The 43,675-nt window shown below is 72.1% G+C and carries 58 protein-coding genes; 57 read left to right on the top strand and 1 reads right to left on the bottom strand.

Annotated features, from left to right (window positions below):
- The first annotated feature begins 1,323 nt into the window (after window positions 1–1,323).
- The 7 genes from AC0B61_RS34845 (at window position 1,324) to AC0B61_RS34815 (ending at window position 4,920) form a co-directional block, all read left to right on the top strand.
- Window positions 1,324–1,605: a hypothetical protein gene (locus AC0B61_RS34845; RefSeq protein ID WP_471746181.1), complete on the top strand. Its 282-nt coding sequence runs from the start codon at window positions 1,324–1,326 to the stop codon at window positions 1,603–1,605.
- A 76-nt stretch (window positions 1,606–1,681) separates the two neighbouring features.
- Window positions 1,682–2,038: a hypothetical protein gene (locus AC0B61_RS34840; RefSeq protein WP_471746179.1), complete on the top strand. Its 357-nt coding sequence runs from the start codon at window positions 1,682–1,684 to the stop codon at window positions 2,036–2,038.
- A gap of 212 nt (window positions 2,039–2,250) precedes the next feature.
- Window positions 2,251–2,640, top strand: coding sequence for a hypothetical protein (locus AC0B61_RS34835; RefSeq protein WP_471746178.1), 390 nt, complete (start codon window positions 2,251–2,253; stop codon window positions 2,638–2,640).
- 233 nt (window positions 2,641–2,873) lie between these two features.
- Complete coding sequence (locus AC0B61_RS34830) at window positions 2,874–3,245, top strand: hypothetical protein (RefSeq protein ID WP_471746176.1); 372 nt, start codon at window positions 2,874–2,876, stop codon at window positions 3,243–3,245.
- Window positions 3,246–3,365: 120 nt separating this feature from the next.
- Entirely contained in the window at window positions 3,366–3,848 is a 483-nt protein-coding gene (locus AC0B61_RS34825; RefSeq protein WP_471746174.1) for a hypothetical protein, read from the top strand.
- A gap of 84 nt (window positions 3,849–3,932) precedes the next feature.
- The gene (locus tag AC0B61_RS34820) at window positions 3,933–4,562 is read left to right on the top strand and encodes a hypothetical protein (RefSeq protein WP_471746172.1); all 630 of its coding nucleotides are present in this window, start codon (window positions 3,933–3,935) and stop codon (window positions 4,560–4,562) included.
- A 151-nt stretch (window positions 4,563–4,713) separates the two neighbouring features.
- The gene (locus tag AC0B61_RS34815; protein WP_471746170.1) at window positions 4,714–4,920 is read left to right on the top strand and encodes a hypothetical protein; all 207 of its coding nucleotides are present in this window, start codon (window positions 4,714–4,716) and stop codon (window positions 4,918–4,920) included.
- A 260-nt stretch (window positions 4,921–5,180) separates the two neighbouring features.
- Here the strand turns inward: AC0B61_RS34815 and AC0B61_RS34810 are convergent, their stop codons facing one another.
- Complete coding sequence (locus tag AC0B61_RS34810) at window positions 5,181–5,375, bottom strand: hypothetical protein (protein ID WP_471746168.1); 195 nt, start codon at window positions 5,373–5,375, stop codon at window positions 5,181–5,183.
- 380 nt (window positions 5,376–5,755) lie between these two features.
- Between AC0B61_RS34810 and AC0B61_RS34805 the strand changes: the two genes are divergently transcribed.
- From AC0B61_RS34805 to AC0B61_RS34560, 50 genes are all read left to right on the top strand, one after another.
- Window positions 5,756–6,250 carry a hypothetical protein gene (locus AC0B61_RS34805; RefSeq protein WP_471746166.1) on the top strand — a complete coding sequence of 165 codons (495 nt, stop codon included), beginning with the start codon at window positions 5,756–5,758 and terminating at the stop codon, window positions 6,248–6,250.
- Between the two features lie 73 nt (window positions 6,251–6,323).
- Window positions 6,324–6,638, top strand: coding sequence for a hypothetical protein (locus AC0B61_RS34800; RefSeq protein ID WP_471746164.1), 315 nt, complete (start codon window positions 6,324–6,326; stop codon window positions 6,636–6,638).
- Between the two features lie 343 nt (window positions 6,639–6,981).
- Window positions 6,982–7,233: a hypothetical protein gene (locus AC0B61_RS34795; protein WP_363577462.1), complete on the top strand. Its 252-nt coding sequence runs from the start codon at window positions 6,982–6,984 to the stop codon at window positions 7,231–7,233.
- A gap of 101 nt (window positions 7,234–7,334) precedes the next feature.
- Window positions 7,335–7,955, top strand: coding sequence for a hypothetical protein (locus tag AC0B61_RS34790; RefSeq protein ID WP_471746162.1), 621 nt, complete (start codon window positions 7,335–7,337; stop codon window positions 7,953–7,955).
- Window positions 7,956–8,065: 110 nt separating this feature from the next.
- Window positions 8,066–8,662 carry a hypothetical protein gene (locus AC0B61_RS34785; protein WP_471746160.1) on the top strand — a complete coding sequence of 199 codons (597 nt, stop codon included), beginning with the start codon at window positions 8,066–8,068 and terminating at the stop codon, window positions 8,660–8,662.
- 148 nt (window positions 8,663–8,810) lie between these two features.
- Window positions 8,811–9,131, top strand: a complete 321-nt coding sequence (locus AC0B61_RS34780) for a hypothetical protein (protein WP_471746158.1) — start codon at window positions 8,811–8,813, stop codon at window positions 9,129–9,131.
- A 153-nt stretch (window positions 9,132–9,284) separates the two neighbouring features.
- The gene (locus AC0B61_RS34775) at window positions 9,285–9,869 is read left to right on the top strand and encodes a hypothetical protein (protein ID WP_471746157.1); all 585 of its coding nucleotides are present in this window, start codon (window positions 9,285–9,287) and stop codon (window positions 9,867–9,869) included.
- A gap of 66 nt (window positions 9,870–9,935) precedes the next feature.
- Window positions 9,936–10,532 (top strand): hypothetical protein, encoded by a 597-nt coding sequence (locus AC0B61_RS34770; protein WP_471746155.1) that lies wholly within the window; start codon window positions 9,936–9,938, stop codon window positions 10,530–10,532.
- 32 nt (window positions 10,533–10,564) lie between these two features.
- A complete protein-coding gene (locus AC0B61_RS34765; RefSeq protein ID WP_471746153.1) occupies window positions 10,565–10,765 on the top strand; it encodes a hypothetical protein in 201 nt (66 codons plus the stop codon).
- A gap of 197 nt (window positions 10,766–10,962) precedes the next feature.
- Window positions 10,963–11,346, top strand: a complete 384-nt coding sequence (locus AC0B61_RS34760) for a hypothetical protein (RefSeq protein ID WP_471746151.1) — start codon at window positions 10,963–10,965, stop codon at window positions 11,344–11,346.
- Window positions 11,347–11,454: 108 nt separating this feature from the next.
- Window positions 11,455–12,255 carry a GP88 family protein gene (locus AC0B61_RS34755; RefSeq protein WP_471746149.1) on the top strand — a complete coding sequence of 267 codons (801 nt, stop codon included), beginning with the start codon at window positions 11,455–11,457 and terminating at the stop codon, window positions 12,253–12,255.
- A 117-nt stretch (window positions 12,256–12,372) separates the two neighbouring features.
- Window positions 12,373–12,636 (top strand): hypothetical protein, encoded by a 264-nt coding sequence (locus tag AC0B61_RS34750; RefSeq protein WP_471746147.1) that lies wholly within the window; start codon window positions 12,373–12,375, stop codon window positions 12,634–12,636.
- Between the two features lie 105 nt (window positions 12,637–12,741).
- A complete protein-coding gene (locus AC0B61_RS34745; protein ID WP_471746145.1) occupies window positions 12,742–13,455 on the top strand; it encodes a hypothetical protein in 714 nt (237 codons plus the stop codon).
- Between the two features lie 148 nt (window positions 13,456–13,603).
- The gene (locus AC0B61_RS34740; RefSeq protein WP_471746143.1) at window positions 13,604–14,122 is read left to right on the top strand and encodes a hypothetical protein; all 519 of its coding nucleotides are present in this window, start codon (window positions 13,604–13,606) and stop codon (window positions 14,120–14,122) included.
- 176 nt (window positions 14,123–14,298) lie between these two features.
- A complete protein-coding gene (locus tag AC0B61_RS34735) occupies window positions 14,299–14,625 on the top strand; it encodes a hypothetical protein (protein WP_471746141.1) in 327 nt (108 codons plus the stop codon).
- Between the two features lie 51 nt (window positions 14,626–14,676).
- Window positions 14,677–15,207 carry a T-complex 10 C-terminal domain-containing protein gene (locus AC0B61_RS34730; protein ID WP_471746139.1) on the top strand — a complete coding sequence of 177 codons (531 nt, stop codon included), beginning with the start codon at window positions 14,677–14,679 and terminating at the stop codon, window positions 15,205–15,207.
- Between the two features lie 67 nt (window positions 15,208–15,274).
- Window positions 15,275–15,523, top strand: coding sequence for a hypothetical protein (locus AC0B61_RS34725; RefSeq protein ID WP_471746137.1), 249 nt, complete (start codon window positions 15,275–15,277; stop codon window positions 15,521–15,523).
- 169 nt (window positions 15,524–15,692) lie between these two features.
- Window positions 15,693–16,892, top strand: coding sequence for a hypothetical protein (locus tag AC0B61_RS34720; RefSeq protein ID WP_471746136.1), 1,200 nt, complete (start codon window positions 15,693–15,695; stop codon window positions 16,890–16,892).
- 130 nt (window positions 16,893–17,022) lie between these two features.
- Window positions 17,023–17,457: a hypothetical protein gene (locus AC0B61_RS34715; protein WP_471746134.1), complete on the top strand. Its 435-nt coding sequence runs from the start codon at window positions 17,023–17,025 to the stop codon at window positions 17,455–17,457.
- 73 nt (window positions 17,458–17,530) lie between these two features.
- Window positions 17,531–18,208: a hypothetical protein gene (locus tag AC0B61_RS34710; protein ID WP_471746133.1), complete on the top strand. Its 678-nt coding sequence runs from the start codon at window positions 17,531–17,533 to the stop codon at window positions 18,206–18,208.
- A gap of 84 nt (window positions 18,209–18,292) precedes the next feature.
- On the top strand, window positions 18,293–18,664 hold the full coding sequence (locus tag AC0B61_RS34705) for a hypothetical protein (RefSeq protein WP_471746132.1): 372 nt from the start codon (window positions 18,293–18,295) through the stop codon (window positions 18,662–18,664).
- 184 nt (window positions 18,665–18,848) lie between these two features.
- Window positions 18,849–19,799 (top strand): hypothetical protein, encoded by a 951-nt coding sequence (locus AC0B61_RS34700; protein ID WP_471746131.1) that lies wholly within the window; start codon window positions 18,849–18,851, stop codon window positions 19,797–19,799.
- Window positions 19,800–19,930: 131 nt separating this feature from the next.
- Window positions 19,931–20,521 carry a hypothetical protein gene (locus tag AC0B61_RS34695; protein WP_471746129.1) on the top strand — a complete coding sequence of 197 codons (591 nt, stop codon included), beginning with the start codon at window positions 19,931–19,933 and terminating at the stop codon, window positions 20,519–20,521.
- A 72-nt stretch (window positions 20,522–20,593) separates the two neighbouring features.
- Window positions 20,594–20,962: a hypothetical protein gene (locus AC0B61_RS34690; protein WP_363577500.1), complete on the top strand. Its 369-nt coding sequence runs from the start codon at window positions 20,594–20,596 to the stop codon at window positions 20,960–20,962.
- Between the two features lie 106 nt (window positions 20,963–21,068).
- Complete coding sequence (locus tag AC0B61_RS34685; protein WP_471746127.1) at window positions 21,069–21,701, top strand: hypothetical protein; 633 nt, start codon at window positions 21,069–21,071, stop codon at window positions 21,699–21,701.
- A gap of 134 nt (window positions 21,702–21,835) precedes the next feature.
- On the top strand, window positions 21,836–22,117 hold the full coding sequence (locus AC0B61_RS34680; protein ID WP_471746183.1) for an RNA 2'-phosphotransferase: 282 nt from the start codon (window positions 21,836–21,838) through the stop codon (window positions 22,115–22,117).
- 128 nt (window positions 22,118–22,245) lie between these two features.
- On the top strand, window positions 22,246–22,803 hold the full coding sequence (locus tag AC0B61_RS34675; protein ID WP_363577506.1) for a hypothetical protein: 558 nt from the start codon (window positions 22,246–22,248) through the stop codon (window positions 22,801–22,803).
- 187 nt (window positions 22,804–22,990) lie between these two features.
- Window positions 22,991–25,180: a hypothetical protein gene (locus AC0B61_RS34670; RefSeq protein ID WP_471746125.1), complete on the top strand. Its 2,190-nt coding sequence runs from the start codon at window positions 22,991–22,993 to the stop codon at window positions 25,178–25,180.
- Between the two features lie 252 nt (window positions 25,181–25,432).
- Window positions 25,433–25,948: a hypothetical protein gene (locus AC0B61_RS34665; protein ID WP_471746124.1), complete on the top strand. Its 516-nt coding sequence runs from the start codon at window positions 25,433–25,435 to the stop codon at window positions 25,946–25,948.
- A gap of 112 nt (window positions 25,949–26,060) precedes the next feature.
- The gene (locus AC0B61_RS34660; RefSeq protein WP_471746122.1) at window positions 26,061–26,483 is read left to right on the top strand and encodes a hypothetical protein; all 423 of its coding nucleotides are present in this window, start codon (window positions 26,061–26,063) and stop codon (window positions 26,481–26,483) included.
- A gap of 139 nt (window positions 26,484–26,622) precedes the next feature.
- Window positions 26,623–28,068: a DUF3560 domain-containing protein gene (locus tag AC0B61_RS34655; protein ID WP_471746120.1), complete on the top strand. Its 1,446-nt coding sequence runs from the start codon at window positions 26,623–26,625 to the stop codon at window positions 28,066–28,068.
- 853 nt (window positions 28,069–28,921) lie between these two features.
- A complete protein-coding gene (locus AC0B61_RS34650) occupies window positions 28,922–30,739 on the top strand; it encodes a ParB/RepB/Spo0J family partition protein (protein ID WP_471746119.1) in 1,818 nt (605 codons plus the stop codon).
- A 582-nt stretch (window positions 30,740–31,321) separates the two neighbouring features.
- Complete coding sequence (locus AC0B61_RS34645; RefSeq protein ID WP_471746117.1) at window positions 31,322–31,861, top strand: hypothetical protein; 540 nt, start codon at window positions 31,322–31,324, stop codon at window positions 31,859–31,861.
- Window positions 31,858–32,037 (top strand): hypothetical protein, encoded by a 180-nt coding sequence (locus AC0B61_RS34640; protein WP_363577518.1) that lies wholly within the window; start codon window positions 31,858–31,860, stop codon window positions 32,035–32,037. Before AC0B61_RS34645 ends, AC0B61_RS34640 begins: the two co-directional genes overlap by 4 nt.
- A 114-nt stretch (window positions 32,038–32,151) precedes the next feature.
- Window positions 32,152–32,952, top strand: coding sequence for a hypothetical protein (locus AC0B61_RS34635; protein WP_471746115.1), 801 nt, complete (start codon window positions 32,152–32,154; stop codon window positions 32,950–32,952).
- 187 nt (window positions 32,953–33,139) lie between these two features.
- On the top strand, window positions 33,140–34,729 hold the full coding sequence (locus AC0B61_RS34630; RefSeq protein ID WP_471746114.1) for a hypothetical protein: 1,590 nt from the start codon (window positions 33,140–33,142) through the stop codon (window positions 34,727–34,729).
- Between the two features lie 107 nt (window positions 34,730–34,836).
- Window positions 34,837–35,016, top strand: a complete 180-nt coding sequence (locus AC0B61_RS34625; RefSeq protein WP_471746113.1) for a hypothetical protein — start codon at window positions 34,837–34,839, stop codon at window positions 35,014–35,016.
- A 170-nt stretch (window positions 35,017–35,186) separates the two neighbouring features.
- Window positions 35,187–35,705, top strand: a complete 519-nt coding sequence (locus tag AC0B61_RS34620; protein ID WP_471746111.1) for a hypothetical protein — start codon at window positions 35,187–35,189, stop codon at window positions 35,703–35,705.
- 115 nt (window positions 35,706–35,820) lie between these two features.
- Window positions 35,821–36,279 (top strand): hypothetical protein, encoded by a 459-nt coding sequence (locus AC0B61_RS34615; RefSeq protein ID WP_471746109.1) that lies wholly within the window; start codon window positions 35,821–35,823, stop codon window positions 36,277–36,279.
- Window positions 36,280–36,353: 74 nt separating this feature from the next.
- Window positions 36,354–36,635 (top strand): hypothetical protein, encoded by a 282-nt coding sequence (locus AC0B61_RS34610; RefSeq protein ID WP_471746108.1) that lies wholly within the window; start codon window positions 36,354–36,356, stop codon window positions 36,633–36,635.
- 90 nt (window positions 36,636–36,725) lie between these two features.
- Window positions 36,726–37,073, top strand: coding sequence for a hypothetical protein (locus AC0B61_RS34605; RefSeq protein WP_471746106.1), 348 nt, complete (start codon window positions 36,726–36,728; stop codon window positions 37,071–37,073).
- Window positions 37,074–37,136: 63 nt separating this feature from the next.
- Window positions 37,137–37,748, top strand: a complete 612-nt coding sequence (locus AC0B61_RS34600) for a hypothetical protein (RefSeq protein WP_471746104.1) — start codon at window positions 37,137–37,139, stop codon at window positions 37,746–37,748.
- Between the two features lie 315 nt (window positions 37,749–38,063).
- Window positions 38,064–38,480, top strand: a complete 417-nt coding sequence (locus AC0B61_RS34595; RefSeq protein WP_471746103.1) for a hypothetical protein — start codon at window positions 38,064–38,066, stop codon at window positions 38,478–38,480.
- A 71-nt stretch (window positions 38,481–38,551) separates the two neighbouring features.
- On the top strand, window positions 38,552–38,734 hold the full coding sequence (locus AC0B61_RS34590) for a hypothetical protein (protein WP_471746101.1): 183 nt from the start codon (window positions 38,552–38,554) through the stop codon (window positions 38,732–38,734).
- Window positions 38,735–38,816: 82 nt separating this feature from the next.
- Window positions 38,817–39,494 (top strand): hypothetical protein, encoded by a 678-nt coding sequence (locus AC0B61_RS34585; RefSeq protein WP_471746100.1) that lies wholly within the window; start codon window positions 38,817–38,819, stop codon window positions 39,492–39,494.
- Between the two features lie 565 nt (window positions 39,495–40,059).
- A complete protein-coding gene (locus AC0B61_RS34580) occupies window positions 40,060–40,356 on the top strand; it encodes a hypothetical protein (RefSeq protein ID WP_471746098.1) in 297 nt (98 codons plus the stop codon).
- Between the two features lie 264 nt (window positions 40,357–40,620).
- Entirely contained in the window at window positions 40,621–41,529 is a 909-nt protein-coding gene (locus AC0B61_RS34575) for a hypothetical protein (protein ID WP_471746096.1), read from the top strand.
- 112 nt (window positions 41,530–41,641) lie between these two features.
- Window positions 41,642–42,352 carry a hypothetical protein gene (locus AC0B61_RS34570; RefSeq protein ID WP_471746094.1) on the top strand — a complete coding sequence of 237 codons (711 nt, stop codon included), beginning with the start codon at window positions 41,642–41,644 and terminating at the stop codon, window positions 42,350–42,352.
- A gap of 163 nt (window positions 42,353–42,515) precedes the next feature.
- Window positions 42,516–43,190 carry a hypothetical protein gene (locus AC0B61_RS34565; RefSeq protein WP_471746092.1) on the top strand — a complete coding sequence of 225 codons (675 nt, stop codon included), beginning with the start codon at window positions 42,516–42,518 and terminating at the stop codon, window positions 43,188–43,190.
- A gap of 222 nt (window positions 43,191–43,412) precedes the next feature.
- A complete protein-coding gene (locus tag AC0B61_RS34560; RefSeq protein ID WP_471746090.1) occupies window positions 43,413–43,634 on the top strand; it encodes a hypothetical protein in 222 nt (73 codons plus the stop codon).
- Window positions 43,635–43,675 lie beyond the last annotated feature (41 nt).

Here is a 43,675-nt window from a genome sequence, read left to right as displayed (position 1 = left end):
GCGCGCCGGTCTCCTCCGGAGCCGCGCCGCGCCGCCGCTACGCGGCGGTTCGTTGCTCCGCTGCTCCGCAGCGGAGCTGAGGAGCGCGGAGCACCCCTCCGGGGTGCGGGGTGTTGGAGTGGGTGTGTGGTGGGGTGCGGGTTGTGTTTGTGCTGGTCAGAGGCTTGTGGGGTGGGCGCTCCGCGCTGGGTTGTGTTCATGGGTTCAGTGTAGCGGGTGGCCGGACTCGGCGGGGGTGTGGCGCAAGACTGACTCAGCGTCAAGTAATACTGATGAGACGTCAGTTTTAAGTGGTATAGACCTCATGGGACTAGACCAGTGCAGGGAGCAAGTGGTCCAGACCGAGAGGACCAGACCAAACCCCGGGCCTCCGGCCCACCCCTCCCCCACCCACCGGCCCTCCGGGCCGAACAACACCGCCGACAACAACACCCCCAAACCCACCGTCAAAAACCCACCCCGCCAACCGGAAACACCCGCACAAACACACCCCAGGAATTCGGAACCACCCCCGGAAAAACACCCCGAACAACACCACCCGAAAACACCCCAGAAAAACCACCCCACACCCACCACCCACCACCCTCTGTCCGGACCAACCACCACCCCCAAGCCGGCCGACCCGTGGTCGGCCACCCACCCCCCGCCAGGACGACAACCTCCAGCCCCCGAACCCGGCCACCACCGACAACCACGACCAGGACCACCACGACAACCCCGACCAACAACCCAAGCCGAGACCCACCAACCACCACCGACCAAGCCACACCACCAGCACCGCGACCACCACCACCGCGCAGGACCAAGACGACGACCACCCACAGCAGCACCACAACCAGACCCACCACCACAACCACCCAGCACCACCCCACACACCCTCAGAACCCCACCCACAGCCCCACCAAGACCCACCCACGCCCCAACCCCCCCACCACACCCACGCGGCCGCCACCAGGCGGACGCAGAGAAAAAAGCACAGCGCAGCGACCGGCCACACACCAACCAACGCCCCCAACCCCACCCCCACCACACCAACCACCACCACAAGCAGCAGGGGGCACAGACAGGTAAGTCGGGGTGGTGAGAACGGCCCCGCACCCCTCCTGACCTTGGACTATCACCCGTTCTCAACCTTGGGGCCGGTTGCTGTATCGACCCACGAACCGAACCATGAACCGAAGCCCGAGCCGACCCGCGTGCCGAACCCCATACCGAACCCGAGGTGCCGGACAAGCGGCATCACGATGTGGTAGTGTTCTTTCTGTCGGAAGGGGTTGGCGCCCCACCCGGCCACTCGATCCATTCACTACCCGGAGGTGTCCCGTGGAGATCGCTCCCGAGCTTCTGATCGAGGCGTCCAACGCCGAGGCAGATTTCCAGTCCGCCCGCGCCGCGCTGGCCGACGCCCGCCGCAAGCGCGACCTCGTTCTGTACGCCATGTGGCGCGAGACCCACGACCCGCGCGGGATCGCATCCCTCCTCCCGATGTCGGTCCGCACCACCACCGTTACGGCGGCGGTCGCCAAGCTCGCCCCGCCCCAGGACTTCACCCAGCCGGAGCTGTTCGCCCTCCCGGCCACCCCCGCGCACGAGTTGGCCGCGTAGCACTACCAGGCCGGGCGGCGGTGGCCCGCCGCCCGGCTACTCGATCCCACCATTTCGAAATCCAGGAGAAGAGCAAATGACCGACGCCGCCGCCGAATTCCGATTCCTCTTTCCGGGCACCGCCCGTGCCGTTATCAAGGCCCTTGACACCGTGCAGCGCGGAGCGTCCGGACGGATTGGAATTCCTTTCGGCGAGGTGGTGTCCGAGCGCCCGGAGGATGTGCGGGCCGCCGTTGCCGAGTTCAACAGGGTTGCAGGTGATGTGCTCGGACGGGTGGCGACCGGGAGCTACGACGTCCGCAAGTTCCGGACGCGCGACGCGGTCAGGTGCCTCTCCAGCGCGATGGAGAGCGCAGCTATGGGGGACCTTGCCGAGGCCGTGAAGGCGACGCACAAGGCGTTCAACGCGGTCAGCGCGGCCCGCCGACGGTAGCCGCCATGGCGGGGGCGGTCAGTGCGCCCGCCCCCGCCACAGGGCCCCGGCAAAGGCCGGCCTGTCAGTCCGCGCGCATCGAAAGAGCCTCGATGTGACTCGCACCACACTCCACCGAGGGCATCGAGATGTGGTATAGTTCTTTTTGTCGGGAGGGGTTGGCGCCCCACCCGGCCACTCGATCCAGCAAGACCAACCGAGAGGAACCTCCCATGAAGGCCAGCGCCCGCACCGCCCGTCAGATCCTGCGCACCCGCTCGGCGGAGAGCCGCGCCACCGCCGCGAGCCGCCGACCGCTGGACGCGGCCAAGCTCGCCAAGTCCTGCCACCGCCGCGCCCGCTCGCTCAACACCCACGCCCTGGCCGCCGGGGTCGACCGGAAGACCGCCGAGAGCGTCACCGAGACCCTGCGCAAGATCGCCAAGCGGAAGAACATCAAGCACACCGAGAAGGGCCGCACCCGCCAGACCATGGGGGGCCGGGGCCGCGTGGTCAAGACCGTCCGCCGCTACTCCCGCGCCAAGGTCGTCGAGCTGCTGACCGCCTACAACCCGCGCAGCGAGAAGAACCGCGAGGCCCGCCGCCTGATGCTCGCCGCCTGACCGGCACCCGGGTGGGGCGGAGACGCCGCCCCACCCGGGCCCCACGGTCCAACCGTCCAGCCCATGAGAGGAACAGCAGTGTTCAGCGGGCCGCCCCCGGTGGCCGCGACTCAACCGCCGGGGGCGCACCGGGCGGCCCGTCAGGGCCGCCGCCCAGGCCGCAGGCCCCGCCCCCAGATCAAGAGCGCTGCGCCCCACGCGCAGCCCGCCCAGCAGCACAAGGAGAGGCATCCATGCCAGGAGAGCAGGTCGAGTTCTTCCCGGTGGTCGTGACCGTCCCGGAGCGCGGGCGGCCGGTGGGCGAACCGGCGGCGGTGCGGGTCGCGCGAGCGAGCGAGGTTGCGGCCGGTGACCTTGTGATCGGCTACGCCCCGGCGACCAGGACGGCCGTCAGCCGGCCTTTGTGGCGGATGGGCTATCAGCAGCCGTTCAGGGCCGTCCCGCGCCCGTACAAGCCCGGCTGCAGGTGCTGCGAGGGATACCCGACCCCGCACGGTCCCCTTGCCGTTGTACTCAGCGCGCCGGACGCGGAGGGGGTCGGCGACGAGTGCGAGTCGTACGCCGCAGCCGAGCCGGTGTTGATCATTCCGGGTGGCGGCCGGTAGGCAGCGCGACTTTGGGGTGTGACTCCAAGCGGCATCGTAACGTGGTATAGTTATTTCTGTCGGGAGGGGTTGGTGCCCCACCCGGCCACTCGATCCACCACCAGCCAGACGGAGAACCCGATGATCAAGAACATGAAGATCCGCTCCGCGTCCCGCGCCGCCGGCCGCAAGGCCCCCCGAGGCCTCCAGCGCCCGGCCGGAACCGAAACCCTGGTCACCCGATTCGACGGCGGGTGGGAGTCCTTCGACCGCACGCGGCACGGCCGGTCCACCAACGCGGAATGGGCCAAGGTGCCGAACCGGCGCGACGGCATCCGCCGGGCGCAGCACGCGGCGGGCGCGTTCGCGCCGGAGCGCGAGCTGGGCGACCTCTGGCCCACGGGATTCGTGGCCGAGGTCGAGGCCGGTCTCCGGTGGAGCCTGTACGCGGCCAGGAACGGCACCTACGAGGTGGTCGGGTCGGGGCGGTGCGGCTGGGACGGCATGTACTACCGACGGGCCGGTGTGCGCGGTCGGCGAGCGGCGGTGCGCTGCTTCCAGCACGTCATCAAGCGGGGGGAGACGGTGGGAGCATTCGCGACCAGCGAGGAGGAGAGCTACTGAGGTGCCGCCGGTCCGCGCGGGAGCCCCGCGCGGACCGGCCCGGCCGACGGACCCACATCCCAGAGCAACCGAGAGGTACCAGCAGTGAAGTCCAGCACCGTCACCATCCGGAACGTCTGTGCCAGCAAGCGGGACCGCGCGGGCAACCTGACGATCACGTCACGGGGCGATGTCACCGTGACGCTCGACCCGATGACCGAGGCCGAACTGACCGACTGGCAGTGGCTGACCGACACCCTTAGCACGGAGGGAGTCGACCAGGAGACGCACCGCCTTACCGTCCGCGGCTGGAAGGTCAGCCACTCCGCGGCCGGAACCATCGGCTTGCTGTTCCAGAGGCACGGCACGCGGGTCCACATCGAGTGGTACCACCCCCAGGCCGGCGACTTCATGGCCGGTGGACGGCAGGCCCGGCTGCGCCACGCCGTCGCGCAGGTCGTCAACGCGCGACAGGAGCACGGGTTCCCACTGCCGGTCGACCCCGCCCCGGCAGTGGTCGACCAGGCCCCGGAGCCGACGCGGCGGGGCCGGTGCGCGGACGGGACGCTCGTGCGCTACAACGGTTCGGTCGAGAGGCTCAGGGGCGGGGTGTTCCGCGCGGAGGAGTGCGGTTGCCTGGAGTTCTGCGGGGGCTACGAGCTGTACCCCGACTTCCCCAGTTTGGAGATGCTGCGCCACGTCCGCCATGAGTCCGTCATGCCGCTCGTCGACTGACCACGGCTGGGGCAGCTCCGGCGCCCCCAAGCCGGCCGGGATGCGGGGCGCAGCACGGGAGCATGCGGCATTGAAATGTGGTATGCTTCTTTTGTCGGGAGGGGTTGGCGCCCCTCCCGGCCACTCGATCCGAACACCAGGGAGCAGGGACATGAGCACGCAGCAGGTGACCGACACGGACCCCCTCGTTCGTCTTCTCGCCCGCGCCGCCGCAGGCGACCGGGCCGCGCAGAAGTCGTTCCTCGCGGCCCGGGAGTCGCGCCAGCGGATGAACGAGCGCCTTGACCTCCGGGCGCGGGCCGCCGCGTGGCGGATGCTCGACCGGACGCGTAAGGACGCCCCCGACCTGGTCGGCTGACCGCCCGCCAGCTGCGCCGCCCGCGCGGCGCAGCTGGCCACGGCCGGGCGTGGCCATCGGGCCCGGCCGCCGCCCCGAACCTCAGGCCGCAGCGCGGCCCGAGCGAGGAAGAGGTTCGTCATGGATGTCCGTTGCCGCCGTTGCTACATGCCCACCGGGGTGGGCGCGGATGGGGTCGCCGAGGCTCACGACTTCCCGTATGCCGTCGCGCACTACGGCCAGTGCCCCGGGAGTGGACTCCCTACCCTGCCCGGGGCCGGCTACCCGCCGCTGGTGTGGGGGGCGCAGGTGGGCCAGTCGTGGGCGGAGGTGGGGGCGCTGCCGTCGCCCATGCCGGAGGTGACGCGGGAGGGGTCGACGGTGACGCTTACGGGCGTTCGGTTCGCGCAGTCGGCTGACTGCGAGCGGTGCCGGTGCGTCGTGTACACCGTCCGGTCGGGCGGCTGGCTGCGCATCGGGTTCGACCGGCAGGGGGAGGTGTTCGAGCGGTCGCAGCCGGGGCCGCTGGCCGACTTCCGCGTGTTGTGCCCGGGTGGATGCGGGGGCGAGCTGTCGCGGTCGACGTGGGAGCGGTGTGCCCGGACGCCGGTTCCGGTCGTCGACGCCGAGTCGGTGAAGTGCCAGGAGTGGGAGCAGCTGCGGGCCCGGGCGTTCGGTCCGGGCGCAGCGCCGGCGCGGCGGGCACTGGCGGGTGCGGGGTAGCCGACTGCGGCCGCCGCCGAGGCAGAGGAGGGGAAACCAGACGCATTGCGGCACGGAAATGTGGTATACTTCTTTTGTCGGGAGGGGTTGGCGCCCCTCCCGGCCACTCGATCCGAACCGGAGGAACAAGCCAATGGACCACCTGATCATCCCGGTCGTCGGCAGCCGCCAGGACGGCGACGCCATCCACATCGACATGGCCGACGTGAGCGAGATCTGCTTCTGCAAGCTGCTCGACCCCGAGGACCGCCCGAGCACCCCGTGCCCCCTCGACGAGGCGCAGCGCACCGAGGCCCTGGTGCGGCTGGCGGCCGGGTTCCGCGCGCTCCAGGGCAAGCGGGCGGAGGAGCTGGAGGCCGAGCGCGAGACGCTGTGCGGGTGGGGCGCGGGTGACTACGTGTCGTGGGACGTGCCGCACGTCGGCGTGGCGACGGTGCGGATCAGCGGCACCGGGAGCCGCTACAACCCGGGACTTTCCTACGAGAGTTGGGACGGGGTGACGGAGTCGGTCGAGGGGTCCGTGTACATGCCGCTCGCGGACAAGGTCCGCCGCTGGCGGCGGGCGACCGCGCAGGAACGCGCCCGCTTCGACGCCCTCGCCACCCCCGCGCCCGCCAACTGGTTCTGACGCACCGCCCGGGCGGGGAGAACTCGCCCCGCCCGGGCCACCCCGACCGCGACCGCACGACAGGAGTCCGACCATGAGCCGCCGCCGCACTGCCAGGCCCGCCGCATCCGATTCGCCCGACGCGCTGTTCGCAATGGAGAACGCCCCTGGGCCCGCGGCGCACCGCGGGCAGGTGGGCCCCGCCGGGGCGCAGGCCGACGCCGAGCTGTCCATGATCCTGGAGACGTACCGGAGGCCGGCGCAGCACGCCGCCGCCAGCCGCCCGGACATCCCGGCGACGTGGGCACAGGCGCAGCCCCACCAGTTCGGGAGCGAGACCGCGACGCAGCCGGTGCTGTTCATCCCGGGCGGGCCAGCCGCCCTGTTCGACTCCCCCGAACTGTCCTGACCGCAGGTCGGATCCGCCGGTGTGACCGGACAGCACAGTTTGCGAGCCCGGCACCCGAAACCTGCACGTCACGGCGCTTCCGGACACAGCTGTTTACGAGCCGCCGGACACCGAATCCTGCGAGGCGGAGCTTCTGACGAACCCGGCCGGGACGCAAGGCCCCAGGTCGCACGCCCTGGCGCGCAGGATTCGGCGTCCATTCGCAAGGTTCGATGTCCAGTCACAGCCGGAAGACCCGGAGCACCACAATTCAGACATGAAATGTGGTATACTTCTTTCTGTCGGGAGGGGTTGGCGCCCCACCCGACCACTCGATGCAGCCATCGAACCCGAGGGATGAGTCATGACGACGGCCCACACCACCACCGACAGCTCGGCCATCTTCGAGCGGGCGCGGGCGCGGCACGCAGATGCGATCGCCGCGGGCAGCCTGTTCACCCTGCTCGCCACCTACACCGTCGACGGGTCGACCCAGGTCCGGGCGCGCAAGGTGCGGGTCGGCGCTGACTACTCGACGCCCGAGGACACCCCCCGGATGCTCGCGATCGTCCACGGAGTCGCGGTCGAGTCGATCGCGCTGCGCGCTCTCATCTGATAGCTCCGCCCTGGTCCCGGGGGCCCACCCCCGGGACCAGGGCGGCCGCACCGCCGGACGGGGGAAGGCCCCGCCCGGCCCCGATGCCGAGGAGACCCACCATGCAGCTGTCCGCACCGTCCGCCGCCGACCGCGCCGTCGCCGTCGAAGCCTTCCGGCCGTTCCCCGGGGCGCCCACGTGGGACGTGCGCGCCGTGGCCGGCGTCATGGCCAGGCTGTACCCGCCGCCGGCCCAGGAGGGCACCGACGGGTGGCGGGTGGCCCGCCACCGCGATGCCGTGGCGGTGGGACGGATCCTCCGGGGGCACGGCTCACGCCCCACCGAGCCGGGGCCGGACCAGCGGGAGTGGGACGCGTGGATCAGGACCGACCGCGAGCACCTCAGCGCGAGCGGCCTGGAGATCCTGCGCGCCGACGACGTCCGCACGGTCGTACGGGTGCCCCTCCCCGCGGAGCCACAGTGCACGGCGACCGTGCGCCGCATCGGTGCACCGTCAGCCCTAACGAGCCGCGTCGAGTTCCCGCAGTGGCCCGGGATCGGCGGAACCCTGCGCTATTTCCCGATTCCCGGCCGCCCGGAGCGCGGCCTGTTCGAGGTCACGAACCATCTCGGTGGCGTCTGCCCGCAGCGGGTGATCGGCGGAGGCCGAGCCGTCGCGCTGCTGGCCGACCAGTACGGCCTACCGCTCCCCCTCCAGGTCATCCCGCGGCCGGCCCGGTGACGACGGGACACCCAGCGCCAATGGCATCGACATGTGGTATCGTTCTTTTTGTCGGAAGGGGTTGGCGCCCCTACCGGCCACCCGATCCAGAGCACCGAAGGAGACAGACCGTGCACGACGTCACCAAGGTTGGCCAGCGCGCCGACATCCCGTTCCAGCCGGCCCCCGGGGCGCCCACGTGGGACGTGCGCGCCGTGATCGCCGTCATGGCCGAGCTCTCCCCGCCGCCCGCCCACGACATGGCTGAAGGCTGGCACGCCGCCCCGTGGGACCAAGGCGTAGCGGTCCAGCGCATCATGGCCGGCCACCACCTGCGCCCGAGCCGGGCGGGCCAGGCCCGGGACGCGTGGGACGCGCTGATCAGGGCCGACCGCGAGCACCTGCGTGCGCACGGCATGGAAATCATGAACCCCGGCACCTCCCAGACCTACGTGCGCGTTCCACTCCCGACCGAGCCTCAGACGCGGGCGTTCGTACGCCGAACCGGCCCGGTGGAGGACTTCCTTCGCGCGGTCAGCTTCGAGGGATGGGAAGGCATTGGCGGCTTGATGCGCCTGACGTCGACGCACGCCAGTGCGGCCTACCGGATCGCCGACCACGAGGGAACCGAGGTCTGGATGGGCGACAACTCCGCCCATCGGTGCATCGAGGCACTGGCGAACCACTACGGCCTCCCCATGCCCGTCGAGATCGTGGCGGACCGGTAGGGCCAGCCCCGCCCCGTCTGCCATCCGGTCGCCAGCACTGCCCGGAGGCTCCATGCGAACACGGATGGCGTTGAAATGTGGTATGCTTCTTTGTGTCGGGAGGGGTTGGCGCCCCTCCCGGCCACTCGACCAGACCCAAGGAGATGCCATGTCCGAGATCTACTCGCTCCACTGGATCGGCTGCCCGTGCGAAGCGTGCAAGCGCGGGGAATCCTGTCCGCTCGACCAGGCGGGCGACAGGGAATTCCTGCGGCTGATGACCGGCAAGCTCCAGGGCGGAACGCGCCAGCCCGTCCGGGTTCGGCTTGAGTTCGAGATCGGCCCGTACTCCAGGTCCCTGCGTGACAGCGCCCCCAGGAGCCTGACCGTCTGCGCGGTCGGGGAGGACTGGGAGGCGGTCGAACTGCCCTTCGGCAATCTCGACCCCGAGGACATCGCGCGGATCTTGGGACACCTTCCGCAGTCCTAACACTCCGCCGCCGTCGCGCCGGTGCCCTACCGCGCGCGACGGCGGCGCCAGCAGGAATCACACCCGGTGACGCTTTTCACCGGGAGGGGTTGGCGCCCCTCCCGGCCACTCGATCCCGCTCCCCACTGGGGAGCCCGGCCCCTGGAGGCTTTCATGACCCGCACCATCACCTGGCCGTCGCGTGAGCAGTGGCAGGCCGACGCCGGGCACGCCGAGCGGACCAGCTGCCACGCGTGGCAGCGCGTGTCCGGCGACCCGGCCGCCTGGATGAGCGCGGACGAGCTCGCCGAGGCCCGCGCGCTGGCCGCCAAGGTGGTCCGGGCGGGCCGCAAGGCCCTCAGTGACGCCGAGCGCGCCGACTACCGCCCCACGCTCAACGGCTACGGCCGCGAGGCCGCCGCTCCGGATGCCCAGGTGTCCGACCTCACGTGCGCGTGGACGTCGATCCTGCGCACCGTCGACGAGGCCGGGGTGAGCAGCCCGGACACCCAGCGCCTGGCCGTGTTGCGCGACCTCCTGACCCAGGCTCACCGTGCGGGGGCGGCGGCCGCCGAGGAGGCCGCCGTGGCCTACCGGGCGACCGATGAGGCGTGGGCGGAGGAGGTGCGCCGCCGGGCACGGGTGGAGCGCGGTCCGCAGCGCACCGTCATCACCGTCCACGAGGACGGGTCGACGACGTCCACCGGCCCTGAGCCGTACACCCCGCCCATGTCGCCGTTCGAGGCGCGCCGCGGCTGACCACCCAGGCCGGGAGGGCCCGCCGCCCTCCCGGCCCTACGAACCAATCCCCGGAAGGACTCCCCCATGCTGTCGTTCGACCAGGCCCGCACCATGGCGCGCGGCGCCGCGCCCGCCGGCTACCGCTTGCAGACCATCGCACCCATCCCCGGCGCCGGCCGGTACCGGACCCTGTACGTCGACGCCCGGTGGCGCAGTCGCCGCGGCGAGGTCGACGCCGGCGGGGCGAGCGTGCACCGCACCGTCTACGGCCCCAAGTTCCGGCGCAGCGACGGCGAGCGGCATTCGCAGGTGGCCGCCCGCATCCGGGCCGACTACAAGCAGGCCAAGGCCCGGGGGATCATCCCCGCCGCGCTTCGCATCTCGGTCCGGATCGAGCCGGGTTACGGGATCCTGGTGGACGTCTCCGGTCTGACCGACCGGTTCCTGTACGGCGAGCGCGCGGCCGGCGCGCCGTACGGCCGCGAGGCGATGGCGTTGCTCCAGGTCCTGGAGGAGATCCACGACGCGTACCAGCGGGACGGGTCGGACAGCTTCCAGGACTGCTACCAGGTGCGCTACTCGGGGCGGGTGAAGCTGCTCAGCGAGGCGCAGCAGGCCGAGGCCGAGGAGGCGCGCGCGGCGCGTCGGCGGACGGCCGCCCCGAACCCGGCCCGCCGGTAGGACACCCCCGATCCAAGAAGGAGGAACGGCACATGCCCGGTATGGATGGGTACCCGGTCGCGGACCAGGTCGAGCGGCCCGACATCGAGGTAGCGCTGGTGACGCTTGCCGAACTGTGGGACCGGCACGGGGCGCAGCGGCTGGACCCTGACGGCATCCTGTCCGAACGGCAGGAGGAGGCGGTTGAGTTCGTGGTAGCCGCGTGGCGGGAGACTGCGGAGTATCAGCCCTGACGCCCAGTTGAGGCGGCGGCCGGCCCGGGGCGGACCACCTCCGGGCGGCCGCCGGCCGGGCACCTGCCCGCCACGCCCGGAGCAGCGCCGGACCGGGCCGCCTCGCACGCCCAGACGGCCATGAAATGTGGTATGCTTCTTTCTGTCGGGAGGGGTTGGCGCCCCTCCCGGCCACTCGATCCCAAGACCCTCAGGACGTGACTCCCGTGATCATCCACATCATCGAAGCCGATGCCATGCGCACCGCCCCCTCCCTCCGGGGCGTGACGCTGCGGTCCGTGCTGACCCAGGCCTTCGCGTACGTGACCAGCCTGGCCAGCGACGCACCCGAGGGCGAAGAGGACCCGCTGGAGGGCGCGGACTTCAAGGCCGTGCGCCAGCAGCTGCGCGGGACCAGCCCCCTGGTACTGACGGACGAGCAGCTCAACATGGCCCGCGCGATCCTCGGGAGCGCGCGGGCCGCCATGTCGCCGCGCGAGGCGAAGAACGAGCGGTACGCCCTTGCGGCGCGCTACGGCGAGGAGTTGGCCGAACAGCTCGCGGACGAGAAGTCCCGCCACATCTGCCGCACCCGGGCCTGACCAGCCCCTCCGACGCCGTGCCCGTCTCCGCGCGGGCACGGCACGCACCTCGCTCGCCCCCGGGTCGCCCCGGGGGCCCCATCGACCGCCACGCCCAGGAGCCCCGCCATGCCCTCCCGCGCCTCCGACCCCGGACCCGGCCTGTTCGACGCACCCCCCACCAAGCTTCGCAAGAATCTACTGACCGACAACAACGGCGATCTCAACCGCGAGGGCCGGAAGACCTATCTCTGGACCACCCCGGCACTGGAGGCCACCCTTCCGAGCGGCCGAAAGGTCGTCACATGCCCGGAGGCCGGCGTGTGCGCGAGGCTCTGCTACGCCCGCGACCCGCAAAGCTCCTACCTCCGGTTCCCCGGGGTCAGCAGGGCCCACTTGCTCAACCTGCAGATGGTGGAGGAGACCCCGCGGGAGTGGGAACAGTGGATGATCGCTGAGCTCAGGAAGCCGAAGTTCGTCGGCGCGGTCGTGCGCATCCACGACGCCGGCGACTTCCACAGCGACGCCTACGCCGCCGCGTGGATGCGCATCTGCCGCTCCGCGCCGCGCACGACGTTCTACGCCTACACGAAGGCCGTAGACCGGATGCGGCGCATCGTGGACCCCGACAAGCCGGCCAACTTCGAGTACACGCCGAGCCTCGGCGGAAAGGAGGACCACCTGATTGACCTCGCGCGCCAGCGGCACGCCGACGTCTTTCCGACCACGGAGGCGCTGGAAGCCGCCGGGTACCGCGACCAGGCCGAGGATGACCGGCTGGCCGTCGATCCCGACACGGTCAGGGTCGGAATGGCCGCGAACCGGATTCCCAGGCTGCTCAAGCGCCAGGGCGACCGCTCGTTCGGTCAGCTCCAGCGCGACCGGATGGCCCGCCGGACCGCCCTCCGCACGGCGGACAACTCCGCATGAGACAGGGGGCGAATCCCGTCGAAAGTCGGCATCGCAATGTGGTAGACTTATTTCTGTCGGAAGGGGTTGGCGCCCCTCCGTCCACTCGATCCCACCACCCCAGAAGGCGAGCCGACGATGAACCCCACCGACGCGATCACCACCCCTCCGCACCTGACGCTCGGCGCCAACGACGCCGTGTGGCGCTGGCACATCGGACATCTCGCCGTCGACGTCCACACGCATTCGGGCGGCGTACTGGAGTGGACCGTCTGGATGGGTGACGGGGCCATCCACAGCGAGTTCGAGCACATCGAGCCCGGCATCGAGGCCGCGAAGGGCTGGACGCGCGCCTTCCACACCGAGAACCCGAACTGCAACTGCGCGGACTGTCAGCCGTAAGCCCGCATCATTCGCGGACCGCCGGGCGCCCGGCGGTCCGTACCGCACGCAGCCGGTCGGGGCGCACTCGCGCGCCGACCGATTCCACACACAGGAGGCACCACGATGAACCCGCAGCAGACCGCCCCCCAGCCCAACCACCCCCTCCCCGGTGCGCGCCTCACAGCCTTCGGGCCCATCGGATGGCAGAAGGGCACACCCATGCCGGAGACGCACCGCCTGCTGAGCGACCTGCCCATGGCCGCGAGGTACGCCGAGACGATCGCCACGGGCGACGGCGGATACAGCTCCCGGGGGCTCGGCTGGGGCGCAGCCGGCACCGGGGACGAGGTGCGCCGGTTTCTGGGCAGCTGCCTCACGCACCTGCCGTGCAGCGAGGCCAGCGTGCAGGAGGACGGCACGACCCACTACCGGCAGTCACGGCGCCATTCGGTGGTCACCTTCACGCCCGACACCGAGTCGGGGGTGATCATCACGGATCCGGCGAGCCAGGTGACCGCCGACGCCTACCGGGTCACCGGCCACGACCGGGCCCCACAGGTGTGGTCGGCCGCCGGGGTCCGCCGCGCGGTGGCCGATGCGACGCGCCCCGGCCCGATCGACTGGCCCGACGGCTGGGCCCTGCTGATGCCCGATGCCACCATCCGGTTCGCGCCGCGCGGCTTCCCGTGGTCCGCCGCCCCGGTCTACGTCGGCGAGCCGGTGCCCGCCCCCGAGACGTGGGGGCCGTCGTGCGCGCAGTGCGGGCGGTTCGAGTCCGAGCACGATCCGAAGCGCGCGTGGGCGGGGTGCTGGACCTTCCAGTCGCCCGCCGGCTGACCCGTCGGCCCGGCCGACGTCACAAAGCGTTGCCCCTTGGGGTGGCAATCCCACCCCAAGGGGGCATCTCAATGTGGTATGCTTCTTTCTGTCGGAAGGGGTTGGCGCCCACCCGCCCACTCGATCACCGAAAGCCCAGGAGGCCCCCGTGCCCACGACCACCTACACCGGCCCCACCGACCCGTACGGCAGCGCCACCAGCACCTTCCCCGGCCCCTATGTCCGCGCCGCCCGAATCCTCGCCGTCCGCACCGTCCAGGTCGGCCCGGCCGACGGCCCCCGGCGCAGTGCGACCCGGCTCGTACTCGCCAACAACAGCCAGCGCGGCCCCCACGTCGTCGAGGCCACCGTGGACACCCCGGCCCAGGACTGGGCCGCCGACGGCGCGGCGCAGCGGCAGGCCAACGGGGCCCGCGACGTCGTCGCCGCGCTGACCGCCGCCGGAATCCCGGCGCGGTTCGGCCGGTCCCGGCTCGGCGTGCCGGTCGCCGCCGTCCGCATTGCCACCCGAACGGGCACCAGGCTGCTGCGGATCGCCGCACCCGAGAGCCTCACCTGGCAGCTGGAGGGCGCGAGCGGTGGCCGCTGGCCGGGAACGCGGCCCGCCGACGCCCCCGCGTACGTGAGCCGGTGGCTGCGCGTCGCCAAGGCGACCCCGGTCGGCTGACATCCCCCCGGGGGGCGCACCGCACCCCCCGGCCTACGACGACACGTGAAGCAGCCGACCGCCCCCGTCTGCAGGCCCCGTAGCGGCCCGGGGCTGCGCCGTGCCGCCCGGTTTCACGCACCGGACTCAGCATCCGGACGCCGGACAGAAGTCCACCGACCAGTGAGGAGACTGAGATGAACACCGACCTTGGCCCACAGGCCCCGTCCACCCTCGGAATCGGAGACCGCTATCGCATCCGGCGGACGGACGGCCCCTGGCACGAGGTAACCGTGCGGAGCGTGGGCAACAACGTCGACGGGTCTTTCACCGTCTACCACCAGGGCGCCGACGACATCCGATGCGCGCGCTACACCTACGGCGCGGCCGCCGTCCGCGTCACGTACCGCGCTCCGCGCTGCCCGCACGCAATCGGCTGGGAGAACTGCTGGCGCTGCGCCGATGCCGAGTGGCCCGACGAGATCCTCACCGCGTGCTTCGGCCAGGCCCCCGCCGTCGCGTGACCGCCCTGTGCGGCGCCACGGGCGCCGCGCCCTAGTTTCTTGGGACAAGACATGAGCATCCTTCAGGCCGAGGCCGGCCTTTTCGCGTTCGCGCTCGACCAGGGCCACCAGGGAGTGACCCGCCGCTCAAGCGTCGAGGCCCGCGCGGGTCACCCGTCGAACACCGCCGAGCGGCACGCGGACGGGTCGGTCACCGTGACGTTCCCCAACGGCAGCCGAGAGCACTACAGCCCGATCGGCCGGACCCAGGCCCGGGAGATCATGGCCGCCAACGAAGCCCGCACGCGGGCCGCCGAGGAACTGGGCGCCGAACTGCGGGTGGCACTGAACAACGCCGGGCTGCCGTTGGCCCGACGGTGGAGCGCGCAGGGTTCCGGCGTGGACGTCCACGTCGGCGGTATCTTCGTCAGCCTGTCCTGGTGGCAGGCCACCGAAGCGCTGCGCGCCCAGGCCGAGCGCTCCGGAGTCCAGCCGTGGCACCACGTGCGCGACCAGGTCGCCCGCGCCGCTCACACCGTCGCCCGAAAGCGGGGACTAACCGTGCGTGGCGGGGGAACGTCGTTGACGATCACCCTGCCGTGACCCTTGATCACCGTGCCCGCCACCCGGTGGGCAACACCTCAGCCCTGACCGAGCACAGGAGCCTTCCGTGTCCCATCCCGCGTCGCGTGTCCGCAAGAACCTTCCCCAGGCCGATCCGGCGCCGGCCGGCCGCACCTCCCGGGTGCGGATCAACCTGCGCTCCGCCGCGCAGCCGGACGCCCCGGTGGCGATGCTCGCCACGGTCGGCGCCGAGCTTCGCCGCCTGGCCGACCGGGCGGCGGCCGGCGAACCGCCGAGCCCCGCCGTTCTGCGCGCTCTCGCCGCCGACATTGAGGAGGCCGGAAAGCGCGTCTGACCTGCCGTCGGACAACGCCGAACACCGATCCGGGAAGCCTTACGCCACCAATCGGCATCGCAATGTGGTATGCTTCTTTTGTCGGCAGGGGTTGGCGCCCCGCCCGACCACTTGATCCGAGCACACCGCGCAAGCCCTCAATAGGGCGCAGCGACAGAGGAGTTGACCCATGTCCGCTACGAGTTTCACCGCGACGGCGACCGCGGAGGCGACCGGGGAGGTTTTCACCACCACGGTTGATCTGGTCCCCGCCACGGCCGCCACGGTGACCGCTGCCCCGGCCCGCCCGGTGGGCCGGGAGGCGACCGGGCCGGCGCGCTGCGTGGCCGTCACGGTGGCGGGTCGCACGACCGAGTTTGTGAGCCTGGTGGGCGGGAAGGTGGCCCGCCTGTGCACGGTCTGCCGCAATGCGAGCGGGTTCCGTCCGGAGTTCGCGGGGGTCCTGGGCGGCCAGTGCTTCCCCTGCCGCGGGGCCGGTCGCACCGGTCGCGCGCTGGGCCTGGACGAGGCGGCGAAGAAGGTGCTCCAGGGCGAGAATGCGCGGCGCCGGGCAGGGGCGCGCGCCCTGGTGAAGCGCCAGGCCGCCCAAGCCCAGGCGGACGCGGTACGGGCCGGATGGCTGGCCGACCGGCCCGACCTCGCGTCGTGGCTGGAGGGTGGCGACGAGGGGACGCTGGCCGCCGAGTTCGCCGCCATCGTGTCTGTAGGCGGCGAGTTGACCACACGCCAGGAAGAGGAGGCACGGGCGGCGATGGCCGCCGACGCCGCCCGCGCGGCCAAGGCCGCGGCCTCCCGGCACCTGGGCGCCGAGGGGGCGAGCGCGCAGGTGACCGGGGTTGTCACCGTCGCCAAGCGGGTGGAGAGCGCGTGGGGGTCGACGCTGCTAGTGATCGTCGAAGGCGACGGGGCGGACAGCGGGGTGACGGTGAAGGCGCTCACCGCGGCGAAGTCGGCCAGGGAGCACGCGAAGCGGGGCGCCCGGGTGAGGATCGCCGGGACGGTGAAGCGCCACGGGGAGTACGAGGGTGCAGCCGAGACCGAGCTGACGCGGATCCAGGTCGAGCCCGCCGGTGATCCGGTCGAGCCCCGACCGCAGGCCTCCGCCGGCGCGCGCGGCGGGGGCCCCGACCCGGCTGCCGGAGTCCCGGCGGCGACCCGCAAGCGGAGCGCATCCCGTCGGCCCACCGCCGCACTGCGCCAGGCCGCCGAGGAAGGGGCGCGGATCGTGGAGTCGGTGACCGGGCACGCCGTGGCCTACCGGCCGCGGCACCCCACCGACGCGCGCCCGTGGGCATCGCTGATGCCCGACGGGGCCGTGTGGCTGCGCTACAGCGGCGGGGAGTGCCGCGCCGAGTCGGCGGCGGCGTAGCGCGGCCCTGCAGGTGGGGGCGAGCCACCATGCGAGCTCGAAATGTGGTATACTTCTATCTGTCGGGAGGGGTTGGCGCCCCGCCCGGCCACTCGATCCCGCCCCGTGACCAACCGCCCAGGAGGCTCCCGTGTCCATGTCCCTGTTCGCCCCGATCCCGCCCGCCGACGGATGGCTTCGCGAGGGTGCCCGCCGCGCCCTCACCGAGGCGGAGCGCGGATTCTGGACCGCCCTTGAGCGGGCCGCTATCGCCCGCGCCCAGTGGTCCACCGCCCGTACCGTCGCCGCGATGGACCGGCCCGCAGGCATGTCGTTCATCGACGTCGACCGGGACCTGTCCGACGCCGAGCGCCACCGCATCGACCTCCGGCTCAGCCGCTTCCGGCAGGCCCTGCGACTCGCCGCCGAAGCGTGGTTCGCCTTCTACACGGAGGCCTACCCCGAACTTCCGACCGCGTCGGTCGACCTGACCGACTATCACGACCGCCTGTTGATCGACCGTTCGACCGCGATCACGCAGGTCGTCACGGCCCGAATCTCCCGCAGTCGCCGCAGCGCCCGCTGACCCAGGCCAGCAAGCCATCGTGCGGCGCGGCACCCGCCGCGCCGCACCCCACCCGACAGGAGCACGAACCCTCATGAACCGTGCCGACCGTATCGGCGCCGCCCACCGGGGCGAACTCTCCAGCCGCCCCGCCCTCGCGTCCATCACCATCGGCTACCCCCTCACCGGGGAAGGCGCGACGCTGCGCCTGTTCACCGCCGGTGGCGCTGCCTGCTCCTCCTACGTCGCCCGCCTCACCGAGCGTGGCGCGGCCGGTCGACCGAACGACCCGGCCGGGATATTCCTCGGCGATCTCCCCGCCGGCGCGATGACCCCGGGCCTGCTGACCGCCGCCGGATGGCACCTCGACCGGTACGGCTTCGACTACGCCCCCGGCGCGCAGTGGACCGCGGCCGTCATGTCCGACGCCGAGAAGGCGACACGCGCCGAGTGGTCGACCCTCATGCGCACCCCCGCTCCGTACGTGTCCAAGGTGGCGATCGTCCCCACCCCGGCCTACCTCTCGTACGTCGATCGGATGTACGGGCCCGTTCCCGACCTGACCGGGCAGCTTCCCGACGGTGTGACCGCCGCCCCGACGTCCCGGGGATGGTGGGACGTCACCACCCCCGAAGGGTCCTACGTCCTCACGTGGTCGCCCGGGATGGGCGGCGACAAGTGGCGGATGTGGAAGGGAGCCCGCCGATCCGAGCTTGCCGCTACCGGCGACAGCCCCGCCGAGCTGTTCACCCGCTTGAACACCCCCCGGTAGCCCAGCCGTTGCGAGGGAGCAGCGGCACCGCTGATCCCCCGCCCCGCCGGACACCCAGCCCCGACCCGATCAGGAGAACCCGCCGTGATCAACGCCCAGGACACCGCCCGTCACCCCGCCGCCCATTCCGCCGCCCGCGCGTCCGCGTACGCCATGCAGGCGCACCGGGCCGCCGAGGAGGCACGTAACGCCTCTCGTGCCGCCCATCAGGCCGACCCGGACAGCGTGCACACCGAGATGTCCTCTGTTGCGGCCGACGCGGCCGGGCACGCTGCCGAACAGGCCCAGTCGTGCGCCGACCGGGCCAAGTCCGCCGCCGCCCACCGCGCCGCGCCGCCGCTCGTCCTCACCGCGTTCGTCATCGACTACGCCGCCGACGCCACCAAGTGGGCCGCGGAGGCCGAGCGGCACGCGCACACCGCGCACGTCCACGCCTTCGCCGCCGCCAGCACGTAGCAGCCCCGCCGGGGCGCGGAGCCGTGCCGTGCCCCGGCCGTCCGCGCTCCACACAGCACGCGAGAGGGTACGAAATGTGGTATATTTATTTCTGTCCGAGGGGTTGGCGCCCCTCCGGCCACTCGATCCCACCCATGCCCGCCCGGCACCAAACCGGGCGGGCTCCCTTCCCGAGGAGTCCCGCGTGCACACCGCGACCTGCAGCGCCAACGACAGCCTTCGCGAGTCCCTGATCGGGGCGCTCAACGCGCGGGGCATCGATCACGACACCGACGGGCACGGCGTGCTCGAGTGGGTGTACATCGACCTTCCCGACGGCAGCCAGATCTGGATTGCGGACGTGAACTCCGAGTTGGACGGGACGCTGGCCGAGTACTCGGGGCTCGCTGCGGTGCACCGCAGTGGCGAGGAGTGGCAGCGCAACATCACGGTGTACGAGTCCCCCTCGATCGGCGACGTCCGGGACATGGCCGCGTGGAACCGCGAGCTCGCCGAACTGCTGGCCGCCGTCGAGAGCAGCATCCGGACCGTCACCGAGGTCTGGCGGGCCGCCGACCGCGTGGCCGCCACCCTAGGCCCCGGCTGGCAGGTCGACCGCGAGCACAGCGCGAACCCGCCGGGCCGGATCATCCGGCACCCCGACGGGCGCGCACTGCGGGTCTTCCCCCACGAGCACCGGGGACGGCGGCGCATCTCGGCCGTCGGCCACTACCCGGCCACACGCCGCCCGAGGGGACCCCAGGACGATCCGATGGTCACCGTCGCGGCGTGCCGCACCGCGAGCACACTGTCGTGGGAGGTCAAGCGCAGCCTTCTGCCGCGCTACCACCGCGTCCTGGCCGCGATCACCACGTTCAACGCCCGGGACGAACGTGAGCAGGAGCAGCGGCGCCAGCTGGCTGAGCGGCTCAGTGTGCGCCTCCCCGGGGTGACAGCGACACCGGACCCGGCCCGGCCACTGGAGGCCGCGCGCCACCTGCACGGCGACGTGACGGGCGCCGGGGTGTGGTGCGAGGTCGCCATGGCCGACGACGCCAGCACCGTCAACGTCACGCTGCGGGACGTCCCGACGGAGTGGGCGGTCGGCTTGCTCTGCACGCTCGGCCACTTCCCCGCCGTGAGCGGCGTGCGCTGACCGACGCGGAAGCCCACCGGATCGAGCGCCCTGCACCAGAAGCCGTGGGTGCCCCGCTCCACCTGACGCGGCGGCGGCCGGGACACCCCCGGCCGCCGCCGGCCACCCGACCCTGATCCAAGGAGACCCCAATGACCCCGCTCGCCCGCCCGCGCACCCCTTGGCCGGTTGTAGCCCTGATCAACCACGCGAGGCGGTACGGCTGGCTCGGCGAAGTCGATTGGGAGCCCGCCGGCCTCACCAACCTGGGCCCCCAGTTCATCGTCGAGCTGACCGGCGAACCGGTACGCGGCTGCGGCCGACTGCGCCTGGTGTGGACGGACCGCGGGTGCGGCTACCGCTATCAGCCGTGGTTCGCCAGCGGTACCGTTCCCGGCGGCCGTGAGGTGTGCGCACCTCTGGAGCGGCGCGAGGCCGAAGCGGCCATCCGCAACAACCCCGTCCATCCGTGCGCAGCGGCAACGGTGGACGAGCCGCGCGACTGGCGCGCGGCCGACGTCGCGCCGCCGATGGTGGACGAGCTCACCGAAGCCATGCTGGCCCCGGTGCGCCGGGCCGCCGCGCTCTCCCGGATGCCCCAGACGGTCTGGGCGTCGCGCTTCGTCGGTCGGCACTTCGTGGGCACGGACTGCCTCCTCACGTCGGCGGCGCCGGGCCTGCAACGCCCCAGTGACGCGCACCCCGACGCCGAGCCGATGCTCACCGTGCTGCCGCCCTGCTGACCGCCGCTCCGGAGCGCACCACGCCCATGCGGCCCCGACCTACACCGGCCCAGCCCGAGACGAAGGACGACCATGACTCGTACCGCAGGAAACCACGACGCCCCGCAGCCCGACGCCCTGTTCGACATCGCCGCCCTTCCCCCGGCCGGTCCGATGGTCGCGGGATGCTGCTCGTGCGGCGCCGGCATCGAGCGCCCGCTGAACGGCCCGCGCCCTGCCTGCACCCACCCCGAACGAGTCGCCGCCGAACGCGCCGCCCGCGAGTTCGCCGGCCCCCGGCACACCGAGCGCATGGCGGCAAACTTCGCCCGGTGGTTCGTCGGCACCGGCCACAGGGAGGAGTCCGAGCACGAGGCGGCGTACGAGGAGTGGCGCAGCATCATGGGGTGGCGGATCGAGTTCTACGAGGCCCAGGACCACCAGGAGCCGCATGGCGGGTAGATCCACACTCACGGACGGCATCGACATGTGGTATGCTTCTTTATGTCGGAAGGGGTTGGCGCCCCTCCCGGCCACTCGATCCGACCATCCGCAAGAGGGGACTCCCATGCCCGCCACGAAGACCCGCCCGTCCAAGGCCGACTACCTCCAGGCCCTGATCGACCACCCCCGCACCTCCGCCGAGGAACGCGACGCGGCCGAGCGGGCGCTGGCCCGCGTCCGGGCAGCGCAGGAGGCGAAGGGCGGCGGGACCGACGAGAGGCAGGGCGGCGAGCGGTCCGGGTGGATCGGGATCCCGATCCACTACGGGGAGAAGTACAACAGCCGACTGAGCACGACCGAGATCGCGGCGCTGATCCGCAAAGACGTGAAGATGCAGCAGAAGCTGGCCGAGCGCAGCGCTGAGGACGCACCAGGCACCGTCAAGGTGCCCAACGCGATCGGCGACGCACCGGCGGGGGTGAAGTTCTCGATCCGCCGCGAGTACTTCTCCGGCGGAAGCGCGATCCGGATGACCATCAAGAACGCCTCCCCCGAGTGGGCTTGGACGACCGGGATTGCGCACGGCTTCGAGCGGCAGGTGCCGACGGAGCAGCTCAAGGCCTTGGCCGACGAGCTCAAGGCGCTCGGCAACGCCTACAACTTCGACGGCAGCGACATCACGACAGACTACTTCCACGTGAACTACTACCTCACGCTCGACATCGAGACGACGGACGGGCGGTGCCGTTCGCTCTAGCCCCCACGTCGGGCGGCAGCAAAGGAAACCCGCCGCACCCACCACGACCACGCCCGACCCGCGCGGCCGGGCTGCGCCCCTCGGCGCAGCCCGGCCGGCCCCGAAGGACCTGACCCACCCGCCGACATCACGGCCTGGCCGCCGCCGTTCCACCGGGCGTACTGTTCCACGGCACCGCCAAACACACCCTGCAGCCAATCCTGGCCGAGGGGCTACGCCCGATGGCACGCCAGGACGTGCACCATTCCACCGACATCGGCACGGCGGCCCGAGTCGGCTCGCGGCACGGCCGGCCCGTGGTTCTGCAGGTGGACGCGGCCGCCCCCTCCACCGCTGGGCACGAGTTCCGGGTGTCCGCCAACGGCACCTGGCTCAGCGGCCCGATCCCACCCCAACACCTGCACCGCATCCGCTGACGATCCGGCGGACTCACGGGCCCGCCCGCCTGCAGCATCTATATGTGGTATACTTGTTCTTGTCGGGAGGGGTTGGCGCCTCTCCCGACCGCTCGATCCAGCTTCCGCACCCACCAAGGGGACCCTTCGTGACCACGACCACGCGCGCCCTCACCTCCGAGATGGGCGAGCACTTGCTCGCCGCTCTCACCGCCCAGAACCACCGGGTCGACGGCCACGCCGCGACTGTGAACGGGATCGTCTCCCGCAAGCTCGCCGAGCCAGTCACCAAGCAGATGGCCGCCGGACCGGTGACCACCGTGCATCTGAACCCCGCTGGTCGGCGCGCGGCTGCCGAGATGGCCCGCGACCTTCCCGCCGAACAGCGCGAACCGCTATGGCAGGCGGCGCTGGGCGAGGCTCGCCGACTGCTGCGGCTCGGCGACGACGAGCGGGTGCAGTCCGCCCGCTGGGTGATCACCGTCCGCGGGGACAGCCAGGAGCCCGCCGTGTACGGCCCCTTCGGGATCAGCCGGAGCCTGCGGCGCGCCGCAGAGGCGATCCTGGCCGGTACCGCCTTCCGCCGCCTGGACGAGGAAGGGCTTCGGGTCGAGGCGACCCACCTGTCCGGCGTCATCGACGTGTTCGTCGTCATCGACGACGCGTCGGTCACGGCCGCGCAGCTCGCCGAGAACAGCGTCAGCTGACCGCCCGTCCGGCACCCTCCGCCCGCCCCCCGGGGTGGGCGCCGCTTCACCGTCCGGGCCGGTCGGCACCGGCCCGGGACGCCAAGGACAGAACCATGAACACTCCCAGCGCGGACACCTGCACCGCCCTTCCGTCCTCTTCGGCCACGCGTTGAGCGGGGCCGGCCCCGACGCCATGACACCCGCCATGTCCCGGTTCGCCGACCAGGCCCGACGCTCCGGCTGGCTGGTCAGCACCTGGTCCGGCCTCGGAAAGCACGGCCCGGTCGCGGCCGTGGTCCTGACCGGCCGTGTCGCGACCATCACCGGCTCGGAGCCCGCCGAGGTCCGGTGCGTCTGGGAGACCGACAACAAGGGCCGGATCCGCTGGCGCGGCGCGTGCATTCACCGCTCCGGAACCGAGGAGACACACCGCATCGGGTGGCGTCTACTCTCGTCTCACCTGCACGGCCTGACTGCGTCCCTGGTCGACCGGGCCTCGGAGGCGGCGGGGCGCACCTGCCACGGCAGCGATGCGCAGCACTGGGCGTTTCTGGCCCGGGGTCAGGCGCACCAGGCGCGCGTCGCCGCGGCGTCCGGCCGGCAGTCGGTGGCGCAGACCGCACCAGCGAGCGTGCTGGCGGGACCGCTGCGCGCGGCTGCGGAGCGGACGGTTCGCCGGTTGGAGCGGCGTGCCGCCGTGGTCGGTGTGCTCGCCGCGAGGGCCGAGCGCGAGGCCTACCGGGTGGGAGACGCCCGGCGGGTGTTCGAACTGTCAGGGCGGGCCCGGCTGCTCGCCGCCTCCTGTGTGGACGATGCCCAGGCCCTCGACCTGGGGGCGCTCGACCTCGAGGCCGAGGAGGTATGCACGCGCTACGTCGCCCGGGACGAGGCCGCGCTGGCGGCCGAAGAGGCGCAGTGGCGCCGGGCAAACCCCGACGGCACGCCGGCCGACTATGCCAAGGCGGTGCTTCACACCGTCGGCGGCGCCGAACGGGAGTTCGCCGCCTGGTGGGCGGACCACGGCCGGGAAGACGTGACGTTCCTCCAGGGTTGGGACCTCTGGCACGGCCGCGACGGGCACGCGACGGCGGCCGAGGTCAACGCCTCCCTGCGGCACGACCCCGAACAGGATCAGGCACTGTTCACGCTCGGAATCGCGGCCGCCGCCGTCCTCGCCCAGCAGGGTGACCAGGACCAGGTGCGGGAGTCCGTCCGGCTGGCCGAGGCCGCTGCCCAGGGTGCAGCACTGTTCGCGCCCGGCGCAGCACGAACCCACACCCGGGTGCAGCGACTGACGGCCGAGGTGTGGGCGCTGCTCGGCGGAAGCGCGTGGGGGCTGTCGCTGGACATGTCCAAGAACGTGCTGGCGGTGGAGGCGTGGCTGAACACGGCCGCAGGCCAGGAGGCTGCCGCTCTGCGGCACCTGATGCTGGTGCGCCACGGGCTCGACCTGCGAAACCGCGCCCACGACGCGGTGCGCGTGGCCACCCAGGCGGCCGAGCGGCAGCACGACCAGGCCGCCCGCGCGGTGTTCGAGGCCGCCCTGGACGCCGGGGAGTCATTCGAGTGTGCTCGGGAGGCCGGCGCCGACGCGCGCGCCCGCCTCGGTGCGGACGCCGAGGGAAGGCCCGACGACGGACGCGGTCGGCTGCTGCGTGGCATGCCGGTGTGGGTCGAGCCCGGCGACGCCGACCACGGGCCGCGCAGCGTCGCCCGCATCGCCTGCTACCGCGGGCACGGCACGTTCCGCGTCCGCCCCCTGGCCGGTGAGGGGTGGACCGAAGCCCCCGGGGACCGGCTCGCCCCCGCCACCGACGCGGAGACACAGGCCGACCGGGAACGGCAGCTCGCCGAGCACCGGGCGCAACAGGCCGAGGCGGACCGCGAGAAGGCGGCCGCGCAGGCACGTGCCGCGCAGCAGGCGGCCGCGCAGCGCGCCCAGGAACAGCGCCGCAGCGCCCGGGAGGAGGCGGTACGCCACTGGCCGGCGCCCGTCGCTGAGTCAGCGGTGTGGGAGCCGGCTTTCCCCGTCCCCGAGACGCTGGACACGCTGTGGCGGTGCGCAGCGCGCAACGGGTGGCTGATGACCCGCCGGACGCGCGGCAGCGGATTCGGTTCGTCGATCGCGGTGAACATCTCCGGGACGACGGATCAGGGCACGTGGGTGTTCGACCTGGTGTGGACGGTGGCCTACGGCCGATACCGGTTCGACCGGCAGGCATCCGCAGCCGAGTGGGCAGACCGCCGAACGGGACCACGCGGCGGGCAGGTGCGCCCGGGGGTGACGGCTGTTCTGGCCGTCATGGCCGTCGAGACGGCCGAGGGCGCCGCCGCGCCGCTCGGCTTCCTGGCCGGGGTCACGGCGGGCGACCGAGCCGGGCAGTCGGCGCCGTAGGCTGCCCTGCCGCGGCCGTAGGCCGTGACCGGCCCCGGGGGCCTCCCGGGGCCGGTCACGCTCGGTCTGGATCACGTCCGCGCGGACCAGGCGGCACACCCGGTCATGGTCGGCGCAAGGCCCGGTGCAGCGTGCGGGCGGAGCACAGCCCGCACGCCATTCGGCCTTGAAATGTGGTATCGTTCTTTCTGTCGGAAGGGGTTGGCGCCCCTCCCGGCCACTCGATCCCCTCACCCATCCAGGAGTACACCCGTGCCCACGAACGACTTTTTCGCCGCCGCCCGCTCCTTCGCGCTCAGCGGCCCGACCCGGAGCCCGGAGGACGTGACCGTATTCCAGTGCGAGCACGTCGCCGCACCCCCCAAGGGCGTGGCACCGGTCGCCTTCGGGTTCGTCTGCGAGCCGGGGTCCGACGACTGGCGCGAGACGATTCTGACCGCGAGCGACTGGGCGCGCGGCTGGGAGGACGTGACCCCCGACTCCCCCACGACGCCGGAGCGGCCTCACCGCCGCCCCCTTGGGGACGAGGAGGACGTCGCCATGCTGTGCGCCGACATGCTCGACGCGGCCGAACTCATCTGGCCCCAGACGTTGGTGATGTACCACGGCAACCTGCCCGACTACCGCGCCCTCTACTTCGCCGACGTTTGCGTGTGCCCGTCGTGCGCCAGCGAGAACCGGCAGGCGTACACGCTGCGCAGCCAGGACGGCATTCCGGTCCTCGACCACGTCGGCCGCGAGTCGATCACGCCCGCTCGCATTCTCTGAACACCGCCCGACCGCGCACACGGCGACGCCCCGGAAGCGCGCAGCGGTGAGCACCGCCCGGGGGCGCGCCCCCGACGCACCAAGCACCCACCACCCCCTTGAGGAGACAGCCATGCCCAAGACCATCGACCTGTATTTCGACCTCAGTTCGGTGCGGATCCACGCCGAGCACGCCGCCGCCGCCGACCGCCACGCGGTCTACGACGGCACGCCTCCCGTCCCCGCGCTGGCGTGGGGCAAGAGCGAGGGAACGTTCATCAAGTCCAACGGGCGCCCGTTCCCCGACCTGCCGGACGTCTTCGCCTACGGCTGGGGCCCCGAGCGTGACCGCCTGCTGTCGAAGACCCCCGTCGGCGGCGACGACTTCGTCCACATGATCCCTCTGCACGACACCTACCCGTTGTCGGACGGCAGTGCGCCGACCCTCCTGGAGTGGATCCGCCGCAGCGACAAGGACGGCGTGAACTGGTTCGTGCTGACCGTCGACGGCGGCGGGTTCAGCATCGCCATGGACAGCCGCACCCTCACGCCGTAGGCCAGGTGGGGCGGGGCGGGCCCGCCGCGGAGGCCAGCCCGCCCCAACTAGGCATTCAGATGTGGTATAGTTCTTTCTGTCGGAAGGGGTTGGCGCCCCTCCCGGCCACTCGATCCCAACCCCCTTGGAGGGCACACCCATGAACGCCGAGACCGCCAAGACCGAGCTGACCATCCGCCACACCTGGGACCAGGGAACCGTCCTGGAGGGCTCCAGCAAGGGAGACGGCGCGTACGAGATCGCCCGCAGGGCGGCGAACTTCCGGTGGATGCGCTCGGTCGGCATCATCGCCATCCAGCGCTCGCGCGACTCCCGGGCGAACACCTGGGCCATCAACAACGCCAAGCGAGCCCTGGAGGCCACCGGCCGGTTCACGGTCACCGTAGAGATCGACAACGCCCAGACGCGCAGCTTCGCCGCGGCCGAGCAGGAGCGCTACGACCGCGCCCAGGAACGTGCCGACCGGCACGAGGAGCTCGCCGACAACGCCGCGTCCCGCTCGGATGCCGCCTGGCGCGCCTCCCACGCGATCGCCGACGGCATCCCCGCCGGGCAGCCGGTCCTTCGCGGCCACCACAGCGAGAAGCGCCACCGCCGCGACATCGCGCGCATGGACGCCGGTATGCGGCGCAGCATCGACGAGCGGGGCAAGGCCGAACACCACGCCGACCAGGCCCGGGCCGCCGCCGCCTTCGAGGAGCACCGCAAGAACCCCGCCCGCACCCTGCGCCGGATCGAGCGCCTGGAGGCGGACCTGCGGGCCAACGAGCGCGACCTGCAGGGCAAGGGCAGCTCCGGCTGGGAGCCGGAGAAGTACCCGCACCACAGCGAGGAGCTGGAGGCCCGCCGGGCCGAGATCACCGAGCAGCTGGAGCACTGGCGCGGCGTGGTCAGGGACGCGGAGGCGGCCGGGTTCAAAGTCTGGGGGCCGCAGGACTTCGTCAAGGGCGACTTCCTGAAGTACCGGGGCGAGTGGTTCGAGGTGCTGCAGGTGAACCCGAAGTCCCTCACCGGCCCGCACATCCACAATGACGGCCCGGTCGTCACCAAGGACGGCGCCCGCCTCGACTGGACGTGGACGTTCCCCTACAACGAGATCTCCGGGCGCATGAGCGCCGAGGAGATGGCCGCCCGCCTGGTGAAGGAGCTGAGCAAGCACCTGGCCAAGACGGAGGAGGAGCTGGCCGCCGTCGATCCGCAGCGGCGGCCGCAGGAGCACGCGAAGCTGACGGCGCGCAAGGAGTCGGCCGCCGAGCGGCTGGCCTACTGGCGCGGCGCCCTGGACGAGGCCGAAGGCCTGCGCCGGAACTGGAGCAAGGACGACTTCACCAAGGGCGACTTCCTGCGGCGGCGGGGCCGCTGGTTCGAGGTGCTGCGAGTGAACGCGAAGTCCCTCACCGGCCCGCACGACGACAACGAAGGACCGGTGGTCACCAAGGACGGCGCCACGGCGGACAAGACGCGCGCCTACCCGTACGGCGAGATCTCCGGGCGCATGAGCGCCGAGGAGATGGCCGCCCACCTGGCCCAGCACACGGCGCCCGCCTCCGCCGAGGAGATGGCGGCCGACGCCAGCGCGGCGTAACCATCCACCACCCCGGGGCCCGGCCACCGCCGGGCCCCGGCACCGGCGAGCGGAGGCCGGACCATCGGCCCGTCCACGGGCGTCCTGCTGATGTACGGGTTCGGGCCGGGAGGCGAAAACGCGGCGGGTCACCGACCCGGACGAGGACGAAGCGCCGAGGGCCGCCTGGCCGGACCCGGACCGCCGGCCCGACGAGCCGTCCCGGGAATCCGCAGGGAACACGATCGCGGCGGGATTCGCCCCAGCGCAACCGCGGACAGCGGCGGCCGCCACGACCCTCCGCCATACGCTGGAGGCGCGCGGCGTGGAGATCGTCCCGCACGGGCCGGCCAGCGTGCCGCGCTATGTGCTGTCAGCCCAGACGATCACCGTCAACCACGGTGACAGTGCGCGAGTCGACTTCGCCGAGCCGAGGCCGGGCCACCACGGAGGACGGGGCCGGGTGGCTTGCGGGAGCGCTCGCCGACCCGTTCCGCTGACGTACTGTCCGGCCCGGGGTGGGCAAGCCGCCCGCTCCAGGTCGACGCCAGCGGTTCCGGGCGCTGGCCGGCTGCGAGGAGCCCCCTGCCAAGGCTCCACGGATGGTGCCCCGGCTCGGCAGCGGCATCGGCCCGCCGGATGGCCCGGCTGGCCAATGCTCAGAATGTCGGCCGGCCGCCGACGGGCTCCTTGCCCTCGCCGCTTACCCGCCGCCTGCTCACGCGCCACCGCTCCACGGAGATCCCAGTTCCACACGGTCCCGGATGCACAACACGCCCATGCGGCGCCGAAGTGTGGTATAGTTTTTTCTGTCGGAAGGGGTTGGCGCCCCTCCCGGCCACTCGATCCCATCTTCCGGAAGGACAGCACCACCATGACCGCGACCATGATCGAGGCCACTCCCGAGGCCCAGGAGACCACCACCCCGCAGGAGGCCGCCCACCCGGCCTTCGCCGAGCAGGAGGAGGGTCTGGTCCACGACGTCGGCGCGCTGGAGTACCACTTCCCCGAGGACCTGGTCCTGGACGAGTACAACCACCGTAAGAAGCACCACACCGAGCCGGACGCGAAGCTCAAGGCGTCCGTGCGGGCCGATGGCGTCCAGGAGCCGGTCGGCGCCCGGCCGCAGGAGGACGGAAAGCTCGGCATCTACAAGGGCCAGCGCCGCTGGAAGGCGCAGCTGATCGCGAACCGCGAGGCCGTCAAGCGGGGCCAGCCGCGCCGCAGGATCCCGGTCCTGGTGCGACGCGACCTGACCCGGGTGGACGACGACACGCTGGTCCTCAGCCTGATCGAGAACACCCACCGCGAGCAGTCGTCCAAGCGCGACGTGACCGACGCCCTCACCCAGCTCGCGCTGATGGACATGCCGGACGCCAAGCGCGCCAAGCAGGCTCGCCGGCTCGGCTACAAGCCCGCCGAGGTGGCCGCCGCCAACCGTGCCGCCCAGCTCTCCGACGAGGTTCTGGAGAAGCTGGGGACCGACGGGTGGGACATCCTGGAGCAGGCCGACTACGCCGAGGTCGAGAGCGCCAACGACGCGATGTGGGAACTCAACCGGGCGCGAAAGAACGACCTGCGCGAGGGCAACAAGAAGCGCGGCCATTGGGAGCAGGCGATGGCCAGGCTGCGCGCCCAGGTGGCCGAGGCTGCGAAGCGGGAGCAGGTCAAGGCCGAACTGGAGGCGGCGGGCGTCCCCCTGATCACTCCCCAGTGGCGCTGGGACGGGCCTACCCGTCCGCTGTCCCACCTGCTCAACGCGGTCGGCAAGAAGATGACCCCGAAGGCGCATGCCGAGATCTGCCCCGACCACGCCGCCTACATCGACCGCGACAAGCCCCGGGCGGTCTACGTGTGCCGGAACTGGTCCGGCAACGGCCACAGCCTCACCCCGGAAGAGTCCGCCCAGGCCACGACCGAGACGGCCGAGGACAAGGAGGCCGCCAAGGCCGAGCGCAAGCGGGTTATCCAGGGCAACAAGGACTGGCGGGCCGCCCGCGAGGTGCGAAACGCCTTCCTGGTCCGCCTGATCAACCCCGGCAAGGACGACTCCAAGGAGGTCTCCGACGCCGCGTGGCAGTGGATCATGAAGGCGACCATGGGGGAGACCTACTGGTTCCCGCGCTTCTTCCACAGCACGGGTCATCTGGAGTTGGTCGCCAAGCTGCTCAAGGTCGAGGTGCCCAAGGGGGGTTGGAGCCATCGGGACGAGGAGCCGTTCGCGAAGGTGATCGCCCGACGTGGGCGGCCCGGCCGGGCGTTCATTCTCCTGGCCAAGGTCGCCGCCGCGTTCGAGCGCGAGAACATGCACGACGGCGCGTGGCGCAACCCGAACCGGGAGGTAGCCGCTTGGCTGGAGTTCCTGGCCGGTGAGGGCTACACCCTGGCCGACTGCGAGCGGCAGCTGATCGACACGATCAAGGCCGCCGACGAGGCCCGGCAGGAGGCGGCCCGCAAGAGCGACGCGGAGGCCGAGGAGGAGCTGGCGCTGGCGCTGGCCGAGGCCGAGGTGGAGGCCGGGCACGCCCCGGCGAACACCGGGGGAGAGGCCAGCGAGCAGCAGGACGAGCAGACCGAGGCCGGGGCTGCTACCGAGGCGCCCGACGACCAGAGCGACGGCGAGGCCACGGACGCCAGCGAAGTGACGGCGGAGGCCGGGAAGGAGGGAGAGAAGGTCGCGCTCGCGGCCTGACCGTAGTCGGGCGCGGTCCGCTCACGCGGGCCGCGCCTGCGCGTTCAGCGGAGATTCAACGAGCGGAGGGCCGCCCGCCCTCCCGAAAGAGGGACGGTCCCCGAGGGGAGTCTGGACTAGGTGCACGGCCCACCGCTCGCACTCGATCCAAGACCTACCGGGAGAGTCCGCAACAGCGGTCCACCTTCGAGCTCCAGGATGCACCCCGGATTCTAGCGGGCCCACGGCCGCGGCCAAAACACAGCCCCGGCGGCCGGCCGCACTCCGGAGCGACGTGCGCCACGACGGGCCGCCGCACACCTCACGCGGCCAAGGCCGGCACCAGCAAGGCACGACCAGTCCTCGCTCTCCGCCGCGCCGCGTGCGGGCACGCCATCGGGGACGCCGACTCAGGCCGGCTGCGGGGATAGGCGGGCCTGTTACACGGGGTGACAGCCCGCTTCACAGCCAGCGGCTGACTGCCACACGAAGGGCGGAACACAACACCACGCGAGTTGGAAATGTGGTATGCTTCTTCTTGTCGGGATGGGTTGGCGCCCCTCCCGGCCACTCGATTCACGACCAGGCCCAGGAGAAACACCCATGGAGTTCCGTACCGCCATCCTCATCGAGGCGGCCGCCCTCGTCGACAAGATCGACCTGCCGGTCCACGAGCCGTTCGCCCTCACACCGCGCGCCGACGGGGTCGTCGTGCGCTACCGCGACAGCCTGACCCCGGAGCAGCGCGCCACCGCCAGCAGCGCCCTGACCGAGGCGTTCAAGGCGGCCGGGTGGGGCTACGGTCAGCGGCTCGCACGCGACAACAGGACCGTCGTGGCTACGCGGCTGACCCACCCGTCGCACCTGACCATGGACGGCACCAGGTGGCGGGCGCCGCTGGGGCTGGGGCTGGCCCTGCTCGACTTCGCGGAGCAGTTCAGCAGCCTCGATCTCGCCTACGAGGTCGCCGGGTCCATGCAGTGCAGCGAGCTTGCCGCCGTGGCCGATGTGCTGGGCGCCCTGGGTCTCAGTGGTTCGGCGGCCAACTGGCAGGAGGCGCACGAGAGTACCGAGGGCGAGCACACCAAGGCGTGCCGGGCCCGCCGCGTCGCGGCCGCGCAGTTCGCCGGGAGCGTGCGGTGAACCTCCTCGCGCTGCGCAGTCTCGTCGTCCAGAGCCTGGAGAAGCATGCGGCCCGTCCCGGCGGCGAGGTCACCGGCGTGGAGATGTCCAACCCGCTGGGTTCCCACGGCCCGTGGGCGCTGGTTGTCCGCACGGACGACGGCCGGGACTTCCGCCTGACCTTCACCGAGATCTAGTCGCCACCGCACCCGGCGGACTCCGGCGGCCCGGCACCAAAGCCGGGCCGCCACCCGCCCGCGCGTGCATACGGCGCCGACCCCTTCTCCAATCTCCCGAGAGAGACAACCGCTGTGAACACGAATCACCCTGCCGACCCGGCAGTACTGCATTGCCTGGCCCGCAGGGTCGCCACCCTTCTGGCCGAACGACACGGCCGGTGGCGCGTGCGCGGCGGCCCGCGCGACGAGAGCACCTCGATCGTCCTGCAGGACCGTCGCCGGAGCCTTCGGCTAACCGCAACCGCGGACGGGGTCGCGCTCCAGCGGCTCGCGGGCGCAGGCGAGCCCCTGGAGACCGTGGTGCCCCACCGGCATGCCGGCGCCCGCGCAGTCGCAGCCGCCATCGCGCGCAGCCACCTGCACCAGTCGTGCGAGCCGGGCGATCCGGGCGGGAGGACCGTCGCCGAACTGGCGACGGCGGCCGCTGTCGCCGAGGCCCTCGCCAAGCGCGTGGGCCAACGCGGCCAGGTGGCGGCATTCGTGCGGGACCGCTGGCACGTGGCGTCCTGGGAGCGAGGCCCCGTGCGGGGAGAGGTGCGGATCGACGGCCCCGGCCGAGTCCAGGTCGCGGCCGATGGAGTGCGCTTCCCGAAGCTGGTCCGGGCGTTCGAAGTCGCCCTCCCCCCGGCCGACGGCGAGCCGTCCGTGCTCGCGCGGCCGGATGCCGCCAGCACCCTGCTGAGGCGCTTCCCGGAGCTGCGCTACGATCCCCGCCCGGACGGCGACCTCCTGTTTCTCGGCCCCAGAACCGGGCCCGTAACGTGCTCGGTCCAGGTCCCCGACAGGGCCCGGCCCACGCGAGCGACCAGGGGCATGCTGACGGTGGAGTGCCCCGTCGATCTTGCTCTGATGATCCTCGAGGTCCTGACGTAGCCATTGTGGTCCGCGCTCCCCGGGGGTTGTCGGCTGGCGGCCGCCCCCCGGGAGGGCGCGTCCCGTGCGGAAGGAAGACGGGTGAGCATCAAGCCGTACTCAACATTGAAATGTGGTATACTTCTTTTAGTCGGCCGGGTTGGCGCCCAGTCGGCTCACTCGGTCCAGCCAACCCCGGAGTCCCACGATGTCCAGCGCTCTCAGTGTCCTGGTTCTGCCTACGACCCGCCTGCGCCCGGTGGCGCCCGACTGGCCGGCGCCGCCCACGCCGCAGGACCAGGTGCTGCTCAGCCTTGGCCTTGGGGCGGACTCCGCCTACGTTCTGTGGCGCCTGATCGCCGACCCCGTCCGCCACGGTCTGCGTCCGGACCTGTCCAACCTGACCGTCGTGACGGCGATGACGGGCGACGAATGGTCGGACACGATCGAGCTGGCGAACCGCTTCCTGCTGCCGCTGATGGCCGAGAACGGAGTGCGCTACGTCCAGCTGGCACGCGGCGGACGCCGGGACTCGGACGGGTACCTGGTGCTCTCCGACAGTCGGAACCCGCAGCGCGTCGAGCCGGCGGGCCCATGGAAGCTCTCCGACGAGTTGCGGAGCTCCGGCACCCTGCCCCTGTTCAGCGCCGGCAAGCACCTCTGCTCGATCAAGTACAAGGGCTGGGTGATCGACCGGTGGGCCGCGGAGAACATGGCGCCGGGCTACCGTCACATCCTCGGCTACGACGCCGGGGAGCGCGAGGTGAAGCGCGCGGAGAAGGACCGCCGCTTCACCACGAACGGTCGCCGCCCGTGGTACCCGCTGATCTCCTGGCAGATGACGCGCCCCGACCTCCTGGCCGAGCTGCTGCGGATCTTCGGCGTCGACTGGCCAAAGTCGTATTGCGTGGAATGTCCCTTTCCGTCAGTCGCTGCCTCTCGTGACGCCCACCTGGAGCGCGCTCGCCGCCTGCCGCAGGAAGCGGCCATGGCGGCCTGCCTGGAGTGGACCGCGCACGCGCTCAACCCGCTGACGACGCTTTACTCCGGCACGTCGCTGGCGCATCTGCTCGCCGAGGACGGCAACGCGGCCGCGCTGGCGGCCGCCGAGGAGCAGCTGGAGGCGGTGAAGTGGTCGGTGTTCAAGGTTCGGCGGCTGCTGACGGCCCGTCGTTCCGCATGGTGCGTGGACCGCCATGGGCCGCGGTGCGAGGCGTGCGCCAGCGAGGGGCGTGAGGTGCGGTGTGCGGACTGCCGGGCGCTGGCGAACCAGCGCTGCTCCCCGGCCGAGCGGACGCCCCGGTGCGCTGACGCCACGCGCAAGGGCACGGTGTGGCGGTCACTGGAGCGCGTAGGCCTGCCGCGATCGCGGGCGGCGGCGTCGGGGATACTGCACCGGGCCGCCGGCCGGCAGGGGCTGGCGGTGGAGGTGGAGGAGTCGGCCGGGGTTGAGCGGGTGTGGCTGCTGCGGCGGGGGAGCGGTTACCCGGCGGCGGAGATGTTCTTCGTGGCCGTGCCGGACGTCGTCGAGGAGAAGGCCATGCCGGGTTTCGCGGCGCTATGGGAGGCGCATATGGCGCGTCAGCGCCGACTGGCCACCATCGCGCCGGCGCCTTTGCGCACCGGCCTGGGATGGCCGAGGGTTCGACGCGGGCCGGGCGGTGTCGCCTGCGGCTGCGACACCGGCGCCGTCCGACCCGGCGGGCGGATTCCCACGCCGACACACAGGGTTGAATTGTGGTATGCTTCTTTCTGTCGCCAGCATTCGGCTGGCCTTCCCACCGGGAGCGCCCCATGAGGATTCACAAGACGGCTGTCCACCCGCCGGGCTGCGGCTGCAACAACTGTCATCGCGATGACGGGTCAGTCCCACTGGACCAGGCCGACGCCCCGACCGTCGCACGGATGATGAGCGGCGCCATCCGGAATCTGACCGGGCGCGACCTGCGGGTCGTCGTCACGGCGAAGCTCGGTCGAGACAGCAGCGATGCGACCACCGATCGCGTCGAGGTGAGCGACGGCGCCCGGACATGGGACGTCACCGATCACCTGGGCGCCGCCCTCTCCTTCGACCCGCCGTTCTGACCCCGGGGACGCCGGCGACTCGCGGCGCCCCCGACCCCGGCCCGACCACCACTCCCCCGAAACCAGGAGCCATCCCCGTGACCACCACCCCTTCGGGCCCCACCCGGCGCCCGGTCCGAGGCCTTCACACCCCCCTCCACCTCCCCGTCCGCACCCCGGGCCTCCGTACGGTGACCCAGGTCCTGAACTACAGCGGCTACGGCCACCTGGCCGCGCGCCCGCTGACGCGGCGCCGGGTCGGCCCGGTCGCGGTGAACTTTCCCGGCGGCCAGCTCCCCGGCCGCACCGAGCAACACGAACTCCAGGCAACGCTCCTGCGCCACGGGTACGCGGGCCGCTGGATCGGACTGGGGCTGGTCCTCCTGGACCCGCACACCCGCCCTCGGGCGCAGCGCGTGGTGACCGTGGGCCATGACGGCAGGCACGGCGAAGATGCTGCCGCACTGGAGGCGGCTGCGGTGCTCACGGACGCCGGCCGGTCGCCTGCGCTGCTGTTTGGGGATGTGGTGCTGGCGGCGGGCTTTCGCGTAGTGCCGGGGGACGCCGTCGGCCGGGTGACCGTGGCGCCGGAGGCGTGGGCGGGCGCGGAGGGTGAGCGGGCGTGTGTCAAGGCCTTGGCGGCGGCCGGGTGGAGGGTGTGGGGCGAGCGCGACGGTATCGGCCTGCTGGATGCCGAGCGGGTGGCCTGAGTTCGCGTCAGGTGCGCCACCACACCCCGGAATGGCATTGCATTGTGGTATGCTTCTTTCTGTCGAAGGTTGGCGCCTCCGACATCACTCGATCCTGATCCGCAAGGAGGCCCCCGTGGCCAGCACCCCCGCGCCCCCTCATGGGCTGCACCCCGTCACCCTGACCGCCGAGGAGTGCGAGTTCACCGCCTTCGCCCTCGTGGAGTCCATGTCCCACAGGAAGGTGAGGGACTTCTTCGGCCCCACGGAGGGGCTGAGCGCCGTACTGCTGTTCGCCGAATCGCCGACGTCTCCTCCCATGCGCTTCGAGGTCTCCCGCTTGGTCGGCGAGATCCAGTGGCACGCGGACACCGTGCTCGGCGCGAACGGCTTCCCGCACCTGCGGCGCCCCTTCGGTTCCGGGCGCGGCCTGGTGGGCCCCCTGGGCGGCCCGGTCCTGACCCCGCCCGCCCTCCCGTTCGTCGCCGTCCTCCCGCAGCTGGCCGAGCTCCTGGACCGTGCTGCGATGGCCGAGGGGCTGGTGGAGCAGACCGGCACCGGCGTCCCCATGTACCTGCGAAGCGCCGACCGGTGAGCTTCCACATCGACCCTCGCGACAGGACCCCGGCCCCGTCGGCACCATTCGCGACCGCCGAGCTCGGCGACTTCGTGGCAAGCGAACACGACAGCACGCTCCCGGAGCGGCCCACGTGGCGCCGTTACCGGATCGTCCACGTGCCGACCGGCGCGGTGATCATGGACTACGCCATGGATCGGGTGCCACTCGCCGAACTGCTGGCCCGCACCCTGCGCGCCGTCGCCGAACACGACCCGCACACCTCGACCCAGTACACCTCCGACCACCCGGGGATGGCGAACGTCCGCCGTCTGGCCATCGCCCGGTACGAGTCCGCACGTCGGGCGCTCGGTTTGGCAGAACCGGCGCCCTGACATACCCGGTCAGCCCTCAGCCGACGGCTGACCAGTTGCGCCCCGGGCCGCCGCAGTGCGGCGGCCCGGGGCCACCGAGGAGGAACACCCGTGATCAGCGAAGACACACCCCACCAGACCGCAGCCCGCGCCCGCTCCTACGCCAACGCCGCCCACAAGGCCGCCCACGCTGCCCGCATCGCGGCCGACGCCGCCAAGGCGAACGACGCGGGCAGCATCCATGCCGAGATGTCCGCAGCCGCCGCCGCGCGTTCCGAAGACGCCGCCGACCGGGCCACCGGCGCAGCCGATCGGGCCGAGGCCGCGGCCGGCCACGGACACGCCTCCCCTGCCGTCCGGACCGTGCAGGTGATCGGCCATGCCACCGACGCCGCGCACTGGGCCGTCCAGGCCGAGAAGCACGCCGCTACGGCCCACGTCCACGCCGCCGCACTCTGACCCGGCAGATCACCCAGGACGCGTGAGGCCAGACGCCTGCGCCCCCGATGAGGAGGAACTACCGTGCCCGCATTTCCCGCCAACCGGGTGGAGGACCTGGTCTCCTTGCTCGGTCCGCCGTGGCGCATCGCTACCGACCCCTACGAGGGGCACCAGGACTACCGCCGCTTCGTGGCGGACGGCCGGGGCCGGGGGTTCTTCCTGAGCTCCAGCAGCCGGAACCCGGGCGGCGGCCCGGCGCTGCGGATCGTAGCGCGCGGCCGTTACCCCGAGGTTCCCGGCTACTTCGAGGACGACGCCCGGCCGGCGATCGGGTTCAGTCTCGGCCGGCCCCTGGAGGATCTGGCCAGGGACATGCGCCGCCGCTTCCTGCCGGCCTACGACGCGGCATTCGGCCGGGCGGTGGAAGCGATCCACGCACGGGCGGTCGCCGGCGGCGGGCGCGAGGACCTGGCCCGGGAGCTGCTGGCCCGGTTCCCGCACCCCGACGGCCACTTCCATGACGACCCACGCGAAGGGCTGGCCGTCCACTTCCATCTGGGCCCTGGCGGCGCAGTCAGCGCGAGGGCCGAGACGCGGGGGACGATGGAGCGGGTCAGCCTCACCCTCGACCACCTGACGCTGCAACAGCTCCACCGGGTGCTCGACGCTCTGTCCGCCGACGACGGGATGTGACCGGACAGCACAGTTTGCGAGCCCGGCACCCGAAACCTGCACGTCACGGCGCTTCCGGACACAGCTGTTTGCGAGCCGCCGGACACCGAATCCTGCGAGGCGGAGCTTCTGACGAACCCGGCCGGGACGCAAGGCCCCAGGTCGCACGCCCTGGCGCGCAGGATTCGGCGTCCATTCGCAAGGTGCGATGTCCAGTCACACGGGAGGGGTGCAACCACACTCCAAGTCGGCATGTAGATGTGGTATAATTCTTTTTGTCGGAAGGGGTTGGCGCCCCTCCCCTCCACTCGATCCGCCTCCGAGAGGGAGAGCACCTTGTCCAGTTCCGCCACCGTCCTTCACCCCGTCGCGATCACTGGCGACGACGAGACCGTCACGACCCTGCACGTCGGGATCGTGTCCGTGGAGATCCGTCGCGAGCCCGGGTTCTTCGGCGCCGAGCGCCACGGCCTGTACGCCCACGTCGAGGTCGCCACCCACCCCGACGCCGGCCCCAACGAGCGCTCCACCAAGTTCCTCTCCCGGCTCGTCGGCGAGACCGACTGGGCCGTGGACGCCGCGTTCTCCGCCAACGGGTTCCCCCAGCACAGCAACGGCTTCGGCGCGCGCTACCTCCGGTACCGCACCCTGCGGCCCGAGGTCGCCGCGCTGGTCGACAGCGCCGCCGTCGAGCGCGGGGTCGTGACGGGCATCAGCGCCGACATCGCGCTGACCCTGCCGCCGCAGGCCTGACTTCCGACGCCCGCAAGAAGCCGCCCGCTCCCGCCCGCAGCGGGAGCGGGCACCACCCGAAGGGATTTCACATGGCGCTCTACAAGGTCATCGCCGAAGTGACTCGCCGTCACGAGGTGACCGTTGTCGCCGACACCCCGAAGCAGGCCGAACGCCTGGCACACACCATGGCAAGCCTCATGGCGCAGCAGGGCGTGACCGAAGCCGACTTCCCCGTCGAGGTGTCCGTCAGGCAGCCCAAGCTCGCCTCCTAGACCCTCCCCCGCCGACCCGGCCCGGAGGCCCCTCTCACGACCGCCGGGGCCAATCGAGCCGATCACCACCAAGGACGACACCGTGAACACCTCCCCCAGCCTGACCGCCACCCGCCTCCTGGCCGAGCAGCTGACCGCCGACGGCGTGGCCGTCTCCATCGGTACCGACGCCCTCACCTACGGGTGCGCCCGCATCGCCGTCGACACCGCAGGCCGACCGTGCATCCTGGACGCCATCCACGACGGCGAGGAACTGTCCTGGACCGTCACCGACCCCTACGACCACTCGACCGTCGCCAGCGTCAGCCTGTTCGGCGTCGCCACGGCCGCCGAGGCCTGCGAGCACATTCACCGCGCTCTCGCCATGGCCGGCCAAGGGTCGCACTTCGGCCCCGAGGACAGGGTGGACGTGGCGGTACAGGCGGCCCTGACCAGCGCGGACATCCCCTTCGAGCTCTGGACCAACCCGTCGTCGCCAATCCGGTGGCTGAGCATCCCCACCGCCGACGGCGGGGAGATCGACATCTCCAGCGGCACCTACCTGGCCGGCACGATCGCCGAATCCATCGGACTGCGCGCCGACTACTCCCCCGTCGCCGGCCAGGACGGCGGCGAGTTCGAGGCCCTGGTCTACCGATCCCCACAGTTCGGCCGGCGCGGAGGCGGCACAACGCGGTTCGCCGCCGAGCTCGCCGAGCTCGTCACCGCAGTCGCCGCCTGCCGCCGCCTGGCCGAGGCGCGGCACCGCTGGCTCGCCTGACCCACAGCCCGCCGGCCCATGTCGCCGACGGAGCCCCAGAAGCCGTGCCCCAGAAGCCCGGAGAGGCCTCGGTTCGGACGATGAGCCGAGCGGGGGATCTGTGACCGGACAGCCTGTGAGCCGGGCACCCAGGGCCCGCAGGCACGACGCTTCTGGACACAGCTTCCTGCGCGCCCCGGGGCACTGAATCCTGCGAGGCGGACCCCCCGCCGGGACGTAGAGCTCCAGGTCCCACGGCCCCAACCTCCCAGTACGCCTCGGCTCGCAGGATCCGGTGCCCGTTCGCATGGCGTGATGTCCAGTCACAGGATCTCGGACGTGGCACGGCGCCACCCATCGGGAATCAATTGTGGTATGCTTCTTTTTGTCTGGATGGGTTGGCGCCCCTCCCGGCCACTCGATCCCGACCCCAGGAGGCCCCATACACGCCGTTCCCGCCACCGCGACCAACGCCCCCAGGGCCCCGATCCCCCGGCCCCGCGTGAGCCCGGAGGCCACCCCCCGGCTTCCGCAACAGCCCACCCGCGACAGCTGAGCCCCAACACTCCAGGAAGCAGGACGAACCATGAGCGACCAGACCGACGAGCTGACGCCCTGGACCCTCAAAACCCTCCGGGACCTCGCCCGCCAGACCCGGCACCTGCCCGCTGACACCCTGATCGTGATGTCCACGGACCCCGAGGGCAACCACTTCAACCCGGTCCTCGAGTACGACACCGGTATGTTCGCCGACGACGATCTGTACCCGACGCAGGAGCAACGGGCACGGCCGATCAAGGACGGGGAGGCGCCGGACGCAATCCCGGCAACGCCGCCCGGCGCCAAGTTCGCCCTGTGCCTGTGGCCCATGCCGGTGTTCTGACCGGGTGCAGGGTGCCGCCCGGACAGCCAACAAGCCGTCCGGGCGGCACCCTGCCGACGTAGCCGGATGCCAACCTCGGCCGAGACCGACACACCCTCCCGGCCTTCGCCTCACCCCCGCGCCCGTGCCGGGCCGCGCCCACCGCCCGTGCCAACTCACCCCGCACGGCCCGCCGGCCCCAGGCCGCCGGAGGTGGCGCCCCGAGCAGCCTGCTCATCCCCGCAGCACCGTCCCCCGACCACACCACCACCTTCGGAGGCTTCCATGCCCGCCGCACCCAGCGCCTTCCTCTCCGCCTTGTCCGATTGCCTGGCCCGGCACGTCACCACGGCGCAGCACCGCTCCAGAATCGCCCTCCCCGGCGGGTATGAGCTGGCACTGCTCACGCGGGACAGCACCGTGGGCGCACTCCAGGCCGCCCTGTTCGCCCCGTCCCCCACGGGTGCGGCCCGGATCGGCACCGCGCGGTTCTCCCCCGGCACCGCCCTGCCGGTCGCGACGCGTGTGCTGGCCTGCGTGGTCCGCAACGGGCCAGCGCTCCCCGATGCCCGCGGCACCCGGGTGGACCCGGCCGACGTCGCGCGGCACCTCGAGGTGGGGCTCCAGGAACAGCGGACCGACGACCCTGGGGTGTTCGTCGCCTTCGGTCACGCACACGCGTGGCTTCACGACAACCGTCTCGGCATCAACTTGGGCGGTGCCGGCAGCGGCGGGAGCATCACCTTCACCGGCCCGTGGGATGCCGTGGCGATCGCGGCAGTGACCGATCAGGCCCTGCGGGAGTTCACCGACGCCGGCGGGCTCGCCGCGGAGGTTTCGGCCCTCCTGCCGCCGCCGTGGAACCGGGTGCTGACCGACCAGTGGCACCCCGACGCGGCGGTCATCCTCCCCCGGCACGGCCCGGCGGCGGACGATCCGCTTGGCCGGCGCTTCTCGCGGGAGCTGCGCGCGGTCGGCGGGCAGCTGCTTGAGCAGCGCCCGGACCTCGACATGCAGCCGTTCTTCTCGACGGAGGGAGCCGCAGTCGCGCTTCGGGTCACCCGCCGCGAGCGGTCCGTGCCGCGTTTGGTGAAGTCCAGCCGGTACGTGCCGCCGCGCCCCGGCGGCCCGGCGGTGGTCGAGTACCGGTCCGAATACCTCCCGGAAGGCTTCCGGCGCCCGGCGGGGTGCTGAGCGCAGCGTGGGGACGACCACACCCCGCGACAGGATGGAAATGTGGTCATCTATTTCTGTCGGGGCGGGTTGGCGCCCGCCCCGACCACTCGACCCTCCAGGAGGACCAGCGATGACCGACGACGAGCCCACGATCCCTGAGCACTGCACCGCTTGCGGCTCGACCGCGCCTGACGACTGCGAGTTCGACACCGGGTTCGACGGATACTCGGCCTGCTGCAACGAGCCCGTCTGCGCGCCGCTGCCGGTCGACTTCCGCAGCCCACTGCGCTATCCCGCCGAGCCCTGCTGCGACGCGGACCCCAGGTACGCACCCCGGATCACCCAGGCCCTTGACGCCGCAGGGGTTGTGCACCACGGTCTGCGGGCGAGCAGGGACCGTTCCGGCTTCCGCTTCTTCCTCCCCGCCCAGGCCGGCGGTGCGGTTGTACGCCGGGCGCTGTCCGGGCTGCGCGGCGCCGGCTGGTGGTGCCAGCCGGAGTGGAGCGAGCCCGGCCTCACTGCCGTGCGGATCGACCTCTCAGCGTCACGGAGCAAGGGGTGTGAGGGCGTACTCGGCCGCCTGGACCGGGATCTGTGGCTCGCCGGGTTCACGCCGTACGACTTCCGCCTGGACGAGGGGTTCTGGGGCTACCGGGCGGCTCTGCCCGCCGGGGAACCGAAAGGGTCTCCTCACGTCAGCATGCATGGCCCCGTCGGCCTTGACCTGCGGGACGGCAGGGAGGAGTCCGCCCGGCAGGTCGAAGCGGCCAAGGCCGCGCTGCGGGCGGCCGGATGGGCCGGCCTGGGCCACTCGTTTTACGCCACCGCGCCGGGCGCCTGAGCTGCCGCCGGCCCCTCAGGCCGGTTTCGCGGGCCCGCCTCCGAGCAGGCGGGCCCGCAAAGGCCCACACTGCGCACGGCATTGCGTTGTGGTATGCTTCTTTTTGTCGGGACGGGTTGGCGCCCTCCTGACCACTCGATCTCACACCACCTACGGAGACTCCATGTCCTCGACCCAACCGCCGCGGGTCCCGACCGGCGACGACCCGGCATGCGAACCGACCCTCCCTGGCGACACCCCTGAGCGCAGCCGACAGGGAACCGCCGGAACCAGCACGTCCACCCCGGCGTACCGGATCGGGGAGCTGATCGGCGAGCACTGCTACCCCATCTATGTCGGCCCCGAGCTCGCCATCCTCGCTGCCCTCGCCCTCCGTTGGGGCCGCGACTGGATCATCATCACCAGCCGGGAGGAGCTGAATGTGGGCCGTCCGGAGAAGGGCGTCCCCGGCGTCCAGAAGGCGGCCACCCGCGTTGCGAACGAGTTCGCCGAGGGGAACATCACCGCGCTGCCGCCATCCGCCGCCGAGCCGAAGGCGGTCCTGCCGGTGGGCGATGTGCCGCTCCTGCACCCGCGGGTCCCCCAGACTCCCCGCAACTTCAAGGCCGCCGAGGCGGCCGACGCCACGATGGCCAAGTACTTCTGGCGGCGGCTCTCCGGCTTTCCCGGCTCGGACAACCCGATGGACGCCGAGTGCGAGCTGTGCGGCTGGGTCGGCTCCCGCTACTACAGCCACCTGCGCGGGCGCAACGGCAACCCGCCGAGCATCACCCGCCACCCCGGCGGCTGCGTCGGCGCGGACAAGATCCGCGAACTGATTCCGGGCTACACGCGGTAGCCCAGGTGCCCGCCGGTCCCGCGCCCGGGACCGGCGGGCACCACCGTCACGACACCCCCGGGACACCTGGCGGCCAGCGGGGGAGCGGGGCTGGTGGACCGCTCCTTCTACGCGAGCCCACCGGCCGCCCGATCCTCTCTGCCCCGCCGTCGGGCCAGCGGGCCCGACGGCCCTTTCCGCCGCCGATCGACCGTCGGCGCCCCATCCAGCCTGGAGTTCGCCATGCCCGTTTCGAACGCCCTTCGCGAGAAGTACCACCGCACCGCCCGCTTCTGGCCCGCCTACCGCGAGGAGGAGGGGAAGCTCTCCTGGCCCGCCCTGGAGGTGGCCGGCGCCCTCGTCTTCGTCTACGTCGACGGGAACACGCTGCGCGTCAGCGTGGATGTGGGGCTTGATACTGGTGGGCTCGCGTATTCAACTGTCGCGAGTTGTCGGTGCTGCTGAGCGCGGCAGTGACTTTCCGTGATCTCCAGCGGGTTCTCGTA

This window comes from Kitasatospora sp. NPDC023385 (assembly GCF_055664045.1).
This window is presented reverse-complemented; position numbering and strand designations above follow the sequence as displayed.

What these genes read in the sequence shown, in the direction of transcription:
- AC0B61_RS34630 (WP_471746114.1), top strand. Translation starts at nt 33,140, where the DNA reads ATGTCCAGCGCTCTCAGTGTCCTGGTTCTGCCTACGACCCGCCTGCGC.
- AC0B61_RS34730 (WP_471746139.1), top strand. Translation starts at nt 14,677, where the DNA reads ATGAGCATCCTTCAGGCCGAGGCCGGCCTTTTCGCGTTCGCGCTCGAC.
- AC0B61_RS34830 (WP_471746176.1), top strand. Translation starts at nt 2,874, where the DNA reads ATGCCAGGAGAGCAGGTCGAGTTCTTCCCGGTGGTCGTGACCGTCCCG.
- AC0B61_RS34660 (WP_471746122.1), top strand. Translation starts at nt 26,061, where the DNA reads ATGCCCAAGACCATCGACCTGTATTTCGACCTCAGTTCGGTGCGGATC.
- AC0B61_RS34745 (WP_471746145.1), top strand. Translation starts at nt 12,742, where the DNA reads ATGAACCCGCAGCAGACCGCCCCCCAGCCCAACCACCCCCTCCCCGGT.
- AC0B61_RS34825 (WP_471746174.1), top strand. Translation starts at nt 3,366, where the DNA reads ATGATCAAGAACATGAAGATCCGCTCCGCGTCCCGCGCCGCCGGCCGC.
- AC0B61_RS34735 (WP_471746141.1), top strand. Translation starts at nt 14,299, where the DNA reads ATGAACACCGACCTTGGCCCACAGGCCCCGTCCACCCTCGGAATCGGA.
- AC0B61_RS34655 (WP_471746120.1), top strand. Translation starts at nt 26,623, where the DNA reads ATGAACGCCGAGACCGCCAAGACCGAGCTGACCATCCGCCACACCTGG.
- AC0B61_RS34625 (WP_471746113.1), top strand. Translation starts at nt 34,837, where the DNA reads ATGATGAGCGGCGCCATCCGGAATCTGACCGGGCGCGACCTGCGGGTC.
- AC0B61_RS34795 (WP_363577462.1), top strand. Translation starts at nt 6,982, where the DNA reads ATGACGACGGCCCACACCACCACCGACAGCTCGGCCATCTTCGAGCGG.
- AC0B61_RS34800 (WP_471746164.1), top strand. Translation starts at nt 6,324, where the DNA reads ATGAGCCGCCGCCGCACTGCCAGGCCCGCCGCATCCGATTCGCCCGAC.
- AC0B61_RS34710 (WP_471746133.1), top strand. Translation starts at nt 17,531, where the DNA reads ATGAACCGTGCCGACCGTATCGGCGCCGCCCACCGGGGCGAACTCTCC.
- AC0B61_RS34670 (WP_471746125.1), top strand. Translation starts at nt 22,991, where the DNA reads ATGTCCCGGTTCGCCGACCAGGCCCGACGCTCCGGCTGGCTGGTCAGC.
- AC0B61_RS34810 (WP_471746168.1), bottom strand. Translation starts at nt 5,375, where the DNA reads ATGCGCAGCCAGCCGCCCGACCGGACGGTGTACACGACGCACCGGCAC.
- AC0B61_RS34780 (WP_471746158.1), top strand. Translation starts at nt 8,811, where the DNA reads ATGTCCGAGATCTACTCGCTCCACTGGATCGGCTGCCCGTGCGAAGCG.
- AC0B61_RS34685 (WP_471746127.1), top strand. Translation starts at nt 21,069, where the DNA reads ATGCCCGCCACGAAGACCCGCCCGTCCAAGGCCGACTACCTCCAGGCC.
- AC0B61_RS34750 (WP_471746147.1), top strand. Translation starts at nt 12,373, where the DNA reads ATGAACCCCACCGACGCGATCACCACCCCTCCGCACCTGACGCTCGGC.
- AC0B61_RS34590 (WP_471746101.1), top strand. Translation starts at nt 38,552, where the DNA reads ATGGCGCTCTACAAGGTCATCGCCGAAGTGACTCGCCGTCACGAGGTG.
- AC0B61_RS34560 (WP_471746090.1), top strand. Translation starts at nt 43,413, where the DNA reads ATGCCCGTTTCGAACGCCCTTCGCGAGAAGTACCACCGCACCGCCCGC.
- AC0B61_RS34775 (WP_471746157.1), top strand. Translation starts at nt 9,285, where the DNA reads ATGACCCGCACCATCACCTGGCCGTCGCGTGAGCAGTGGCAGGCCGAC.
- AC0B61_RS34650 (WP_471746119.1), top strand. Translation starts at nt 28,922, where the DNA reads ATGACCGCGACCATGATCGAGGCCACTCCCGAGGCCCAGGAGACCACC.
- AC0B61_RS34765 (WP_471746153.1), top strand. Translation starts at nt 10,565, where the DNA reads ATGCCCGGTATGGATGGGTACCCGGTCGCGGACCAGGTCGAGCGGCCC.
- AC0B61_RS34835 (WP_471746178.1), top strand. Translation starts at nt 2,251, where the DNA reads ATGAAGGCCAGCGCCCGCACCGCCCGTCAGATCCTGCGCACCCGCTCG.
- AC0B61_RS34770 (WP_471746155.1), top strand. Translation starts at nt 9,936, where the DNA reads ATGCTGTCGTTCGACCAGGCCCGCACCATGGCGCGCGGCGCCGCGCCC.
- AC0B61_RS34575 (WP_471746096.1), top strand. Translation starts at nt 40,621, where the DNA reads ATGCCCGCCGCACCCAGCGCCTTCCTCTCCGCCTTGTCCGATTGCCTG.
- AC0B61_RS34805 (WP_471746166.1), top strand. Translation starts at nt 5,756, where the DNA reads ATGGACCACCTGATCATCCCGGTCGTCGGCAGCCGCCAGGACGGCGAC.
- AC0B61_RS34720 (WP_471746136.1), top strand. Translation starts at nt 15,693, where the DNA reads ATGTCCGCTACGAGTTTCACCGCGACGGCGACCGCGGAGGCGACCGGG.
- AC0B61_RS34695 (WP_471746129.1), top strand. Translation starts at nt 19,931, where the DNA reads ATGACCCCGCTCGCCCGCCCGCGCACCCCTTGGCCGGTTGTAGCCCTG.
- AC0B61_RS34570 (WP_471746094.1), top strand. Translation starts at nt 41,642, where the DNA reads ATGACCGACGACGAGCCCACGATCCCTGAGCACTGCACCGCTTGCGGC.
- AC0B61_RS34580 (WP_471746098.1), top strand. Translation starts at nt 40,060, where the DNA reads ATGAGCGACCAGACCGACGAGCTGACGCCCTGGACCCTCAAAACCCTC.
- AC0B61_RS34565 (WP_471746092.1), top strand. Translation starts at nt 42,516, where the DNA reads ATGTCCTCGACCCAACCGCCGCGGGTCCCGACCGGCGACGACCCGGCA.
- AC0B61_RS34755 (WP_471746149.1), top strand. Translation starts at nt 11,455, where the DNA reads ATGCCCTCCCGCGCCTCCGACCCCGGACCCGGCCTGTTCGACGCACCC.
- AC0B61_RS34815 (WP_471746170.1), top strand. Translation starts at nt 4,714, where the DNA reads ATGAGCACGCAGCAGGTGACCGACACGGACCCCCTCGTTCGTCTTCTC.
- AC0B61_RS34645 (WP_471746117.1), top strand. Translation starts at nt 31,322, where the DNA reads ATGGAGTTCCGTACCGCCATCCTCATCGAGGCGGCCGCCCTCGTCGAC.
- AC0B61_RS34690 (WP_363577500.1), top strand. Translation starts at nt 20,594, where the DNA reads ATGACTCGTACCGCAGGAAACCACGACGCCCCGCAGCCCGACGCCCTG.
- AC0B61_RS34840 (WP_471746179.1), top strand. Translation starts at nt 1,682, where the DNA reads ATGACCGACGCCGCCGCCGAATTCCGATTCCTCTTTCCGGGCACCGCC.
- AC0B61_RS34790 (WP_471746162.1), top strand. Translation starts at nt 7,335, where the DNA reads ATGCAGCTGTCCGCACCGTCCGCCGCCGACCGCGCCGTCGCCGTCGAA.